This window comes from Streptomyces malaysiensis subsp. samsunensis, assembly GCF_024519315.1.
Lineage (GTDB): Bacteria > Actinomycetota > Actinomycetes > Streptomycetales > Streptomycetaceae > Streptomyces > Streptomyces malaysiensis.
In genome coordinates this window covers 57672-114362 of record NZ_JANIIC010000025.1, presented here as the reverse complement: position 1 = coordinate 114362, position 56691 = coordinate 57672, and the positions used below count along the sequence as shown (strand labels likewise).

Here is a 56691-nt window from a genome sequence, read left to right as displayed (position 1 = left end):
AAGCCGCTCTCCACGCTCCGGCCCGCGGCCTCGGGGCCCGTGGCGGCCGTCGCGGGCCGCCGCCTGCGGAACACCCGCCCCTTCTCGATCCGGTCGCCGAGCAGGGCCAGCAGGGCCGGCAGCACGATGAGCGAGGACGCGCCGGACAGCAGCGCCGTGAGCGCCCCCGCGTAGCCCATGGACCGCACCGCCTGGAGCGGGAACCAGGCCATGGCCAGGGACGAGACGGCGACGGTCAGCGCCGAGAAGGTCACGGTGCGCCCGGCGGAGGTCAGCGTCGCCCGGATGGCGTCCTGCGGGGTGAGCCCGGACCGCAGCTCCTCCCGGTAGCGGCTGACCATCAGCAGGCTGTAGTCGATGGCCAGGCCCAGGCCCAGCAGGGTCACCACGCTCGCCGCGAGCGATCCGACGGTGGTGACGCTCGCCAGGATCCATGTCAGACCCATCGTCAGCATCATCGCCACCAGGGCCACGGCCAGCGGCAGCGCCGCGGCCACCGCGCTGCCGAAGATGAACACCAGCGCGACCAGGGTGATCGGGATGGCGACCGTCTCACCGGTGGTGGCGTCCTTCTGGCCCTGCTCCAGCAGCTCCCGCTGGAACTTCGTATAGCCGCCGAACTTCACCTCCAGCCCGTCCCGTGAGCCCTCGTAACGGTCCGCCAGCGCGGCCACCCGCTTCTGCGAGGTGGTGTCGTCCCCGGTGACCGTGCCCATGATGAGGGCCTTGTGGCCGCTCTTGCCGCGCAGCTGCGGGGCCTTCCCGGTGGTCCAGTAGGAGCTGACGTTGGCCACTCCGGGCTCCCGGCCCAGCTTCCGGGTGAGCTCGGTGCCCGCCGCCGTCACCGACGGATCGTCGACCCCACCCTTCGACGTCACCAGCAGGGTGAGATTGGGCAGCCCCTGCCCGAACCGGTCGTCCAGCGCGGTGATCGCCCGCGAGGACTCCGACTTGGGATCGTCGAAACCGCCGGCCGTCAGCTTGTCGAACAACGTCGTACTCGCCACACCGCCGACCACGGCGAGCAGCAGGCCGACGACCAAGACCGCCAGGCGCTTCCGCACGACGAAACCGGCCAGTCTGTCCAGCATTCCCTCTTCCTTCCTCAAGCGCACGGCGTATGGAAACCCGTATCGGCATCCCAAGACGCCGAGCCCCGCCCGGATGTGACATCCCCGGCCGACATCGCTGCACGAACGGCCGTCAGAACCGGCCCCGGGGCCCCCGAACCGCCCGGTCCACCAGTGGCCCGGCCGCCCCCGGATAGTTCGCCGGGTCCAGCAGGGCGGCCAGCTCCCGCGGCGTATAACGGCCCTCGAGCTCAGGGGCGGCGGCCAGCACCTCGCCCAGCGTCCGCCCGCCGCGCGCCGCCTCCGCCGAGGCCCTGCTCATCAGCTCCTTGGCGGGCCCCTTGCCCAGCACCGGGGTCAGGGCCGCGGCCAGGCGCTCGGAGACGATCAGCCCGCCGGTCAGCCGCAGATTGGCGCGCATCCGGTCGGGGAAGACGGCCAGCCCCTCGACCAGTTCGACGGCCGTATGCGCGGCCCCGCCCGTCAGCCGCAGACATTCGCGCAGCGGAAGCCACTCGGCGTGCCAGGCCCCGGCCGGCCGCTCGTCCTCCGCGAGCATGCACCCCATGACGGCGCCGGCCAGCGGCGGCACCTGGAGCGCGGCGGAGCGCACCAGCGTGGCCAGGGCGGGGTTGCGCTTGTGCGGCATCGCGGAGGACACCCCACGGCCCTCGGCGGCGGGCTCGGCGACCTCGGCCGTCTCGGTGCGCGACAGCAGCTGCACATCCACCGCGACCTTGCCCAGCGCCCCGGTGGTCAGGGCCAGTTGGGCGGCCAGCCCCGCGACCGGGGTACGGGCGGTGTGCCAGGGCAGGGCGGGCTCGTTCAGCCCGACCTGCGCGGCGAACTCCGCCGTCAGCCGCTCCGCGAACTCCCCCGGCCCCGGCGCCCCGGGCCGCGTCCCCCGGTCCATCAGGGCGTACTCGGTGTAGCCCGCCAGCGTGCCCGCCGCACCGCCGAGCTGTACCGGCAGTTCGTGGTCGCGGATCCGGGCCAGCCGGGCCGCCGCCTCCTCCACCCCGCTCAGCCAGCCCGCCGCCTTCAGCCCGAAGGTGGTGGGCACGGCGTGCAGGGCGAGCGTACGGCCGGGCATCAGCGTGTCCCGGTGCGCCACGGCCAGTTCGCGCAAGGCCACCGCGATCCGCTCCAGGTCCGCCACCAGGGGCGCGAGCGTTCTGCGCGCCACCAGCATGGCGGCGGTGTCCATGATGTCCTGGCTGGTCGAGCCCCGGTGCACATACTCCGCGGCGGCCGGGTCCTTCGCGGCCACCAGCGCGGTGAACGCCCGGACCAGCGCCACCACCGGGTTGGCCGCGCCCCGGGCCAGCCGGGCGATCTCCACCACATCCAGGTGCTCGGCACGGGCGAGGGCGGTGATGGTGCGGGCCGCGTCCCCGGGCACCAGGCCCAGCCGCGACTGCGCCCGCACCAGGCCCGCCTCCGCGTCCAGCATCGCCTGTAGCCAGGCGCCGTCCGACGTGGTGGCCTCGGCGGGGGTGCCCGCCCGGGTGGGGCTCAGCAGGCCCGCGTCGGCATGGCGCGGGGCGCCGTCGGTCGCGTCGCTCACGGCGTCGGTCATGGAACGGAAACCTCGATCGTCTCGGGGCCGGTGGGGCCAGTGGGGTCAGTGGGGCCGTTGGGGTCGGTGGGCGAGCCGTCGCGCAGCGCCAGCACGGCACGCGAGATGGCATCGGCATCGGAAAGGATCACAGAGCCGACCCCCGGCCGGACGCCCGCGGCCGTGGCCCAGTGGACGGATTCGGTGGGTACGCCGAAGGCGAACCGCCGTGGATGCGGCCGCCCCGCGGCGTTCAGCAGGTGGTAGGGGCTGGGCCCCACCGCGAGCCCGCCGGTCTCGTGCCCGCCGGTCTCGCGACCGCCCGTCTCGTGAGCGCCTGTCTCATGGCCGCCTGTCTCGGAGCCGTCCGTCTCATGGCCGTCCGTCTCGGGGTCGCCCGTCTCGTGACCGCCCCGCCCGCCCCGGGCGCCGCCGACCACATACGGGACGCACTGACCGTCCGCCAGCAGCCCCGACAGCAGCGGATCGGCGCTGGAGCGCACATCGGTGCCCGGCAGCCGGGCATCGATCAGCGTGGTCACCGGCCGCCGCGAGCCGGGCACGGCACGGGACTCCAGGACGAAGGCGCCCTCCTCGGCGTCGGCGCGGGCCACGGTGCGCGGGCCCAGTACGGTCAGCACACCGGCCTCGATGAGCGCGACCGCCTCCTCGATCCGCCGGGCCGGAGGGCCGATCGATACGAAGGCGTTCAGCGGGGTGTACCAGGCGTCCAGGTCCTCGCGGTGCGAACGGGCCGTCAGCCCGCCGTGGTCCACCACCAGCCGTATCTCGTTGCGCAGATCGCGCAGCACATCCAGGGCCGCCTTCAGCGGGCCGTGCACATTGCCCGCGCGCGCCGCCTCCAGATCCGCCCGCAGATACTCCAGCAGCCAGGACCGGAACGCGGCGGGGGAGCGGAGGCCGTGGGCGGGGCAGGGCCGCGCGATCCGGTCCCAGTTCCAGCGCTGTCGGGGCGGGATGCCGCTCTCGGTCAGCAGCCGCTCCTCCTCCGCGCCGCCCCGGGGCGCCGACGGATAGGCGGCGCGCAGCCGGTGCGCGGCCGCCTCGCGCCCCCGGGAGGCGAGCAGCGCGGTGTAGTAGACCGTCTCCACCTCCTTGGAGATCAGCGGCCACAGCTCGGAGCGGAAGTCCAGACCGCCCCGCTCACGGGCGCGCCGCCGCAGCCCGCTGATCACCTCCGGGGTCAGCACCAGCGGGTGGTGACGGCCGTGCGGGCCCTTCTGGTTCTCGCCCCGGGAGTGGAACGGCACGCCCCGGCGCGAACCCGCGAGCAGCCGCGGCTCCCGGCCCGAGGGCCGGTAGACCAGACGCCCCGCCCGCCGTTCGAACCGCCCGCCCCGGCCCTCGGTGAGCAGGGCCAGATAGTCGAAGAAGTTCAGCCCCAGCCCCAGCAGGCCCACGGCCTCCCCGGGCCGGACGCCGGACAGATCCACCTCGGCAGGACCGGCGGGCGGGACATAGCGCAGGCCCCGCGCCTCGGCGAAGGCCGCGTGGGCCGTCTCCCGCGGTGAGCGCCGCTGCGGCACATGACCCTGGGCCAGCACCACGGCGTGCAGCCCCTCGAGCCGGGTGCCGTCCTCCAGGACGACGGTCTGCGCCGCGCCCGCCGTACGCTCCTCGAGCCCCACCGCCCGCGAGCGGTGGGAGACCGTGCGGACGGAGGCCGGGGCGGTGCCGGTCACCCGCCGGTGGATCCACTCCAGATAGTGCCCGTGGAAGGCGCGGGTGGGGTACGAGTCGGGGCTAAGGCGCCGTGCCTCGGCGAGGACCTCCTCGTCGTACCCGACCTCGTCGAGACCGCCGGTGAGGCTCACGAACCGGGCCCACTCGTACAGGCTGGGCCCGGGGAGGACCGGTCCGGCCATCTCCACGGTCTCGTCCGTGAACATGGTGACCTGTCCGGCCACGGTGTTCATCAGCAGATGGCGGGACTGGCCGGAGCGCCAGACCCGCCCCGCCCCCGGCGGAAACGGGTCCACCACATGGATGGTGACCGAGGTCGTGGGCGCCGCCTCCGCGGCGTTCGCGCACAGCCGCTCCAGGACCGACAGCCCCCGGGGCCCGGCACCGATGAGACAGACGTCCAGACGTTGTGTGGTCATGGTCATTCTCCGTGGACGAAGGGGCCGGGACGCGGCTCAGCCCGAGGCCGCGCTGCGGACGGCCGCCTCCTCGTGCTCCCGCTCCCCGTGGCGCGGGGCGCTCCCGGTGGCGAGGCCGCCCGGGGCGTCGGGGACCTCTGCCGGGCCCCGGTTCCAGGCCCACGGCGAGCGGCCCTCCTCGCGGACCTTGCGGTACAGCAGCACGCAGTAGGTCGCGTCGATGGTCCACACGGTCAGGAAGAGGAAGATGAACAGGTGGTGGCCCGGGTACATCACCAGCACCGTCCACCCCGCGAAGAACGAGCCGATGCCCTTGGCGAGCGCCACGTACATCGACTGCCCGAGCGAGGACCCGCGGCGGTTGAGCATGAAGATGAAGGACAGGCTCAGGAACACATTCAGCCCGGTGCCGGTGTAGATACCGGTGGCGTCCTTGAGCTCATAGGTCGTCATGATGTGGAAGACCGCGGACCACGCGATGACGCCGAAGACCATCCACCGGAAGGCCCGCCGGCTCATACCGGGATAGTCCTTCCAGCCGTAGGCCAGCGTCTGCCGGAGGATGAAGCAGTCGACCAGGAACCAGCTCAGATTGATCGGGCGCTGCACATCGGCCTGGTCCAGGATCAGGGAGAGGGTGAACTCCCAGGCGAGGTTGACCTCGACCACGAAGACGGGAATCCCCACCCGCTTGTCCAGTTTGGCGCGGTAGATGGCGAGTCCGTACGCCACCAGCCAGCCCGATGCGCAGGGGCCCATCAGGATCCAGAAGAGCCAACTCGGCCGGTCCGCCTCCGGCAGGGTCACCGGAGCGATGTTCGGCAGATCGATGAGAGCGGGCGGGAACCACACGGCTAATTACCCCTCGTTCACGGTGGATGCGTTCGTCTCGATGCGTGGTGCGGCGGTGCGGCGGTGCGGCGGTGCGGCGGTGCGGTGTGCGGCGCGGATCAGGTCCACTGCCCGGTGCCATAGGTGTCGCTGGAGCCCAGCAGCTGTTCGCGCAGCTCCCCCCGGCGTACCTTCCAGGTGGCGGTGCGCGGCATCTCGTCCCAGGGGACGAGCCGCGGCTTGTCCATCTCGGGCAGGCCCCGGCAGGCCCGGTCCCACTCCTGCGGGTCCAGGGCGTCGTCGCGCATGCACAGCACCGGGATCGGCGGCTGCCCGGGGACCCCCAGCACGATCACCTCGGAGGCCCGGTCCAGCCGGTCGAGCAGAGTGGACTCCAGCTCGATGCAGCTCATCCCGGGGATCATGTCGACCTCGCGGTCGATCAGCCGGATGCGGCCGTAGCCCGCGTACTCGCCCAGATCGCCGGTGTTCCACCAGCGGCCCTGGTCCTTGGCGCGGTGCCGGTCGTCCTCGCCCAGATAGGTCAGACACCGTGACTTGGTCCTGACCATCAGCAGCCCCGGCTTCCCCCGGGACCGTTTGCGGCCGGTCTCCGGGTCCACGACCTTGACCCGGACCAGGGGCGGGAACCCGACGTTGGTGGCGTCATGCGCCCGGGGCCTGCCGGGGCGGACCATGGAGCGGGTGGCCACCCCGGCGGCGATGCCCGCGATCTCCGACTGCCCCACGCCCCAGGCCCACAGCGGGAGCCGGACCCGGGAGGCGCCGAGGAACTTGCGGACGGTCCTGGGGTGCACCGCGTCGAAGGTGCTGATGAAGCGCCGTACGCCCGCGAAGAGTTCGGGCCGGGTGTCGGCCAGCTCCTCCCAGTACTGGAAGACGTTCGGACACGCCTCCAGCGAGGTGGGAGGGTGCGCGGCCAGCATGCGCGCCACATTGTCCAGCCCCGGCTCGGAGAGGATCACCATCTTCTTCGGCCCGCGGAACAGCGTGCCGTTGGTCCAGGACAGATTGCGGTTGTGGGCGAAGGAGATCCCGCTGGCCACCACGTCTCCCGGACGGGAGGTCATCAGCGGCAGCCGGTAGGACTCGATGCGGAACGGCACCGCCGCGAGCGTGGTGGCGGGCGAGTGCACCACCAGCTTCGGCACACCCGTGGTGCCGGAGGTGTGGGTGACCAGCATGGGCTCGTGGACACCGCGGAACCGCACCGGCGGCCGGGCGCCGCCGCGCACATCGTCGATGCGCAGCGTGCCGTCCGGCACCCCCGGGCGGTCCCCGCCGACGGCCACCAGGGTCATCCCCGGGTCGTCCAGCGCGATACCGGCGGCGGTCATCCGCTCCAGCACCGTGGTGCCCATCACCAGCACCTTCGGCGAGACCCTGGTGAGCAGGGTGCGGATATGCGCCTCCGACCTGATGGGCGCGATCATCACCGGCAGCGCGCCGAGCCGGGCGGCGGCCGAGGCGAGCAGGATGAAGTCGTAGTGGTTCTCCTTGACGATGGCGAGCCGGTCGCCGTGGCGCAGCCCCGCCCCGTGGAGCCAGCCCGCGGCGTCCTCCACCGTGGCCGCCAGGGCGGGCACATCGAAGCGGGTACCGGAGTCCGGGGCGATGTCGAAGGGCCGGTCCAGATGCATGACCGTCGGCCTGCCCTGTTCGGCGGCCCAGTGGAACAACCGGCCGACGTTGACGGGCCGTTGAGAACGCGCCGCCATGGTTCATCTCCTCGTATAGGGGTGCGGCTGGGACAGGACGTACGGCTACGGGATGTCCGGCGGATCTGTCCCCTCCCCGCCCCTTCCCGCAGCGTCGATATGCGGCTCCGCCGCGTGGCAGGGGCTTCGCCCCTGGACCTCGGGGTCTGGGGCGGAGCCCCAGTTTCGGGAAGGGGCGGGGAGGGGAGCAGCCCGCCGCAGGCGCCAGGATCCGCCGGACACCCCCTAGGACAGGACATACAGCGCGGGTGCCAGCAGACCCAGGAAGCCCAGGTCATAGGCGTAGAGCCCCAGCTTGCGGGCGCTGAGCCAGCGCCCCCGCAGCGGGCCCTCGCGCAGCTGGGCCGTGTGCAGGACGGTGGCGGGCAGCAGGGTCAGCAGGGTCCACCACGGCCAGGGCGTGGCCAGGCCGAGGAGGCAGATCAGCGTGGCCGACGCCAGGACGAGGAGGACCATGGCGGTCTTGTAGACCCGCGGCCCGGTCGACGCGGCCAGCGTCCGGCGGCCCACCGAGCGGTCCCCGTCGGCGTCGTTGACGTTGGAGTAGCTGCTCACCATCACCAGCCAGAGCCCCAGCAGCAGACCCGCCAGCACCGCGGGGGAGGACCAGTGCCGCTCCACCGCCAGATAGGGGGCCAGCAGCCCGGCCGTGGTGGCCAGGCACAGCAGGGTCTCGGCACCGCCCCGGTGGTAGCTCAGCCGCAGCCCCGCCGAGTACTGCACGCTGAAGAAGAACCCGACCCCGTACAGGAGGTAGGCCGCGGCCGGGGCCCGCCAGTCCAGCGCCCAGAACGCCCCGATCCCCGCGAGCACCGCCACCGAGGCCGCGCAGACGATGAACCGCACCGCCTCGCGCTCGGTGACCGCCCCGCTGAGCAGCGGCTTGCCGCGGATATCGCGCTTGGTCTCCCCGGACTTGTAGTTGCGCGCGTCGCTGCCGTTGCGGAAGCCGACCAGGTCGTCGGTGGCGCAGGTGCAGGTGACGATGCCCATGGAGCCGAGCAGGAACAGCAGCATCGCGGCGGTGGTCCCCGGGCGGTCGCGCGCCTGCGGGCTCAGGGTGAGCCATGCCATGCCCCACCCGAAGTAGTTCTGATAGACGAAGATCTTCGACAGCCGGAACAGACCGCGCGCCACGTCCCCGCCGCCGCGGGGGCGCGCCGTGGTCCGGCTCTCGCCGGTCAGTGAGGTGGTCATGGCCGCCCTCCCCGGGCCGGCGTCCGCTCCCGCGCCAGGCCCACGTAGTTCTCGGCGAAGGTCCGCGCGGCGGGGGAGTTCACCACGGCCTCGAGCCGGGCGTCCTGGAGCCGACCGTCGAACACCCGGCCCTCCGGGGGCCGGTGCAGCAGCCCCGACATCCAGTCGGAGAACTCCAGCGCCTGCCACACCCCGGGCAGACAGTCCGCCGTATAGCCGTCCAGCGCGGCGCGGTCGCCGTGGGCGTAGAACTCCCGGAAGGCCGCGGCCAGCACCTTGACGTCCGCCACGGCGAGGTTGAGCCCCTTGGCCGCGGTCGGCGGCACGATATGCGCGGCGTCACCGGCCAGGAACAGCCGTCCGTGACTCATCGGCTCGGTGACGAAGCCCCGGAGCGCCACACAGCTCTTCTCCAGGATCGGCCCCTCGGTCAGTTCGGGGGCGCCGTCGATGTCCAGACGGGTGTGCAGCTCCTTCCAGATCCGCTCATCGGGCCAGTTCTCCACCCGCTCACCGGCCTCCACCTGGAGATAGAGCCGGCTCACCGCGGGCGAGCGCATGCTGTACAGCGCGAAGCCCCGGCTGTGCACCGCGTAGATCAGCTCCTCGGCGGCGGGCGGGGCCTGGGCCAGCACCCCCAGCCAGGCGTAGGGGTAGGCACGCTCGTAGGTGGACAGCGCACCGGACGGTACGGACCGGCGGGAGACGCCGTGGAATCCGTCGCAGCCCGCGACGAAGTCACAGGCGATCTCCACCGGTTCGCCCGCCACCGTGCACCGCACCGTCGGCGTATCCGTCTCCAGGCCCCGCAGTTCGACGTCGGGCACGTCGAACCACAGCCGCGCCCCGGCCTCCGCCCTGGCCCGGATCAGGTCCTTCACCAGCTCCTGCTGGCCGTACATATGCACGGTGCGGCCGGTCAGTTCGGTGAAGGGCATCCGGTGGGCGCGCGAGCCGAACCGGAAGACGAAGCCCTCATGGACCAGCCCCTCGCGGTCCAGCCGGTCCGCGAGACCGGCCTCGCGCAGGAAGTCCACGGTGCCGCCCTCCAGCAGCCCCGCCCGCACCCGACGCTCCACGTGCTCCCGGCTCCGCCGCTCCAGAACGATCGAATCCACCCCGTGGCGCTGGAGCAGATGGGAGAGCAGCAGCCCGCCGGGGCCCGCCCCGACGATCGCGACCCGTGTCCTCAGACGCTTCATGGCCGCCCCCTCACAGCACGCTGACGGTGGGGGACTCGGCGGCGTCCCGCGGGCCCGCTTCCTCGGCCAGGCGCATGGCCTCCTCGATCAGGGTCTCCACGATCTTGCTCTCGGGGACGGTCTTGATGACCTTCCCCTTGACGAAGATCTGGCCCTTGCCATTGCCGGAGGCGACCCCGAGATCGGCCTCCCGCGCCTCGCCGGGGCCGTTGACCACACACCCCATCACCGCGACCCGCAGCGGCACTTCCATGCCCTCGAGACCTGCGGTGACCTGGTCGGCCAGCTTGTAGACATCCACCTGGGCGCGGCCGCAGGAGGGGCAGGAGACGATCTCCAGCTTGCGCGGCCGCAGATTGAGCGACTGGAGGATCTGCGTGCCGACCTTCACCTCCTCCATCGGAGGCGCCGAGAGCGACACCCGGATGGTGTCGCCGATGCCCTGCCGCAGCAGCGCGCCGAAGGCCACCGCGGACTTGACGGTGCCCTGGAACGCGGGGCCCGCCTCGGTCACCCCCAGGTGCAGCGGATAGTCGCAGGACTCGGCGAGCAGTTCGTAGGCGCGCACCATGACCACCGGGTCGTTGTGCTTCACCGAGATCTTCAGATCGTGGAAGTCGTGCTCGGCGAAGAGCTCCGCCTCCCACAGCGCCGACTCCACCAGCGCCTCGGGGGTGGCCTTGCCGTGCTTGGCCATCAGCCGCGCGTCCAGCGAACCGGCGTTCACCCCGATACGGATCGGGGTGCCGTGGTCCTTCGCGGCGCGGGCGATCTCCTTGACCTTGTCGTCGAACTTCTTGATGTTCCCCGGATTCACCCGCACCGCCGCGCACCCCGCCTCGATGGCGGCGAACACGTACTTGGGCTGGAAGTGGATATCGGCGATCACCGGGATCTTGGACTTGCGGGCGATCTGCGGCAGGGCGTCGGCGTCGTCCTGGCTGGGGCAGGCCACCCGGACGATGTCACAGCCGGTGGCGGTCAGCTCGGCGATCTGCTGGAGGGTGGCGTTGACATCGGCGGTGACGGTGGTCGTCATGGACTGCACGGAGACGGGGAAGTCGCTGCCGACCCCCACCGCGCCGACGCGGAGCTGACGGGTGACGCGGCGCTTGCCGAGCACCGGTGGCGGCGCGGCGGGCAGGCCGAGATCGACGGTCATCGGGATTCCTCCTCTACGCGCCGGACGCCCGGCGCACGGTCGGCCGCGATCCGTAACCGGATGGAGCGGGCCAGGTCTTCGGGGCTCAGGCCGCATTCGGCGAGGATGTCGGCGCGTTTGCCGTGGTCCAGGAAGCGCTGCGGAATGCCGAAACCGGACACCGGGGCCGGCACACCCGCGTCGCGCAACTCCTGGGCGAGCAGCGAGCCGTAGCCCCCGACGCGCAGGCCGTCCTCGACGGTCACCACGAGCCGGTACTGCTCCGCCAGCTTGATCAGGGACGGGCTGACCGGTTTGATCCAGGCGGGGTCCACCACGGTGACCCCCAGGCCCTCCTCGGTGAGCCGGCGCGCCGCCGCACAGGCCGTCCCGGCCATCGCGCCCACGGACACCAGCAGGACGTCGTCGCCGGGGGAGCGGTGGAGCACGTCGATGCCGTCGTGCTGGTCGACGGCGGGGATGTCGGGGCCCACCGGCCCCTTGGGGAACCGGATGGCGCTGGGTCCTTCGGTGATCGCCACCGCCTCGCGCAGCGCGCCGCGCAGCGACGCCCCGTCACGGGGCGCCGCGACCCGCAGGCCCGGCACGATCCCGAGCACCGGCAGGTCCCACATGCCGTTGTGGGAGGCCCCGTCGTCGCCGGTGACCCCCGCCCGGTCCAGGACGAACACCACGGGGCAGGAGTGCATCGCCACATCCATCAGCAGCTGGTCGAAACCGCGGTTGAGGAAGGTGGAGTACACCGCCACCACCGGCACCGCCCCGGCCATGGCGAGCCCCGCGGCCGAGGTGACCGCGTGCTGCTCGGCGATGCCGACGTCGAAGACCCGGTCGGGGAACTCCTCGGCGTACGCAGCGAGTCCGGTGGGCTGGAGCATCGCCGCCGTCACCGCCACCACCTCGGGGCACTCCCGGCCGATCTCGACCAGCTCCGCGCCGAAGACCGAGGTCCAGGACGGGCCCGGGGAGCCCAGCGGTTCGCCGGTGGCCGGGTCGCTGACGCCGACCGCGTGGTGGTGGTCGCGCTCGTCGTCCTCCGCGCGCCGGTAGCCGTGGCCCTTACGGGTCAGACAGTGCACCACGACCGGCCCGCCGAACCCCGCGGCCTGCCGCAGCGCGGCCTCCACCGCCGCGATGTCATGTCCGTCGACCGGCCCGAGGTACTTCAGGCCCAGATCGGCGAAGAGCCCCTGCGGGGCGAGCATGTCCTTCAGCCCGGCCTTGACCGCGTGCAGCGCCTCGTAGAGCTTCGGGGTCTGCCGCAGCTGGTGCTTGGACCACTCCAGGAACCGCTCGTAGTCGGGTGAGGTGCGCAGGCCCGCCAGATAGGTGGCGAGGCCGCCCGTGGTCGGCGCGTAGGAGCGGCCGTTGTCGTTCACCACGATGACGACGGGGCGGTCGGGGGCGCCGGAGATGTTGTTCAGCGCCTCCCAGGCCATACCGCCGGTCAGCGCCCCGTCCCCGATGACGGCCACCACCGCGCGGTCGGTCTCGCCCCGCAGCCGGAACCCCTTGGCGAGGCCGTCGGCGTAGGACAGGACGGTGGAGGCGTGGCTGTTCTCGATGGTGTCGTGCTCGGACTCCGCCCGGCTGGGGTAGCCGGACAGGCCGCCCTTCTGCCGGAGCCGGTCGAAACCCTCCCGGCGGCCGGTGAGGATCTTGTGTACGTACGCCTGGTGTCCGGTGTCCCACAGGATGCGGTCCCGGGGGGAGTCGAACACGCGGTGCAGGGCGATGGTGAGTTCGACGGTGCCCAGGTTGGGCCCCAGGTGCCCGCCGGTCCGCAGCACCTTGTCGATGAGGAAGTGCCTGATCTCGCCCGCGAGATCGGCCAGTTGACCGGCGTTCAGATGCTTGATGTCGGCGGGACCCTCGATGGTCTCCAGCAGTGTCATCCGGGCTCTCTCCCTCCGCGCCGGTGCCGCCACCGGGTGCGGTCGCTGTCGGTGCTCATCGGTGCCCTCAGGCGTTCCGGTAGGCGACCTCATGGGCCATGGCGGCCAGTTCCTCCCGCCACTCCGGCTCCAGCGGAGCGGCGCCGATGGCGCGGCAGGCCCGCTCGACGAGCCCGTCGATGTGCTTCTCGACGTCGTCCCGCACACCCGTCTCGACCAGCAGCTCCCGCAGGTGGTCGGCGCCCCGCAGCCGGGCGGGCACCAGCTCCCGGATATGCGCGTTGCGCTGGATGGCCAGGGCCATCAGCAGCGTCATCTTGTGCTGCTCGAAGTCCTGGCCACTGGGCTTGCCGGTGACCTCGGAGTCCCCGAAGGCGTCCAGGAGGTCGTCGCGCAGCTGGAACGCCTCACCGAGCGCGGCCCCGTACTCCTCGAAGGCCGGTGCCGCGTCGGGGCGGCCTGCCACCGCGGCGCCCAGGACCAGCGGGCGGTGGATGGTGTAGCGGCCGGACTTGGCGATGGCGATCCACCGCGAGGTCTCCGGGTCCGGCTCGAACTCCACGGACGCCGCGACGTCCATGTACTGGCCGATGATCAGCTCCGAGCGCAGCAGATGCCACTCGGCGGCGACCGCGGGCTCCACCTCGGCCATGATCTCGTCGGAGTAGACCAGGGCCAGATCGCCCGCGAGGATCGCGACGTTCTCCCCGTAGCGGTCCGCCGCGCCCCGCCATCCGCGCTCGCGGTGCAGCGCGGCCTGACCGGTGTGCACGGTCGGCGCGCCGCGACGCACCGGGGACTCGTCCATCACATCGTCGTGGATCAGCGCACAGGCGTGGAGCAGCTCCAGCGCGGCGGCGACGGGAACGACGCGCTGGTCCTGCGGATCGCCGCCGGAGGCCAGATAGCCGCTCAGGCAGAACGTCGGGCGCATGCGCTTGCCGCCCGCGTTGACCAGGTCGGCGATGCCGTCGATGGGCACGCTCCAGCGCGGGTCCAGCGCATGCCACCGCTCGTACTCCGCGGACAGGAAGGCGTGCAGCTGCTCCTCGACCCGGGGCAGCAGGCTCATCAGCGTCCGGCGGGCGGAGGTGGCCGGGGCCGAGGCGGGGCGGGGGGTCGCCATCACATGGGCAGTCACTTCGTCCTCCTAGGGGTGCCGGCCGGGGTGTCGGATGGGACCGTCGACCAGGCGTCGTCGAGCCGTTCCCGGTCGTCGGACCGGACGCCGTCGGTGAGCGACAAGGGCATGGCGAAGACCACGTCCTCGACGGCCGTGGATTCGATGTCGACCTGGTCATGGCCGAACTCGGCCAGCCGGTCGAGGAGTTGGTGGACCAGGGCGTCCGGGACGCTGGCGCCGGAGCTGACGCCGACGGTGGTCACGCCCGCCAGCCAGTCGGCGTCCAGCCGGGAGACGTCCGGGACCAGCTGGGCGGGGGTGCCGGCCTCGCGGGCGACATCGACCATCCGCTGGGAGTTGCTGGAATTCTCCGAGCCGACCACCAGCACCAGATCGGCCTGCCGGGCGAGGGACTTGATGCCGGTCTGCCGGTTCTGGCTGGCGTAGCAGATGGTGTCGGTCCCGGGGCCGACGATGTCGTCGAACCGCTCGGTGAGGGCGCGGACGATGTCGGCGGTCTCGTCCACCGACAGGGTGGTCTGGGTCAGATAGGCCACCGGGGTGTCCCGGGACAGCTCCAGCCGTTCGACGTCCTCGACGGTTTCGACGACCAGGGTCCGCCGCGGGGCCTCGCCCCGGGTCCCTTCCGTTTCCTCGTGTTCCACATGTCCCACCAGCAGCAGCACCCGGCCGTCCCGGACCACCCGGCGCGCCTGCTGGTGCACCTTGGCCACCAATGGGCAGGTGGCGTCGATGACCTGGAGATTTCTATGGGCCGCCGCGGTGCGGACCGCGGGCGCGACACCGTGTGCGGAAAAGAGGCACACGGCCCCTTCGGGAACGTCGAATTCCGATTCCACAAAGCGTGCGCCCTGGCGCTCGAGGAGGCCGACGACGTAGTGGTTGTGGACGATCTGTTTTCGAACATAAATAGGCGGGCCGTATACCTCCAGCGCCCGCTCCACCATGGCAATGGCCCGGCGGACGCCCGCGCAGAAACCGCGAGGTTCGGCGAGGATGACGCGTTTGCGGGGCGCTCTGGTATCGGGGTGGGAGGTCTGCGTGCTCAAGTGCATGACGTATTGCTCCAACGCCGGCATGCGGCTCGGATGTGAATGGACGCGTCGCTGTGCGGCCATGTCCCGGCGGGCGGGCACGGCTTTGTCCTGGCGTTTGCCGATGGCCGTCGACGAATTGGCTACTTACGAGTCAGTAATTGCTCGCAAGGACCTGAAAAGCCCATCTGAACTGGGAAGATGCCGAGAAAGCCACTGCCAGGGGGCAGGGAGTCATGGACGGTCTCCGGCGGCCGGCGCGCGGAGACGAATCGATTGAAGAGACATTCACTTACCCCCGTAAGTCTCATTTGACATCCGCGCCGTCCGATGCGGTGCCCCCGTCGGATATGCGCAGGTTCGAAAACACTATAGAAGGTGAGACCGAGTGCAAGCCTTGTGCGTGTGACCTTCGTCACGTTCTGGAATGTGGGCGGAACTGTCGCTTACGGTTGAACGGCATTGCTAAGCTCCCTGCCGCGTTGAATCGACCGTCGTCGGCTTGCGCAACGGGGGCTCTGAGCCGGAAATTCCGGTTAATAACCGCTGGTAAACCCTTCGAGTGATGGAGCAATTCACTCGAAGGAGTGACGGACGCATATCCATCTTTTCAATCTCCGCTGGTCGCGGTTTTGCGACCGGGAGCGGGTTCGTCTGTTTCCTCGGTTCCGTCGACCCGTCCGGCCCGCCGGTTCTGGGGTCCCCACGGGTGTCCCGCGCTGCTGCGGCGCTTCAGCAGGATGTGTCCGGCCCGACCAGTGGAGGCTTCCTTTCATGACCGCTCCCGGCCCGACCGCGGAGAAGGTGACCGCTCAGCAGCCGCCGTGGCCCGACCCGGACCGGCTCGACAAGATCCGGCACGCCCTCGGGGAGCGCCCACCGCTGATCCCCCCTGAGGAGACCGGGGAGCTGGCCCGTCGGCTGGCCGCGGTGCAGCGCGGCGAGGCGGTCGTCCTCCAGGGCGGGGACTGCGCCGAGCTGTTCGCCGACGCCACCCCGCCGGTGGTGCGGCGCAAGCTGGGGCAGCTGCGCGAGCTCTCCGCGGCGATCCGCACCGGTCTCGGCCTGCCGGTGGTGACGATGGGCCGTATCGCCGGCCAGTACGCCAAGCCCAGATCGGCGCCGTACGAATGGCTCGCCGACGGGACCCGGTTACCCGTCTACCGGGGAGACGCGGTCAACGGCGCCGCCGCCGACCCGGACGCCCGGATCCCCGATCCGGACCGGCTGCTCACCGCCTACGACCGCGCGGCCGCCGTGCTGTCCACGATGCGAAACGAACAGACGGCGCACGACCCGGCCCAGCGGATCTTCGCCTCCCATGAACTGCTGCTGCTCCCCTATGAGTCACCCCTGATCCGCCCCGCCGACGGTGGCCGCTACGCCTCCTCCCTCCACTTCGGCTGGATCGGCGAGCGGACCAGGGACCCCCAGGGCCCGCACATCCGGCTGGCCGCCTCGATCCGCAACCCGGTCGGCGTCAAGGCCGGGCCGTCGGCGACCCCCGCGGACCTCGTGGAGCCGGCCCGTCTGCTCAACCCCGGGCGCCGCCCCGGCCGGCTGACCTTCATCGTGCGGATGGGCGCGGACCGGATCGACTGGCTGCTGCCGCCGCTGGTCGAGGCGGTCGCGGAGACCGGGATCCCGGTGGTCTGGCTGAGCGATCCCCTGCACGGCAACACGATCCGCTCCGGAAGCGGCCACAAGACCAGATCCCTGCGGGCGATCCTCGACGAGGTCGCCGCGTTCCACCGGATCCTGCGGGACCGCGGCCAGTGGCCCGGCGGGCTGCACTTGGAGATGACACCGGAGCCGGTCACCGAGTGCGTCGCACGGGCCGCGGACGCCGGGACCGCCGCGTTCCCCCGGTTCCGGTCTCCCTGTGACCCCCGGCTGAACCCCGAGCAGGCCGCCGAAACGGTCCACGCGTTCACCTCCATGCTCCGCGCCGGGTGAACCGTGCCGGTCATCCAGAGTTCTTGAAGGTACGAGGTTTCGATGCGCACGCTGCTGGTAGACAACTACGACTCGTTCACCTACAACCTGTTCCACTACCTGGCCGAGGTCAACGGCGAGGAACCCGAGGTGATCCGGCACGACGACCCCGGCTGGAAGCCCGAGATGCTGCGGGACTTCGACAATGTCGTTATCTCTCCCGGACCCGGCAGCCCCGAGCGCGCGGCCGACTTCGGCGTCTGCCGCGACATCATCCTCGAAGGCGCCCTGCCGCTGCTCGGCGTCTGCCTGGGCCACCAGGGGGTGGGCCTGCTCAGCGGCGCCCAGGTGGTCCTGGCCCCGGAGCCGAGGCACGGCCGGCTGTCCCGGGTGACACACGACGGCACCGGTCTCTTCACCGGACTGCCCGACCCCTTCGACGTCGTCCGCTACCACTCGCTCACCGTCACCGACCTGCCCGAGGAGCTACGGGCCACCGCATGGACCGAGGACGGGGTGCTGATGGGGATCGCCCACCGGGAACGGCCGCTGTGGGGCGTCCAGTTCCACCCCGAGTCCATCTGCACCGAGCACGGCCGGCTGCTGCTGGGCAACTTCGCCGACCTCACCCGGTCCTGGCGGACCGCCCATGGAGTGGAACCGGTACGGCGGCGCGGCCCGCGCTCCGCGCGCGGCGGCACCGAGCCCACCGCCGCCCGGCGCGGCACCCCGCGCTCCCTGCGGGTGCTGGTGGAGTCCCTGCCCACCCGCTGGTCCGACGAGGTCGTCCACGACCGGCTCTTCCGCGCCGACCCCAACGCCTTCTGGCTGGACAGCAGCGCCGTCGGGGGCGAGCGCGGACGGTTCTCGATGATGGGGGACGCCTCGGGGCCGCTGGCCCGGGTCGCCACCGCCGACACCTGGGCGGGCACGGTCACCGTCACCGCGGGCGGCTCCCGCGAGGTGCTGCACGAGGAGTTCCTGTCCTGGCTGGAGCGCGATCTGCGCGGCGCCCGGGTCGAACTCCCCCCGCTGCCCTTCGACTTCGCCCTCGGCTGGACCGGATACCTCGGCTATGAGCTCAAGGCCGAATGCGGCGGTGAGCGCACCCACCGCTCCTCGGAACCCGACGCCGCGATGATCTTCGCGGACCGCGCCGTGGTGTTCGACCACGAGACCTCGACCACCTACCTCCTCGCCCTCGCCGAGGACGGCGCGGCCGGTGGCGGTGAGGAGCAGGCCCGGGAGTGGTTGCGCGAGACCGCCGGGAGGCTGGCCGAACTGGCCGGGCAGGAGCCCCGCCACCCCGCCCCGCTCGCCACCGGCTCCGCAGAGGTGCGGCTGCGCCATGACCGCGAGCGCTACCTGGAGATGATCGACACCTGCCAGGAGCTGATCACCGCGGGGGAGACCTATGAGGTGTGCCTGACGAACATGGCCGAGGCGGACGGCCCGGTGGACCCATGGGCCGGGTACCAGTATCTGCGGAGGCTCAGCCCCGCGCCGTTCGCCGCCCTGCTCCGCTTCGGCCCGCTGTCCGTGCTGAGCACCTCGCCCGAGCGCTTTCTGCGGGTCTTCCGGGACGGCACCGTGGAGTCCCAGCCGATCAAGGGCACCCGGCCGCGCGGCAGCTCCCCGGCCGAGGACGAGCTGCTCCGCGTCGACCTGGCGACCAGCGAGAAGGACCGCTCCGAGAACCTGATGATCGTCGACCTGGTGCGCAACGACCTCGGCCGCACCGCCGAGATCGGCTCGGTGCGGGTGCCCAAGATCTTCGACGTGGAGACCTACGCGACGGTGCATCAGCTGGTCAGCACCGTGCGCGCCACCCTGCGGCCGGCCGGCTCCGCGGTCGAGAGCGTGCGTGCCGCCTTCCCCGGCGGATCGATGACGGGCGCGCCCAAGATCCGCACCATGCAGATCATCGACGACCTGGAGGCGGGGCCGCGCGGGGTCTACTCGGGCGCCATCGGCTACTTCTCGCTGTCCGGGGCGTGCGATCTGAGCATCGTGATCCGCACCCTGGTGGTGACCCCGGACCGGGTCAGATACGGGGTGGGCGGGGCGATCGTGGCGCTGTCCGACCCGGACGAGGAATTCGAGGAGACGGCGGTGAAGGCGACCCCGCTGCTGCGACTGCTGGGCGCGGAGTTCCCCGGCCGGGTGGGCACGGAGTTCCCTGACCGGGTGGGCCCGGAGACGGCGGCCGCCCACTGAGCGGCCGCGGGGCACGGCCGCTCAGCGGATCAGCGAAAGTCCGCGTGGCTCGGCGGAAGTCGCCCGCGGGGGTGGCGGAAGTCGCCCGCGGCTCGGTGGCGCCCGAAGGGGCGCGGGGCTGCGATCGATGTGCGGCTCCGCCGCGGCTGTATCGATGTGCGGCTCCGCCGCGTGGGCGACCGGCCACGACGGCGCCGCGGACGGTCGACGGCAGGTCAGGGCACTTCCGGCGGAGCGCTTGGGCAGATCGGCGGCCGCTGGCAGCGGCTCGGTGGCGCCCGAAGGGGCGCGGGGCTGCGATGGATGTGCGGCTCCGCCGCGGCTGTATCGATGTGCGGCTCCGCCGCGTGGGCGACCGGCCACGACGGCGCCGCGGACGATCGACGGCAGTTCAGCGCACTGCCGGTGGAGCGCTCAACTCGGCGGCCGGGCACCTCTAAGCGCTTGCTCACCCTCCGTGTAGGGTGTCCGCCATGGACGCGGAGCCGAAGAACACCGGGGGCAAGATCGAGCCCTGGGGCGATATCACCCCCGACGCCGCACGGCGGCTGGTGAACGCCGCCGTGCACGCCTTCGCGGAGCGCGGCTACCACGCCACCACCACCCGGGACATCGCCGGCCGCGCCGGAATGAGCCCGGCCGCCCTCTACATCCACTACAAGACCAAGGAAGAGCTGCTCTATCAGATCAGCAAGGTCGGCCATGAGCGGGCCCTGAAGATCGTGGAGCGGGCGCGGGACAGCGAGGGCACGCCCGCCGAGCGGCTCGCCGACGCCGTCCGGTCCTTCGTCCGCTGGCACGCCGAGCACCATATGACCGCGCGGGTGGTGCAGTACGAGCTCGGCGCGCTCGCCGAGGAGCACCACGCCGAGGTCATCGCGGTCCGCAAGGCCACCGACGGGGCGGTGCGCTCGATCATCGAGGACGGGGTGAAGGCGGGCGCCTTCGACGTCCCGGACGTCCGCGGTGCCACGGTCGCGGTGCTGTCGCTGTGCATCGACGTCGCCCGCTGGTTCAACGCCCAGGGGCGCAGCACCCCCGACGAGGTCGGCGACCTCTACGCGGGGCTGGTGCTGCGCATGGTGGGGGCAGGCGGTCAGGACCGGCCGTAGACCGGCCGAGCAGGACCGGCCATAACGGGGGAAGCGCCGCCGTCAGCCTCGGCAGGCGCCGCCGTCACACGTGGAAGCGGACGACGGACTCCGCCACGCACACCGGCTTCTCGCCGCCCTCGCGCTCCACGGTCACCGTCAGCGTCATCTGAATGCCGTCCTTGACCTCGGCCACCTCCAGGATCCGCCCCGTGGCGCGCAGCCGGGAGCCGACCGGGACGGGGGAGGGGAAACGGACCTTGTTCACCCCGTAGTTGATGCCCATCCGCACGCCCTCGACCCGCAGCAGCTGCGGGGTGAACGACGGCAGCAGGGACAGCGTCAGATAGCCGTGCGCGATCGTGGTGCCGAACGGCCCGGCGGCCGCCTTCTCGGGGTCCACATGGATCCACTGGTGGTCGCCGGTCGCGTCGGCGAACAGATCGATGCGCTTCTGGTCGATCTCCAGCCAGTCGCTGGGGCCGAGTTCCTCGCCGACCGCGGACCGCAGTTCATCGGGCGAGGTGAAGATCCTGGGCTCTGCCATGCGTGCCTCCCGGGCAACCACTCACTAAGCGACTGCTCAGCATGCTTGGCTGACCTGGGCCCTGTCAACGCGGCCCGCGCCGACGCGGCGTACGGGCGGTCAAGGGACTCCGGGATTCGGCGGATTCCGGGATTCAGCGGATTCCGTGATCAAGGGGATCCCGGGATCAAGGGGATGTCCGGGATGGAAGGGCTTCCGGCGCGCTCGCCGGCCACCGGTGCTCAGGACTCCGGCGAGCGCGCTCCCGGCCAGGGGCGGCCGGGCGTCATACGGTGGCGTACCGGCTCATCCGGATCGAGCGCCGTGCCGCCGCCAGGGCCTCGGTGGTCAGCAGCGGCAGCGGCACCACGATGCCGCAGTCCGCGCAGACCGGTCCGGCCGACGGATAGCGGTCCAGGTCCTCGCGCCAGACCAGGCCCCGCTGCGCGCACACCGGGCAGGCCGACCCCGGACCGGACTCCATGGCCGCGATCAGCCGGCGCAGCACGTCGGCGAGGCGGTCGTCGGGATGGGTCGAGGGGCTCTCGCAGGGAATGATGTCGCATCCGCCCCAGGTGCGCAGATGCCAGTCGTCGACGGTGCCCGGCTGGCGAATGCCGAGAAGTTTCTCCTGCCTGCGCCGGGCGGCGAAGTCCGCCTCGTACGCGAGCCACAGCGTGCGGGCCTCCTCGAGCTCCTCAAGGGCCGTGAGCAGTCGTAGGGGGTCCGGCCTGCGATCCTCCGGGGTGATCCCGGAGCGGGTGCACAGATGGTGCCAGGTCGCCCGGTGCCCGTACGGCGCGAACCGTTCCAGGCATTTGCGCAGCGATGTGCGCCGGGCCGTGATGTGTCTGTGTGGATTGCGTACTTCTCGTGCCAGTGCTCTGAAACCGGCCACTTCCTACCACCTCCGCGATTGCGGACCCGACTCGTTGTCGAATGGACGTAACGCAGCGCGATCCGGATCCATCGAATTCCCTGGATCTTCCGGGGCAGTCCTCATCGGGCCTGTCGGTCACAGAAGTTGACGTCCGCTCATCTTCCGGGCCGGTAATACCGCCGGTAACCTCCGTCCGACGGCAATCGGGAGGAGCGCAGATGCGACGACGTACCCCCAGGCCCATCAGAACCCGCAAGCTCACCAGTACCGTGCTCGCCGCGGCCGCCGCGCTCGGGCTCGGGGTCGCCCTCGCGGCCCCGGTGCCGCAGCCGGTCCGGGCGCAGCCGGCCGCGGCGGCCGCCACCGACTACTGCCGGGGCCAGTGCTCCGACATCCTCCCGCCGGGCGCGACCGGCAACGCCACCCTCGCCGACATCCTCGCCAACCGGGTGCTGGGCACCCACCCCGAGCACAGCACCGACCAGCTCGGCCCGTACGGCGATCTGGCGAGCGGCTACCCCACCCTCACCGACGACAAGCTGACCAGCTTCTTCAACGACTCCTCCTTCGGGGTCCCCGCCGACCAGGTCGCCTCGGTGACCAAACCGCGCGACGACGTCACGATCACCCGTGACAAGAAGACCGGCGTCCCGCACATCCAGGGCACCACCCGTGAGGGCACCGAGTACGGCGCCGGATACGCCGCCGCCCAGGACCGGCTGTGGCTGATGGACCTCTTCCGCCATGTGGGCCGCGGCGAGCTGACCTCCTTCGCCGGCGGCGCCCCCGCCAACCAGGGCCTGGAGCAGGACTTCTTCCGCCAGGCGCCGTACACCGAGGAGGACTACCAGGCGCAGATCGACTACATCCTCGCCCACGGCGGCGAACGCGGCCGCCAGGCGCTGGCCGACGCCCAGGCGTATGTCGACGGCATCAACGCCTACGCCAAGAAGGCCAAGGACGGCCGGTACTTCCCCGGTGAGTACGTGCTCACCGGCCATATCGACGCGATCACCAACGCCGGTGAGATCCAGCCGTTCAAGCTCACCGACCTGATCGCCCTCGCCTCCGTCGTCGGCGCCCTCTTCGGCAACGGCGGGGGCGGTGAGGTGGAGGGCGCGCTCTCGCTGCTCGCCGCCCAGCAGAAGTACGGCCTCACCGAGGGCACCAAGGTGTGGGAGTCCTTCCGGGAGCGCAACGACCCGGAGGCGGTGCTGACCGTGCGCGACGGCAGCTTCCCCTACGCCGGCAAGCCCGCCGCGCCCAAGGGCACCGCCCTGCCGGACGCCGGCTCGGTCACCCCCGAACAGCTCGTCTACGACCGCGAGGGCGGGGCCGCCACCAAGGCCCGCACCGAGGTCGAGGCACCCAAGTCATCGCTGGAGCCGCTGCGCGGGATCTACGACGACGGAGTGCTGCCGCGCGATCTGTTCAGCCGCAAGAAGGGCATGTCCAACGCGCTCGTCGTCTCCGGGAAGTACACCGCGAGCGGCCACCCGGTGGCCGTCTTCGGCCCGCAGACCGGCTACTTCGCCCCACAGCTGCTGATGCTCCAGGAGATCCAGGGCCCGGGGATCAGCGCCCGCGGCGCCTCCTTCGCGGGCGTGGGGATGTACATCCAGCTCGGCCGGGGCCAGGACTACGCCTGGAGCGCCACCACCTCAGCCCAGGACATCACCGACACCTACGCGGTCGAGCTGTGCTCCCCGGACGGCTCCACGCCGCCCAAGGACTCCACGTACTACCGCTACCGCGGCGCCTGTGTGCCGATGGACAAGCTGGAGCGGCGCAACGCCTGGAAGCCCACCCTCGCCGACTCCACCGCCGCCGGTTCGTATCGGATGCAGGTCCACCGCACCAAGTACGGGCTGGTGACCCACCGTGCGACGGTCGGCGGCAAACCGGTGGCCTATACGGTGCTGCGCTCCACCTACCGCCATGAGGCCGACTCCATCATCGGCTTCCAGATGCTCAACGACCCGGGCTATGTGACCGACGCCAAGTCCTTCCAGAGCGCGGCGCAGAACATCAACTACACCTTCAACTGGTTCTACGCCGACTCCCGCCAGACCGGCTACTACAACAGCGGGCTCAATCCGGTGCGCGCCGCCGGTGTCGACCCCTCGCTGCCGGTCAGCGCCGAGCCCGCGTACGAGTGGCGGGACTTCGATCCCCAGGACAACACGGCCGCGGCCACCCCGCCCTCCGAACACCCCCAGTCCATCGACCAGGACTACTACATCAGCTGGAACAACAAGCTGGCCAAGGACTACAGCGCGGCGGGCTTCGGCAACGGCTCCGTGCACCGCGGCAACCTCCTCGACGACCGGGTGCGCGCCCTGGTCGGCAAGGGCGGGGTCACCCGCTCCGCGCTCACCCGGGCCATGGCCGAGGCCGCCGTGGCCGATCTGCGCGGCGAGGACGTGCTGCCGGAGCTGCTGAAGGTGGTGCGCTCGCAGCCCATCGACGACCCCCAGCTGGCCACGGCCGTACAGCGGCTGGACTCCTGGCAGTCGGCGGGTTCGCAGCGCCGTGAGACCAGCGCCGGCTCGCACACCTATGGGCATGCCGACGCGGTACGGATCATGGACGCCTGGTGGCCGCTTCTGGTCGAGGCCGAGTTCAAACCCGGTCTCGGCGACGGCCTCTACGACGCCCTGCGCGCCAATCTGGCCGTCGACGAAGCGCCCTCGGCCGGGCACGGCCCCACCGGCTCGCACGCCGGGTCCTCGTTCCAGTACGGCTGGTGGTCCTATGTCGACAAGGATCTGCGCACCGTACTCGGCGAGGACGTCAAGGGCCCGCTGGCCCGGCCGTACTGCGGCGGCGGACAGCTGAGCGCCTGCCGCGACGCCCTGCTGACGAGCCTGAAGACGGCCGTCGGCAAGAGCGCCGCCCAGGTCTACCCCGGGGACGACAACTGCTCCGCGGGCGACCAGTGGTGCGCCGGCACCATCATCCACCGGCCGGTCGGCGGACTGACCCACAACAAGATCAGCTGGCAGAACCGGCCCACCTTCCAGCAGGTCGTGGAGTTCCCGGCCCACCGCTGAGGCCACAGGGGGCGGGGCCTCGTATCCGGCGAGGCCCCGCCCCGGCCGTCACCCGTGCCCGATCCGGCCCGCGCGCAGCACCACCCGGGCCAGCTCCTCATGGCAGATGTCGCTGTGCGCCCCGGCCGGCGGCACCCCGTGCCGTACGACCTCCGATACATCGACGTTCACACAGCCCGTGGCCGGGAACGGGCCGTCCAGCGCCTCGGCCAGGTCCAGCCGCCGGCAGTCCGCCACCGCCTGGACGCCGTCGTACCCGATCGCCCCCCACCGGGCGTCGCCCGGCAGCGGGGAGGCATCGTCCCCCGACACCCGCGCCGCCACCGGGTACAGCAGCCCGAGCGCGGTGTCATGGCGGGAGTGGCAGGACACCACGGGCCCGCGCACCCGGTGCGGGGCCGAGCGCAGCGCCCCGCCGCGGTCCGTCGCATGCGGCAGCCGCTCGGCGAACGCGTGGTGCGAGAAGGCCCCCTGGAGCAGGGTCATCGACTCCACGGTGGCGCCCTCCGGCAGCCCGGCCAGCGCGTACGACACCAGCCGGCCGCCGAAGCCATGGCCGATCAGATGGAGCCGCGGCGCGGGCCTAAGGCCCGCGAGGGCGCCGAGCACCGGTCCGAGACCCTCCCGCCCGACCGTGCCGGCCCGCCGCTTCATCACGTAGTACGTCGACTGGCGCAGCAGCTCGTGGGCCCCGTCCCAGAGCCAGCCGAACCCACCGTCGGCGGCGGCGCGGTCCTCGGTGTCGGTCTTTCCGCGCGCCTCCGTGAGCGCGGCGGCGAACTGCTCACAGACCTCCGTCACATCCTCCTCGAACATCGCCGGTACGCCGTCCGCGTCCGTGTCCGCCGCGTCCCCCGCCGGGCCGAAGTCCCCGCGGAACCGCACCAGCCCGCGCACCAGCACCGCGAACTCGTCCAGCGCCACGAGCCGTTCGGGCCGCTCGGCCAGCAGCTCGGCCAGACGCGCCACGATCTGCTGCCGCCCGGGGAAGGCCACGTCCAGCGCCTGGTGGGTGTCGGAGTCCAGCCCCGGCGGCGCACCGGGCGCCGGCTCCCGGGGTAACCCCGCGAGCGACTCGTCGGCGAACCGCATCGACGGCCACACCAACCCCACATAGCCGAGGCGCGCCGGGCCCGCCTCGCCGAGCAGCTCGGGGAAGGGCGCGAAGAAGCGGTCGTAGAACCGTGTGGCCATGGTCCGGGTGTTGTTCCAGCCGTGCGAGAACACCAGCAGATCGGTGAGATCCCGCTGTGCGGCCTGCTCCAGCAGCCGGTCCCGCTGCCGGATGTCGACGTCCCCGTAGGCGTCGAATCTCAGCTCCCAGTACGGCCTTACGCTCATCCCCGTCATCGCTGCTTCCCCCTTGCATCGTCCGATGTGCGTGCATCGTCCCAACTGCCCTGACCGCTGGCCATACGACACGCGTACGGTCGCCGTCGGACAATCGGCCAGCCGTTCGACTTACCCGGAATGGGACGGGTGGAACCTGGAATGCGGGACTCCGTTGCCTTCCGGCGATAGGGAATTCCCGAATATCCATCTGAAGAATATCGCCGCTGTTCTCTGGATCAGTTCCCCGGAAGGGGCTGCACTATGCTGCGGAAGGAAACGTCATTGGGGTGCCGAATACTCTTCGAGCGGAAGGCCGGAATGCCCTTAAAGGATCGATGGCAGTACCCGACGGCGCTGCTGGACACCACGATGGACCAGCTCAGGACGTTGCTCGCGGTCCATGAGGCGGGCACCGCACTGGGCGCCGCCCGGCTGCTGGGGAGGGAGCAGTCCAGTGTGCAGAAACAACTGGACACACTGAACCGGAACTTCGGCACGCTGTGCGGTGAGCCGCTGGTGGTCAAACGGGGACGCAGTCAGAATGTGCTCTTCACCGCGACCGGGGAGTCGCTCGCCGGACTCGCCCGCGGCACCCTGGAGGACTGGCGGGAGGGGCTGTACGACTGCCGCCGCCGGCTGGGCAGCCGGCTCTGCGTCGGCTCCACCCGTTACATCCTCGGCTTTCTGCTGAATGCCGTGGAGTTGGTCACCGGGGAATTCGACCGCCGGGGTGTCGAGCTCAAGGTCGAGCATGTGCGCACCCGCGATCTGCTGGAGCGGCTCGACGCCAAGGAGCTCGACCTGGTCTGCGGCAGTGTGCTCACCACGGCGGGCCACGACAGCCGGCTCGACGGCTTCGAGGTGATGGAGTGGCGGCGCAGCGGGCTGTCCCTGGTCACCAACCTCGACGCCGAGGAGCTGCCCGGCCCCTCGGTCCCGGTGAGCGAGCTGCCCCGGCTGCCGCTCGCCGTCTCGGCCGACGGTCTCATACCCGGCTTTCTGCGCGGCTGGTTCGGCGCCCGCTACCGCCAGGAGCTGCATATCGCCGCCGAGATCGACACCGTGAGCTATGGCCTGGAGCTGCTCTCCTCCGGGGTGCTGAGCGGCTGTGTGCTGGTCACCGAGGGCATCGGCGACGCGGTGGCCGACGGGCGGATCCGGGCCGGTGCCGGGCTGCGCACCCTGGAGCTGACCGACGGCATAAGGCCGGAGCTGGAAGTGCTGATCGGGGTGTTCGTACGGGCCGGGGAGCGCACCGCGCAGGACGCCGGCCATCCGCTCAATGTGCTGTGGGGCGCGCTCGCCGCGGAGAACGCGCGCTGGCGCAGCGTCATGCGCAAGGAGCGCCCCGGCCGGTAACCCGCCGGCCGTCTGCCGGGAGGCCGATGTGCCTCTTCCGTTTACACATACCGACTGGTTAGTCTGCTGCCGCAGATGCCGATCAGAGCCGATCCGAGGAGCGTTGCGATCGTGGGTACCGTGCGTGGGGCGCGTGTAGTGGTCACCGGAGCGGGCGGTGGCATCGGCGCCGCACTCGCCCGGCGCTTCGCCGCCGAGGGCGCCCGGGTCGTGGTCAACGACCTCGACGCCGCCAAGGCCGCCTCCGTCGCCGGGGAGATCGGCGCGACCCCCGTCCCCGGTGACGCCTCCGGTATCGTGCCCGCGGCCCGCGAGGCGCTCGGCGGCACCATCGACATCTTCTGTGCCAACGCGGGCGTCGGCCACGACGGCGGCCCCGAGGCCGACGACAAGCTGTGGCAGCAGTCCTGGGACGTCAATGTGATGGCCCATGTGCGGGCCGCCCGGGAACTGCTGCCCGAGTGGCTGGAGCGCGGCAGCGGCCGCTTCGTGGCCACCGTCTCCGCCGCCGGGATGCTCACCATGATCGGCTCGGCGCCGTACGCGGTCTCCAAGCACGCGGCGCTCGCCTTCGCCGAATGGCTTTCGGCCACCTACCGCCACCGCGGTATCGGCGTCCACGCCGTCTGCCCGCAGGGGGTGCGCACCGACATGCTCACCGACGCCGGGACCGCCGGGGAACTGGTGCTCGCGCCCACCGCGATCGAGCCCGAGGAGGTCGCCGACGCCGTTCTCGCGGGCATCGAGGAAGAGCGCTTCCTGATCCTTCCGCACCCCGAGGTGGCCCGCCACTATGCGGCCCGCGCCGGTGACACCGACCGCTGGCTGGGCGGTATCAACAAGCTCCAGCGCAAGCTCGAAAAGCTCGAGGCGGCATCCGGGACCTCCTCCGGGACCTCCCCCGGGACCTCATCCGGGAACTCCGCCGCGGCCTCGGGCTGATCCGCGGCCCCGTCCCTGCCGTACGCTCCGCTCCACCACCCTCACCCCCGTCCAGACAGGGCCGCCCATGACGACGTACCAGGACCAGCCATGGCTCGCTCAGCTCACTGAGAAACAGCGCCGGACGATCACCCCGCGGCCGAGCCCGCTGCATGCGTTCCGGGACGCCGTGCGCAGCTCGCCCGACCATCCGGCGCTCGCCTACTTCGACGGACGGCTGACCTACCGGGAGGTCGACGAGCTCTCCGACGGCATCGCCGGATACCTCGCCGAACGCGGCTTCCGGCCCGGCGACCGCCTCGCGATCATGCTCCAGAACACCCCGCACTTCGTCATCGCGCTGCTGGGGGCGTGGAAGGCGGGCGGCACGGTCGTCCCGGTCAACCCCATGTACAAGGGCGCCGAGCTCGCGCACATACTCGGCGACGCCGAGGTGAGCGCCCTGGTCTGCGCCCGCCACGGCTGGGAGGACTACATACGCCAGACGGCCGCCGCCTCCCCGGTGCGGATCGCGCTCACCGCCGACGCCCGCGACTTCCAGACCCGCGACGACGAGCGGGTGCTGCGCGACGAGCCCATCCCGGCCCCCGCGGACGCCGAGGACCTCCTCGCGGCCGCCCGCGCCGGTGCCCGTCCGCCGTCCGTCCCCGCGCCCGGCCCCGACGACATCGCGCTGATCAGCTACACCTCCGGGACCAGCGGCACCCCCAAGGGCGCCACCAACACGCACGGCAACATCTCCTACAACGCCGACCGGCAGCACATCCTCCATGAGCTGCCCCTCGGTTCCACGATCTTCGCGCTGGCCCCGCTGTTCCACATCACCGGCATGGTCTGCGAGCTGTGCGCGGGCATGGCCGGGGCGGGCACCCTGGCCCTGGCCTACCGCTTCGAGACCGGGGTCGTCCTCGACGCCTTCGCCGAGCACCGCCCCCTCTACACCGTGGGCCCCTCCACCGCCTTCATGGCGCTGATGGCCCACCCCCGGGCCACCCGCGACCACTTCTCGTCCTTCCGGATCATCTCCTCCGGCGGCGCCCCGGTGCCGCCCGCGCTGGTCGAGCGGTTCCAGAAGGACTTCGGCCCGTATCTGCACAACGGCTACGGGCTCACCGAGTGCACCGCGCCCTGCGCCAGCGTCCCGCCCGGGATCCGCGCCCCCGTGGACCCGGTCTCCGGCACCCTCGCCGTCGGCGTCCCCGGCGCCGACACGATCGTGCGCATCGTGGACGACGCGGGGCAGGACGTGCCCTTCGGCGAGCAGGGCGAGATCGTCGTCCGCGGCCCGATGGTGGTGCCCGGCTACTGGCGGCGCCCGGAGGCGACCGAGACCGCCCTCCCGGACGGGGAACTGCGCACCGGCGACATCGGTTTCATGGACGAGGGCGGCTGGCTGTACGTGGTCGACCGCAAGAAGGACATGATCAACGCGTCCGGCTTCAAGGTGTGGCCGAGGGAGGTCGAGGATGTGCTCTACACTCACCCCGCCGTGCGGGAGGCGGCCGTCGTCGGCGAACCCGACGCGTACCGCGGGGAGACGGTCAAGGCGTATGTGAGCCTGCGATCAGGGGTCCGGGCCACACCGGACGAGCTGTCCGCGTACTGCGCGGAGCGGCTCGCCGCGTACAAGTACCCCCGCGAGGTGGAGATCCTGCCCGAGCTGCCGAAGACGACCAGTGGCAAGATCCTCCGGCGGGAACTGCGAGGATGACAGAGAAAGTCAGAAGGGCAGAAGAGAACGGGTGGCGAGCATGGCCAGAGCGACGGACGGTGACGGACAGCCGGTGCCACAGCGGCTGCTGGCCGCTGCGACCCGCCTCTTCGCGGAGCGCGGCTACGACCGGACGTCCGTACAGGAGATCGTCGAGGCGGCGGGCGTCACCAAGGGTGCGCTGTACCACTACTTCGGCTCCAAGGACGATCTGCTGCATGAGATCTACAGCCGGGTGCTCCGGCTCCAGCAGGAGCGCCTGGACGCCTTCGCGGACGCCGACGCACCGGTGGAGCGGCGGCTGCGGGACGCGGCGGCCGATGTCGTGGTCACCACGATCGAGAACCTCGATGACGCGACCATCTTCTTCCGGTCGATGCATCAACTCAGCCCGGAGAAGCACAAACAGGTGCGCGCCGAGCGGCGCCGCTACCACGAGCGGTTCCGCGCGCTGATCGAGGAGGGACAGCGGACCGGGGTGTTCAGCTCCCGTACCCCGGCCGATCTGGTGGTGGACTACCACTTCGGCTCGGTCCACCACCTGGGCACCTGGTACCGGCCCGGCGGCCGCTGGGCCCCCCAGGAGGTCGCGGACCACCTGGCGGATCTCCTGATGCGCGCACTGCGGCCATAAGGGAAATCCAGCCCGTCAAGGGGGCACCTCCCAGCGGTAGCTGGGGGAGATTGAGGACCGGGGGTCCGGGGGTGGAGCCCCCGGATGCGGGAAGGGGCGGGGGGGGGAACAAACCCCGCCCTCGCCCCTACACGTACCGCTTCGGCTATACGTACCGCTTCAACTCCCGCCGCGCCAGCGACCGCTGATGCACCTCGTCCGGACCGTCCGCCAGCTGAAGCGTCCGCGCGGCCGCCCACAGCTCGGCCAGCGGGAAGTCCTGGCTCACCCCGCCCGCGCCATGCAGCTGCACCGCCCGGTCCAGGATCCCCACCACCGTGCGCGGGGTCGCGATCTTGATGGCCTGGATCTCGGTGTGCGCCTCGCGGTTGCCCGCCGTGTCCATCAGCCAGGCCGTCTTCAGCACCAGCAGTCGCAGCTGCTCGACCGCCACCCGAGCGTCCGCGATCCACTCATGGACCTGGCCCTGCTGGGCGAGCGGCCGGCCGAAGGCCGTACGGTCCACGGCCCGGCGGCACATCAGCTCGATACCGCGCTCGGCCATGCCGATCAGCCGCATGCAGTGGTGGATCCGGCCGGGGCCGAGGCGGGCCTGGGCGATGGCGAAACCGCCGCCCTCCTCGCCGATGAGGTTGCTCACCGGCACCCGCACCCGGTCGAAGACCACCTCGGCGTGGCCGCCGTGGTAGTGGTCCTCGTACCCGTACACCCGCATCGCGCGGCGCACCTCGACGCCCGGGGTGTCGCGCGGCACCAGCACCATCGACTGCTGACGGCGCACATCGGCGCCCTCCGGGTCGGTCTTGCCCATCACGATGAAGATCTTGCAGTCGGGGTTCATCGCCCCGGAGATGTACCACTTGCGCCCGGTGATGACGTAGTCGTCGCCGTCGCGCTCGATCCGGGTCTCGATGTTGGTCGCGTCGGACGAGGCGACCTCCGGCTCGGTCATCGCGAAGGCCGAGCGGATCTCCCCGTCGAGCAGCGGCTCCAGCCACTGCTTGCGCTGCCGCTCATCGCCGAACTGGGCGAGCACCTCCATATTGCCGGTGTCCGGGGCAGCGCAGTTCAGCGCGGTGGGGGCCAACTGCGGGCTGCGGCCGGTGATCTCCGCGAGCGGGGCGTACTGGAGGTTGGTCAGCCCCGCGCCGTACTCGGCGTCGGGCAGGAAGAGGTTCCACAGCCCCTGCCGACGGGCCTCGGCCTTGAGCTCGCCGACGATCGGCGGGGTCAGCCACGGGGAGTCCAGGGACGCGCGCTGCTCCTCCGCGACCGCCTCCGCCGGATGGACGTGCTCGTCCATGAAGGCGAGCAGTTTGGCGCGCAGCTCTTCGGTCCGGGCGTCGAATGCGAAGTCCATGGCGGGATCAGCTCTCCTTGAGGGTGGTGAGGCCGTGTTCGATGAAGGCGGGGGCGATGTCGCCGATGCGGTCGAAGCCCGCGCCGACGGTCTGGCCGAGGGTGAAGCGGTAGTGGATGCCCTCGAGGATCACCGCCAGCTTGAAGTAGGCGAAGGCGGTGTACCAGGAGACGCCGCCGACATCGCGCCCCGAGCCCTCGGCATAGCGCTGGATCAGCTCGTCCGTGGCCGGGTGGCCGGGGGCGCCCTGGGTGGAGGAGATGGGGGAGTCGGCGAGATTCGGATGACCGCTGTACATCACGATCAGGCCGAGGTCGGTCAGCGGATCGCCGAGCGTGGACATCTCCCAGTCGAGGATCGCCGTGATCCTGTCGTCGGCGTTCACCAGGACGTTGTCGAGGCGGTAGTCGCCGTGTACGACGGTGGGCGTGGGGGAGGCGGGCAGCGCCTTGCCCAGCCGGGTGTGCAGCTCCTCGATCCCGGGCAGCTCACGGTTGCGCGAGGCCGCCAGCTGCTTGCCCCAGCGGCGCAACTGCCGCTCCAGGAACCCCTCCGGGCGCCCGAAGTCGCCGAGCCCGACCTCGGCCGGATCGACGGAGTGCAGCGTCACCAGCGTGTCCACGAGGGAGAGGACCACCTCCCGGGTGCGCTCCGGGCCGATGCCGGTGAGCTGTTCGGCGGTGCGGTACGGGGTGCCCTCGACGAACTCCATGACGTAGAAGGGCGATCCGATGACCGACTCGTCCTCGCACAGCAGCACCGGCTCCGGCACCGGCACGGCCGTCGGGTGCAGGGCGCTGATCACCCGGTGCTCCCGCGCCATGTCATGGGCGGTGGCGAGCACATGGCCCAGCGGCGGCCGGCGGACCACCCAGCGGGAGGCGCCGTCGGTGACGGTGTAGGTGAGATTCGAGCGGCCGCCTTCGATCAGCTTGGCGCTCAGCGGCCCGCGCACCAGTCCTGCGCGTTCGCGGTCGAGGTGGGCGCGGAGCCGCTCGAGGTCGAGCCCTGGGGGATTGCCTGCGTTCATCGAACCTCTTCCTGGGTTTCTTTCCTCGGTACTGGTGCGGGGAACGGCGGACCGTCCTGCCACATGATGCCGACCAGTCGGTATGTAGTCCAGTGGGCCTTGGCTCTCGGGGGCCGGAGGCCGCCCGGGTGCACGGGTGCACGGGCGCATTGGCCGCACCGGGCGTATCAGGCGTATCGGCCGTATCGGGCGCATCGGCCGCGCGGCCGACGCGGGGTCGCGTGGGCCGCGTGGCACGGCGGGCCGGGACTACCGCCCGCGCCGCCGCTCGGCCCGCTCCTGGGCCTCGACCACCGCGTCCGCGTACTCCACCGACCAGGCACCGAGCGCCTCGATCGGCCCCAGCAGGGTCTTCCCGAGCGCGGTCAGCCCGTACTCGACCCGGGGCGGCGCCTCCGCGTACCGGCGCCGCTCCACCAGCCCGTCGTCCTCCAGCCCGCGCAGGGTGTCGTTGAGGACCTTGGCGCTGATGCCGCCGATGGCCGCGCGCAGCTCTCCCGGGCGGCGCGGCCCCTCCCGCAGCCCGAAGATCACGACGGCGGTCCAGGTACGGGCCAGCAGATCGAAGCCCAGCCGCGCCCGGCAGTCGGCGATGAACCCGTCCGGGGCGGTGGGGCGCGATGTCGTCGCCGGTTCGCTCACTGATGACCTCCTGGCCGCCGTCCTAGCCCATCCGTCGCACACCTCGCGGTGTGCGACGGACTTCCTAGTGTCGCTGCCCGGCGCCGGACGAGAACGACCGGCGAACGCGACTGGCGAACACGGCAGGCGAGACGGGCGAGGGTGAGGAGACCGCGATGCGGATCGGAGTGCTGGGCACGGGCCGGATGGCCGACGCGCTGGGGACCCAGTGGGCACGGGCGGGGCACGAACTGTTCATCGGCGGCCGCTCGCGGCCGAAGGCGCAGGCACTGGCCGCGCGGATCGGCCACGGCGCACGGGCGGGGAGCCTGCGCGAGGCCGCAGGATTCGGCGAGGTGACGCTGTTGGCGGTGGCGTACGAGGGCGTCGAGGCGGCTCTGGAGGCGGCGGGTGCGGCCGAGGGGACGCTGAGCGGCCGGGCGCTGATCGACTGCACCAACGCGATCGTCCCCGGACGCTTCACCCTCGCCACCGACGGCGGACCGGGCATGGCCGAGCGGATCGCCGCGCGGGCCGTCGGGGCGCGGGTCGTGAAGGGGTTCTGCCACTGCGCGGACGCGGTGTGGCGGATGACCCCGCCGGTCTTCGCCGACGGCCCGCTGGCGGTTCCGCTGTGCGGGGACGACGAGGAGGCCCTGGAGGTCGTACGGGCCCTGGTCCGCGACATGGGCTGTGCACCGCTGGACGGCGGCGGCCTGGAGCGGGCCCGCCTGCTGGAGTCCACCGTGGCGTTTCTGCTCGGCTTCTGGTTCGGCGGGATGGAACCGCGCGCCGCGCTGCCGCCGCTGGCGGCGCAGGGTTCGGCGTAGCGGCTGGGGCGGGCGCTGCCGGGGCGGGTGCGGCTGGGGCGGTGCGGCCGGGCTGTACGGCTGGGCTGTACGGCCGGGGCGGTGCGGATTTGCGGTGGCGGTGGCGGAGCAGGAGCGTCGAAGAGGAGGAGCGGGCGAGAACACGCCCGGGACCGACGCGAACGCGAGAGCCGCGAGATCTGCGAAACCCGTGAGATCCGCGAACACCGCGAACACCGCGAGCTCCGCGAACGCCGCGAGAACCGCGAGAACCGCGAGGAGCGCCACATGAAGGCCATCAGCTACCGCCGCTACGGCGGCCCCGAGATCCTGGAGTACGGGGAGCGGCCGAAGCCCAAGGTCGGCCCCGACGCCGTCCTGATCAGGGTCAAGGCCGCCACCGTGAACCCCGTCGACTGGAAGGCGCAGGCCGGATACCTCGAACCGGTCCTGGACGCGGTCTTCCCGGTCATCCCCGGCTGGGACGTCTCCGGGGTCGTGGAGCGGCCGGGCGCGGCGGTGACGGAGTTCCAGCCCGGCGACGAGGTGATCGGGTACGTACGGGAGGACTTTCTCTCCCGGGGCACCTGCGCCGAATACGTGGCCGCCCCCATCCGCACCCTCGCCCGCAAACCCCGGAACCTCTCCTTCACACAGGCCGCGGGCATCCCGCTGGCGGGTCTGACGGCCTATCAGTCGCTGGTACGGGCGCTGAAGGTCGGTGAGGGCGACACCGTGCTGGTGCACGCGGCGGCGGGCGGGGTCGGCTCGATGGCGGTCCAGTTGGCGCGGCACATGGGGGCGCGGGTGATCGGCACGGCGAGCGAGCGCAACCATGAGTATCTGCGCGCGCTGGGGGCCGAGCCGGCCACGTACGGGGAGGGGCTCGCCGACCGGGTCCGCGCCCTCGCCCCGAACGGCGTGGACGCCGTGCTCGACCTTGTCGGCGGCGACGCGCTCGCCACCTCCTCCGAACTCCTCGCCCCCGACGGCCGCCTGGCCTCCATCGCCGACCCCGCCGTCCTCGGCCTCGGCGGCCGCTACGTCTTCGTCCGCCCCGACCCCGACGACCTCCAGGACCTCACCGACCTCGCCGAACGCGGCGCCCTCGGCGTCGAGGTCTCCGCGGTCTTCCCCCTCCAGAAGACGGCGGACGCGCAGCGGCTCAGCATGGAGGGGCACGGGAGGGGCAAGATCGCCATCACGGTGGACTGACCCCCAAGGCCCGCGCCCGGAATGTCCCCCACCCCGCCCCTCCCCGAACCAAGGGGCCCCGCCCCTTGCCCCCGTGGGGCTTCGCCCCGGCCCCCGGTTGGCCGCCTGGCCGCCGACCGAAGGCATGCCCTCGCCTCCTCGGAACGGCACGCCCGACCGCGCGGCGCACGGCGCTGCCGTGCGGGGCCCTGGGGTGCGGGGTCGGGTGCGCTTCCGGCGGTGGAGTCCCCTATCCCGCCCCTTGCCCCCGTGGGGCTTCGCCCCGGCCCCCGGTTGGCCGCCTGGCCGCCTGGCCGCCGACCGAAGGTATGCCCTCGTCCCCTCGGGACGGTACGCCTGACCGCAGGGCGCACGGTGCCGCTGGTGGGACGGCGGCGGGTGGCTCAGCCCCGGGGTGTGGGGCGGAGCCCCATGGGGTGCAAGGGGCGGAGCCCCTTGTTTCGGGAAGGGGCGGGGTGGGGGCTCGGCTCGCCGCAGGCGCCTCCGGGCCGCGCACGCCCCCGGCCTCAGGCCAGACCCCCCCTGCCTCAGGCCGGACCGCCCCTGCCTCAGGCCGGACCGCCCCTGCCTCAGGCCGGACCGCCCCGGCCCCAGGCCAGACCGCCCCGGTCCCAGACGAGGCCGCCCCCGTCCCAAGCCGTCTCAGCGAAGCGTCGCCGCGCCCAGGACGGCCAAGGCGAGGGTGCAGGCCACCGCGGCCGCGGCCGCCCGCGGGGACAGGGCGGGCGGCCGGGACGCGCGCATGGCCCGGATGCGGCGGTGGGCCAGCGCCAGGAAGGCCAGCCAGACCAGCACCACCAGGGCCAGGACCACGAGCGAGCCCGGTTCGATGCCGGTGTACAGCGCCTGGCGCCCCGCGAGCGACGCGGCCACCGCACACGCCAGCGTCGTACGCCGCCAGGCCAGCCGCGTCCGCTCGGGCTGGAGCCCGGGGTCCCGCGTTCGCGATCCGTGGGTCCCATTCCCTACCGGCATCGCCTCACACCTCCCGGCTCACCCGCCCCACCCGAAGGCGGCCACGATCACCATCAGCAGCGCCACCACCCCGACCGCGAGCCCCAGCGCCACCGGGAAGCGGGACATCGGCAGGTCCTCGCCGCGCCGCATGGCCCGTTCGCAGCGGACCCAGTGGCTGATGGCCCGCAGGGCGCACACCGCGCCGCCCGCCAGCAGCGTGAGCGCCAGCGCGAGCCGTAGCGGCCGGCCGGTCTCCGGGAGGAACTGGTCGACCGCGAAGCCGCCGCCCACCAGCGCCATCGCGGTGCGCAGCCAGGCCAGGAAGGTCCGTTCGTTGGCGAGCGAGAAGCGGTAGTCGGGGGTGCTGCCCTCGGCCCGCATCCGTTCGGGCGCGAACCACAGCCGCAGGTCCGCGACGGCCGAGGTGCGGCCGTCACCACGCGGCTCGGCGGGCCGGGAGGGCTCCGAGGGGCCGGAGGGGGAGGGTTCGCTCACGCTTCGACCCTCTCACGGCGCCACTCCACCAGCCGCCGGTACGCCTCCCACCCGTCCGGCACCCACTCCCATTCGGGCAGCCGCCGGGTCAGCTCCTCCTCGGTGAGGAAGGTGTGCCAGGCGACCTCCTCGGCCTGCGGATCGACCGGCGGTTCGCAGCGGACCTCGTAGACCCGGCACCACGAGGTGTGCTCGGGCCCCTCGTAGAGGAACGAGAACAGCGGTACGGGCGCGGGCAGCCCCCGCACGCCCAGCTCCTCCTCCGCCTCGCGCAGCGCCGCCCCGTCGTAGCCCTCGCCCGCGCCGACGACCCCGCCCACGAACATGTCGTACAGCGACGGGAAGACCAGCTTCCCGGCGGTGCGGCGATGGACGAAGATCCGGCCCTGGGCGTCCCGCGCCTGGATGAAGACGCAGCGGTGCCGGAGTCGGTGGGCCATGGCGTCGCCGCGCCGGGCCTGGCCCATGACGCGGTCCCGCGCGTCCACGATGTCCAGCAGTTCGTCGGCGGAAAGCGGCTCCTGATCAGGCATACCGCCATACAAGCAGATCGCGGACGCGATCAGCGCCCGTAGCCACCCCCGTAGCCACCGCCGTAACCGCCTCCGTGCCCACCGCCGTGTCCGCCCCCGTAGCCGCCGCCATAGCCGTTTCCACCGCCATAGCCGCCGCCGTAGCCGTTCCCGCCGCCGTTCCCGTAACCGTGCCCCTGGCCCTGGCCTTGCCCCTGCCCCGGTCCGTACGGCCCGGAGCCGCCCTCCTCGGCGCGCTGCTTCGCCTGTTCCTCGGCCCAGCGGTCGAACGCCTCCACCGCGTCCTGCCAGTCGTCGTACTGCCCCGGCCCCCGGGACGACAGGTCCCGCTGCCAGGACGAGGCGGAGCGGCCGTTGGTGGACGACGGGGCCCGGGGCCGGTCCTGGGTGGCGGACCGCGTCGGGGCCTGGGCCGTCGGCCGGGCCGCGGCGGGCGGCTGTGGCTCGGGCTCCTCGGCGCGCGCACCGCGCAGCGGGGTGTCGCCCACCGCCGCCTCGGCATACGCGACGGCCTGGCTCTCCGGCTCGTCCGGAGCGGCCGACGAGCTGTCGGGTCCGGAGGCGGCCGTCGCCTGCCCGGAGTCCTTGCCCATGAGCATGAAGAGCGCGGTGGCGGCTCCGGTGGCCGACAGCAGAATCGCTCCGGCGGCCGCCTTGCGCCGGTTGTCCGGCGGATGGCGGCGGGCGTGCCGAGGCCCGATCACCTCACCGCGGAGCACCTGCGTCTCGTCCGCGGGCGGCCCGGCTTCGAGGGGCTGCGGGCCGGGGGTGACGAGCGTCGGGTTCACCACGCGACGTTCCACCTCGGGCGCCGACCCTGAATCCCCAGGCCCTGAATGCTCAACGGAGCGGTCAGCCATGGTCGATGATGATGCACTGTTGGCCCAACCGTGTCCAATCTCGGTGAACGATTGTGACCTTTTTTCTACGCCGAGGTTTCGCGGGGGCAGTTGGCGGTCCGGAAGCGGTCCGAAACCGCTCCCATGCCGCGGGTTGACGCCGTACTGGCCGGTAGGCATGATCGCGGTCATGACGCCGTCGGCACACCGCCGTCGGGCGTCGGCGGGCTCACGAGAACGGGACACCACACCATGGCGTACGACGCGGATGTGATCGTGGTCGGCGCGGGGCTCGCGGGCCTCGCGGCCACCGCCGAACTGGCCGACGCCGGCCGCAAGGTGATCCTGCTCGACCAGGAGCCCGAGCAGTCGCTCGGCGGCCAGGCCCACTGGTCCTTCGGCGGTCTCTTCCTCGTCGACTCACCCGAGCAGCGCCGTCTGCGCATCCGCGACAGCCATGAACTCGCCTGGCAGGACTGGCTGGGCACGGCCGGGTTCGACCGCGAGGAGGACCACTGGCCGCGCCGCTGGGCCGAGGCGTACGTGGACTTCGCGGCGGGCGAGAAGCGGTCCTGGCTGCACGCCCAGGGGCTGCGGCTGTTCCCGCTCGTCGGCTGGGCCGAGCGCGGCGGCTACGACGCGACCGGACACGGCAACTCCGTGCCCCGCTTCCACATCACCTGGGGCACCGGCCCCGGCGTCGTCGCCCCCTTCGAGCGGCGGGTGCGGGAGGCGGCCGCCCGCGGCCTGGTCGACCTGCGCTTCCGGCACCGGGTGACCGGGCTGTCCCGCAGCGCGGGCACGGTCGACACCGTCACCGGCGACATCCTGGAGCCCAGCGGTGTCGAGCGCGGCGCCAGCAGCGGCCGCGAGGCTACCGGCGCCTTCGAACTGCGCGCCCAGGCCGTGATCATCACCTCCGGCGGTATCGGCGGCAACCACGACCTCGTCCGCGCCAACTGGCCCGAGCGGCTCGGCTCCCCGCCCGAGCGGATGATCTCCGGGGTCCCGGCCCATGTGGACGGTCTGATGCTCGGCATCACCGAGGGGGCCGGCGGCCGCATCATCAACCGCGACCGGATGTGGCACTACACCGAGGGCATCGAGAACTGGAACCCCATCTGGCCCCGGCACGGCATCCGCATCCTGCCCGGCCCGTCCTCCCTGTGGTTCGACGCGCGCGGCAAGCGGTTGCCGGTGCCGCTGTTCCCCGGTTTCGACACCCTCGGCACGCTCGAGCACATCATGCGGACCGGCTACGACTACACCTGGTTCGTGCTCACCCGGAAGATCATCGAGAAGGAGTTCGCGCTCTCCGGCTCCGAGCAGAACCCGGACCTCACCGGTAAGAGCGTCCGCGATGTGATCGGCCGCGCGCGGGACGGGGTCCCGGGCCCGGTCCAGGCGTTCATGGACCACGGTGCGGACTTCATCGTGGAGCGGTCGCTCCCGGCGCTGGTCCGGCGGATGAACGAACTCACCAAGGAGCCGCTCATCGACGAGGCCGAACTGCGGCGGGAGATCGTCGCCCGGGACCGTGAGATCGCCAACCCCTACACCAAGGACCTCCAGGTCACCGCCCTGCGCGGCACCCGTAAGTACCTGGGCGACCGGCTGGTCCGCACCGCCGCCCCGCACCGCGTCCTCGACCCCAAGGCGGGTCCGCTGATCGCCGTGCGCCTGCACATCCTGACCCGCAAGTCGCTCGGCGGCCTGGAGACGGACCTCTCCTCCCGCGTCCTGACCGAGGGCGGTGAACCGCTGCCCGGCGTCTACGCGGCCGGGGAGGCGGCGGGCTTCGGCGGCGGGGGAGTGCACGGCTACCGCTCCCTGGAGGGCACCTTCCTGGGCGGCTGCCTCTTCTCGGGCCGTACGGCGGGCCGCGCGGCGGCCGAGGCGGTGGCGTGACCCCGGTGGCGTAGACCTGGTGGCGTCAAACCTCCCGACGCGGTGGCGTGAACCCCCGGCGCGTGAACCCCGGCACGGGAGAACGCCGACGGCACGGGAGAACGCCGACGGGGCGGCGCACGCCGACGCGGTGTCGGAGTGCGCCGCCCTCGGGCGGGACGAGCGGTGGCAGGCAGTCCGCGCATCACTTCGGGTCGCGGTTGAACACCGCCTTCGACCAGCGGTAGCCGAGCGCCGCCAGGACCAGGCACCACACGACGGTGAGCCATCCGTTGTGACCGATCCCGGTGCCGAGCAGCAGTCCGCGCAGGGTCTCGATGGTCGGTGTGAACGGCTGGTATTCGGCGATCGGCTGGAACCACCCCGGCATGGCGTCGACCGGGACGAAGGCGCTGGAGATGAGCGGCAGGAAGACCAGCGGCAACGCGTTGTTGCTGGCCGCCTCCGCGCTCGGGCTGATCATGCCCATCCCGACCGCGATCCAGGTGAACGCCAGGGCGAACAGCGTGAGCAGCCCGAACGCCGCGATCCACTCCAGGACCGAGGCATCCGTGGAGCGGAAGCCGATGGCCACGGCGACGGCACCGACGAGAACCACGCTCATGACCGCCTGCACCACGCTGCCGATGACATGTCCGATGAGCACGGAACCGCGGTGGATCGCCATGGTGCGGAAGCGGGCGATGATGCCCTCGGTCATGTCGTTGGAGACGGACACCGCGGTGCCGACCAGGGTGCTGCCGATGGTCATCAGCAGGATGCCGGGGACGAGATACGCGATGTACTCGGAGCGATCGGCGCCGCCACCGCCGATGCCCGCGCTCATCACATCGCCGAAGACGTAGACGAACAGCAGCAACAGCATGACCGGCGTCAGCAGCAGATTCAGGGTCAGGGACGGGTAGCGCCGCGCGTGCAGGAGGTTGCGCCGCAGCATCGTGGAGGAGTCGCGTACGGCGAGGGAGAGCCGGGTCGGGCGGGCGGGAGCCACGGGAGCGCTCATCGGGCAGCCTCCTTGGGCTGGTTCGGCTGGTTCGGCTGGTTCGGCTGGGTGGGTACGGCGGAGCCGGTCAGGGCGAAGAACACATCGTCGAGGTCGGGGGTGTGCACGGTGAGCTCATCGGCCTCGATACCGGCCGAGTCCAGCCAGTCGAGGATGGAGCGCAGCTCACGCTGGCTGCCGTCGCTGGGGATCTGTAGCGACAGCGCCTCGTCGTCGCGAGTGATCTCGCGCAGCGCGGTGGCGGCGCTCCGGTACGCGGACGGGTCGGCGAAGCGGAGTCGTACATGTCCGCCGGGGATGAGCCGCTTGAGCTCCTCGGCGGTGCCCTGGGCGGCGATCTTGCCGTTGTTCAGCACCGCGATCCGGTCGGCGAGTTCATCGGCCTCGTCCAGGTACTGGGTGGTGAGGAAGACGGTGACGCCGCCGGAGACGAGTTCGCGGATGATCTGCCACATGTTGTGACGGCTGCGCGGGTCGAGGCCGGTGGTCGGCTCGTCGAGGAAGATGATCCGCGGGTTGCCGACGAGGGTCATGGCGATGTCCAGGCGGCGCTTCATACCGCCGGAGTAGCTCTGGGCGGGCTTCCCGGCGGCGTCGACGAGGTCGAACCGCTCCAGCAGTTCGGCGGCGACCCGCCGTCCCTCCCGTTTGGGCAGATGGTGCAGGTCCGCCATGAGGAGCATGTTCTCCTCGCCGGTGATCAGCCCGTCGACGGCGGAGAACTGTCCGGTGACACCGATCGCGGCCCGTACCCCGTCCGGGGAGGTGGCGACGTCATGGCCCGCGACCTGGGCCTGCCCGCCGTCGGCGGTGATGAGCGTGGAAAGGATCTTCACGGCGGTGGTCTTGCCGGCGCCGTTGGGCCCGAGCAGCGCGAACACCGACCCGGCCGGGATACGCAGATCGATGCCGTCGAGGACGGTCTTGTCGCCGTACGACTTGCGCAGGCCGACCGCGGAGATGGCGGCCGGTGACGGCTGACCGGCCGGACTGGATGTGGGCATGACAGAAGAAGGCATGGAGCCCTCCGTTCGAAGGCTGAAGTGAGCGGGGGATGGGGCCGATTGAGGAGGGTGGCGCTCAGACCTTGGCGCGGCGGATGTCGATGTTGCCGAAGCGGGTGCGGGCGCGGACCTTGACGGTCTCCTCGGTCTCCTCCGGGGTGTCGGAGGCGGTGAGCGTGTTGCGCACCTGACCGGAGCCCGAGCTGACGTCGAGCCAGGCGGCCGTGGACTGGCGGATGCCGACCTCGATGGCGCCGTAGGAGGTCTCCAGCTGGATGGTGCCACGGGCCACTTCGGCCACGCGCAGGGTGCCGTGGGCGGTGGTGGCGGTGACCGAGTCCTCGGCGCGCTGGATGTCGATGTCGCCGTTGGCGCCGCTCACCCGCAGCTCACCGGTCGCGGCGCCGACGGTCGTGGTGCCGTGCGAGTTCTTCAGGACGGCGGGGCCGTCGGCGAAGCCCACGCGCAGGCTGCCGGAGCTGGTGGTGATCTCGGCGGCGCCCTCCACCCGGTCCACGGTGATCGAGCCGTGCGACGCGGTCAGTTTCAGCGGGCCGGTCGTGTCGAGGCGGGCGTCGCCGGACGAGGTCTTCACCCGGACCTCGCCGAGCCGGCCCTCGCCGAGCACCTGGGTCCAGGCGCCGGTCAGGTCGACGTTCGAGCCCGTGGGCAGTTCGACGGTCACATCGACGGTGCCGGTGCGGCCGAACAGATTGGACTTGGGCGTCCGGACGGTCAGGGCACCGCCCGCGTAGGTGACCTCGGTCTGGTCGGCCGCCCGCACGTCCAGGTCCTTCTTCGGGTCGCGGGGCCGCACCTCGACGACGGTGTCGAGGCGGTCGCCCGCGGTGAACTGGATGGAACCGGCCTCCACGCGTGCGGTGACCGAGATCGGTTCAGGAGTGTCGAAAGAAGGCATGGCTGTCCCGTCCTCTTGAGTCTGTGGGGCGTCCCCGCTGGTGGGGCGTGGTGTGGATGAAGTGGAAGTGGTGTGGGTGACGTGGTGCGGGCGGGGGCGCTAGCGCACCCAGCCCGTGAAGCTCTGTCCGACGCTCCGGGCCTTCTCCGGCGTACGCGGCCGGGGCCCGCCGTCGACCGCGGCCGACACGGCCCGTACCAGCCAGGCGTTGACCGACAGGCCCTCGCGGGTCGCGGCCTCCTCGGCGCGGGCCTTGAGATGGGCCGGCAGCCGCAGGTTGACGCGGGCGGTGCCGCCCTCGTCGCCGTCGGCCGGGGCCGGGGTCCTGAAGGGTTCGGCGGGCGCGGCCGGCTCCGCGGGGGCGCCGCCGTCGCCGGGCGGCGGTGTCACCACGAAGTCGGGGTCGAGTCCGCGCAGCCGTACGTCGACCGAGCCGGGGGCGAGTTCACGGGTGATCTCGTCCATCGCGGCGGAGAGCACGTTGAGCATGGTCAGCCGGGTCGCCGACTCCAGGGGAGCGGTGAGCCGCTCGGCCAGCTCGCGGGCTTCTTCGCCACCGGCCTCGGCGGCCACCGCGAGTTCGCGGCGGAGGGTGTCGACATACGGGGTGAGGTCCATGACGTCATCATGGCACCATAATGGCGCCACTCGCAAGCCTGAATGGCGCCTAATGTGGGGTGGCCCCAGGCGTGGCCGCTCTACCTGCGGAAACGCGTGGAGGGCGGCCTGGCTCATGGTGATGCCATGCGTGCTCACGCGCTTTTGTGGGCCCGGAGTGGCACCATGTGGCACCCGGTGGCGCTACATGGTGCCGAGGGTTGGCGTTGGGTGGCGCCATTCAGTGCCATTCAGTGCCATTCAGTGCCATGCGATGCCGCCCCGACCCCCGGCCCCGGAGTCTTACCGAAGTCTGACGAATCCAGGCAGAGGATGGCGCACCACCCCCGCCCGGTGCTCTTATCGACCCATGAACCCCAACACCGGTGCCGGACCCGACGGCGAGGGCACCCCCGTCGGCCGGCGCCTCGTCCTCGGCATGCTCGGGCTCGGCGCGGGCGCGATGGCCGCGACCCCCTGGCTCCAGAGCGGGCTGGAGACCGCGCTGGGCGCGGTGGCCGACAAGGACCCGACGGGGGTGACCGGACTCCTCCCCAACGGCGGCGGGTTCCGCTACTACTCCGTCACCTCCTCCGTGCCCCACAAGGACGACAGCTCCTACCGCCTCACCGTCGACGGACTCGTCGACAAGCCCGCCGCGTACCGCCTCGCCGATCTGCGCGCGCTGCCGCAGACCCGTCTCGTCCGCGATGTCCAGTGCGTCACCGGCTGGCGGGTGCCCGAGACCCCGTTCGAGGGGGTGCGGCTGTCGACGCTGCTCGACGCCGCCGGGGTGAGCCCGCGCGGCAAGGCCGTCCGCTTCACCTGCTTCGACGGCGCGTACAGCGAGAGCCTGACGCTCGACCAGGCGCGGCGGTCGGACGTCCTGGTCGCGCTGAAGCTGAAGGACAAGCCGATCGGGCACTCCCACGGCGGGCCGGTGCGGCTGTATGTGGCGCCGATGTACTTCTACAAGTCGGCGAAATGGCTGTCCGGTATCACCGTCACCGATGAGGTGCGGCCCGGCTACTGGGAGGAGCGGGGCTATGACGTCGACGCCTGGGTCGGCAGGTCGAACGGACGCGACGATGACCCCACCGCCTGAGCGCACGGTGCCGCCTCGGCCGCGGGCCGGGGGCCGGGACGGGTCACGGGTGCCGCGGTTCAGCCCCGCCGAGCGCTGGGTCCACCGCACCACGGCCCTGCTGCTGGGCCTGTGCGTGTTCAGCGCGGGCTGTCTCTATCTGCCCGCGCTCGCCGAACTCGTCGGCCGTCGCGCGCTCGTCGTCACCATCCATGAGTGGACCGGCATCCTGACCCCCGTACCGGCCCTGCTCGGGCTCGTCTCCCGCGCCTTCCGCGCCGATCTCACCCGCATCAATCGCTTCGGCCCGCATGACCGCGTTTGGCTGCGGGCGGCGCTGCGGCGCGATCACCGCCGGCAGGAGCGCCCGGCGGGGAAGTTCAACGCCGGGCAGAAGCTGTACGCGAGTTATATCGCGGGCGCGGTGCTGGTGATGGCGGGCACCGGGCTGCTGATGTGGTTCACCGGGCTGGCCCCGCTGGTGTGGCGCACCAGCGCCACCTTCGTCCACGACTGGCTGGCGCTGGCCGTCGTCGCCGTGCTGATCGGCCATATCGGCAAGGCGTTCGCCGATCCGGAGGCCCGGCGCGGGATGCGCACGGGCCGGGTCGAGCGGGAGTGGGCGGCCCGTGAGCATCCGCTGTGGCGCCCGGACGAGGACCTCGTCGGGGACGGCCATGGGGACGGTCCCGGGAACGGCCACGCGGACGCGGAGCACCAAATCGGTGGCCACGAACGCCGCGTCCGCTGAACCGCTGACACCCGGTGCCATGATTCGTCACATGCGAGAGAAAGGTGCAAGAAAGAGCGGTATGCGGCTTTGGTCGCATGCCGCCGTATGCCTCGTGATGATGCTTCCGCTGAGTGGATGCCGCATGTTCGAGTCCCCGCTGCGGCGGGGCGGGCTCTGGGTGAACCCGGACAGCCCGGCCGCCCGGCAGGCCCATGAGCGGCAGGAGCGGGGGAAGAACGGCGACGCCGAGCTCATCCGGCGGATCGCCCGGCAGCCGGTCGCGGAGTGGCTCGGCCCCGCGCCGCCCCGGGAGCGGGTCCGCCACATCACCGAATCCGCGGCGCGGACCGGGTCCACCCCGGTCCTGGTCGCCTATCACATCCCGTACCGCGACTGTGGGCGCTACTCGGCGGGCGGAGCGAGGAACCCCGCGGCATACCGGCGGTGGATCGAGCAGATCACCCTGGGCATCGGCGGTCGAGAGGCGATCGTCGTCCTGGAACCCGACGCGGTGGCCCAGCTCGTCGACGGCTGTGTCCCGGGCAGGCTGCGCACCGCCCGGCTGGCGTTGCTGCGCGACGCGGTGGCCATGTTCGCCGCGCTGCCCCATGTCCGGGTGTATGTGGACGCGGGGAACCCGGGCTGGATCAAGAACCCCCACCGGCTGGTGAAACCGCTGCGCGAGGCCGGTATCGAGCAGGCCGACGGCTTCGCGCTGAACGTCTCCAACTTCCAGCCGACCCGGCTCGCCGAGCGCTACGGCCACCGGCTCTCCGCCGCCCTCGACCGGGCCCACTTCGTCATCGACACCAGCCGCAACGGCAAGGGCCCGCTACGGGTCCGTGGCGCGGCCCGGCACGGCATCCGGGCCCGCGACTCCTGGTGCAACCCCCCGGGGCGGGCGCTGGGCGAGCCGCCCAGCACCAACACCGGAGACCCCCTCGTGGACGCCTATCTGTGGATCAAACGGCCCGGGGAGTCCGATGGAACCTGCAACGGCGGCCCTCCGGCGGGCCGCTGGTGGACCGAGTACGCCCTGGACCTGGCCCGCAACGCCCACCGCCGCCACTGAGCGCTCCGCCGGAAGTGCCCGCCGCCGGTCACAGCGCGCAGACCGGGGCCTTCTCCTTGTCCTGCTCCTTGTTCTTCCCCTTCCGTGTCCCACAGGGGCTGGCCGCGTCGCGCGCCGTCGGCACCGTGCCGCGCGCCGGGCGCTTCCGGTCGCGGCGCAACAGCCCCACCGACCAGATCACCACCGGGGACAGGCACAGCGCGAGGGCGAGCACCGCCCAGGTCCGCATCACCGCATGGGTGTGACCGAGGAAGAACGAGCCGACCAGCGAGGCGCCGAAGACCACCGCCCACAGCAGATGGATGCGGAACGTGGAGAGCCGGTCCGGGCTGGAGGAGTCGCCCTTGGGGGTGACCACGAACCGGCTGGTGCGCCGCAGCACCGCGTCGCACAGCGACTTGGCGTAGATCGGGGCGGACAGCGCCGAGAGCAGCATCCCGGCCAGCCCGCCGGAGCCCTCCGGCTCATGCGGGGAGACGTTGTGCCGCCGGTTCCAGATGTAGAGGCCGATCTGGAGCATCGCCGCGTCGCTGTAGAGCATCATCCACATCTCGGCAGGGATGTGGACCCCGGCGGCGCCCAGCACCAGGAACAGCGCGCACGACAGCGCGGAGAGAAGCCAGTTGACCGCGGTCATCGGGTAGTACGCGATCATCAGCGAGTAGTTGAGCAGCTTGCCCGGCGACAGCGTGAACGGGCCCTTCCAGAACTGCTTCAGCACGGTCTCGTAGGTACCGCGGCTCCACCGCATCTGCTGGGTGAAGAAGTCCGTCCAGGTGCTCGGGCCCTCGCCGACCGCGAGCACATCGGGGGTGTAGACCGAGCGCCACTTCTTCCCGGTCCCGGGGTTGCGGCGGCGGTGCAGCTCGAAACCGGTGGCCATGTCCTCGGTGATCGAGTCGTACAGCCCGCCGATCGAGCGCAGCGCGCTGATCCGCACCGCGTTGTTGGTGCCCACGAACATCGGGCCGCCATATGCGTTTCCGGCCCGCTGGATCAGTGCGTGGAAAAGGAACTGCTGGCTTTCGGCGGCCTTGGTCACCGGGGTGTCGTAATTCCCGTAGACCTGCGGGCCCACGACGAAGGCGATATCCGGATCCCGGAAGTAACCCAGCATGCGCTCCAGGAAGTTGGGCAGCGGCACATGGTCGGTGTCCACACACGCCATGAATTCATACGCATCGCCATGGGCGTCCAGCCAGGCGTTGTAATTCCCGTGCTTGGTCCGCGCCCGGAAAGCGCCCTTCGGCTGATTCCACTTCTCGATGCCCTTGCGGGAGAAGTGCCGTACGCCCAGCCGTGCGCACAGCGCCTTGACCTCGTCGTCGTCCCCCTCGTCGAGCAGCCATACGTCCAGCGGCCCGGTGTGCCGGATCCGCACGGCCCCCTCCAGCGTGGCCCGGACCATCGCGATCGGCTCCTTGCCGGGCACGAAGCTGGTCAGGAACGCCACCCGCGTCCCCGGCTCGGGCACCACCGGCACCGGGTCCCGCGCCACCAGCGTGGCATGGGCGTTGGAGACCACCGTGAACAGGCGGAACCCCTCGATCAGCGCGATCGAGACCAGCATCGCGACGTCCGCGGCCCGCTGCCACCAGGGCGCGTAGTCGCGCTCCACCCAGTGGCCGGGGTGCAGCAGCCACAGCAACAGCAACGCCGAGCACACCGGCGCCGCGCACAGCAGCAGCGCGGCACGGAACCGGTGCGGCTCCTGCGCCAGCAGGCTCCGGCAGCGCACCCGGTAGGGGCGGCCGGTCGGAGCGTTGGTCAGCGGGCCCGCCAGCTCGCTGTACCGCCGGTATTCGTACACCGGGGCGGAGGGGTGGTGCGGAACGCGAGAATCCGACGCGGTACGCGCGGGCGGCGGCCCGGCTACGGCGCGTGCGGTGGATTTCCGGGGGGAATCTCTGACGGGGGTCGGTGCAGGCATCTGGGCACTCCCGCGGGGCTGGCTCGAACCGAATGTCGCGCCACGATGACCCATACGGGCCATATTCTTCAGGTCATCGCGCGAGATGAGAAGGTAACAATCCCATGGGTCATGAGCGCGCACATCGGATATTCGGCGCGCCCTTGTCGACAGCCCGTAAGGTATCCACCCCGACGGCCTATCGGCGCGCGTCTTACGTGATTTACATCCCGCCGTCTGGCAGGGTCGGCAGCGATCGAAGCCCATCGGAATACGGAGGATGGGGCGCAGTCGCCCGATGAGAGTCCTGCACATCATCTCCCGCCTCGGGGCCGGAGGAGCCGAACAGCAACTGAGGCTGCTGCTGCGCCATTTGCCGGTGCGCTGTGACGTCATCGCCCTCTCGGGCCCCGGCGCCACCGCGCACGGCATCCGCGCGGACGGCATCCCGGTCACCCATCTGCCCCTGGGGGGCGGGCGCGAGCGGCAGCTCGCCGCGGTGCCCAGGCTCGTGCGGATCATCCGGTCCGGCGGCTACGACCTGGTGCACACCCATCTGTACCGGGCCTGTGTGCTCGGCCGGATCGCCGCCCGGCTGGCGGGGGTGCGGGCGGTGATCGCCACCGAACACGGGCTGGGCGAGCGGAAGATCGACGGCCGTCTCCTCACCTCCGCGCTCCGCACCCGCTATCTCGCCGCCGAGCGGCTGGGCTCGGCGACCGTCGCCGTCTCGGCCGCCGTCGCCGACCGGCTGCGCGACTGGGGGGTGCCCAACCCCCGGATCCATCTGGTGCCCAACGGGATCGACGCCCGCCACTTCCGCTTCGAGCCGACCGCCAGAGCGGCCGCCCGCGCCCGCCTCGGCATCCCCGACCGGGCCTTCGTGGTCGGCGGGGTCGGCCGGCTGGTGGCGGACAAGCGGTTCGACACGGCGGTGCGGGCCGTCGCCGAGGTGCCGGACGCCCGGCTGCTGCTGGTCGGCGAGGGCCCGGCGCGCCCCGCCCTGGAGGATCTGGCCACCCGGCTCGGCGTGGCCGACCGGGTGCGGCTGCTGGGGGAGCGCGACGGCGCGGTGGCCCCGGCCGACGACCGGCCCGCGGGGCTGCCCGGACTGCTGGCCGCCATGGACGTCCTGGTCTCGCCGTCCGCCGAGGAGGCGTGCGGCCTCGCGGCGCTGGAGGGGATCGCGGCCGGGCTGCCGGTGCTGCACACCGTCTGCCCCGCCCTCGACGAACTCCCGGCCGGTGCCGCCCCCGGCGCCCGTCGCATCGCCCCCGGCCCGGCCGCCCTCGCCGCCGCCCTGCGCCACCAGGCCGCCGCGGGCCCCCTGCGCTTCCCGGTCCCGGACGCCCTCGACCGCTACGACATCGCCCGCGCCGCCCGCCGTCTGATGGACCTCTACGACCGCACCACCACCTGCGGCCCGGACGGCTGCCTGCGGGTGCCGTCCGCCGGCCGGCGCATGCCGCGGCGCGGCGCGCCCGCGGGCTGAGGGGCCCCTGGGCTGCGGGGCGTCAGTCGCTTTGTGGGTCAGCCGTGCTCAGTGTCGTGGTGCTATCTCGTGGTGTGCCCGCGGGCTGAGGGGCCCCTGGGCTGCGGGGCGTCAGCCGCTTTGTGGGTCAGCCGTGCTCGGTGTCGTGGTGTCACCTCGTGGTGTGCCCGCGGGCTGAGGCGCCCCGGGTCACGGGCGTCAGCCGCTTTGTGGGCCAGGGCCGTGCTCAGTGTCGTGGTGTCACCTCGCGGTGTGCCCGTGGGCTGAGGCCGCGCTCGCGCTTGAAGGCGGCGCTGAGGGCGAACGCGCTGCCGTAGCCGAGCCGGGCCACCGCCGCCAGGGTGTGCTCCGGATCCCGGAGCAGATCCGCCGCGAGCGCCAGCCGCCAGCCGGTCAGATACGCCATGGGCGGCTCGCCCACCAGCTCGGTGAAGCGCCGGGCCAGCGCCGCGCGCGAGACACCCGTCTCGGCGGCGAGCCCGGCCACGGGCGGCTCCATCACGACCCGCAGCAGAAAGGCCCCCCGGGCCCGCGGGCCGTCCAGCAGACTCACCAGCGCGTCCATGGCGCACAGCGTAGACGCTCACGTATGCGGCCGAGCCTCTCGGCCATGGCCCGTCTCACCGCTCGCGAGTTGACTGGCCGTATGACGACACAGCACCCGGAAACACAGCACCCCGACGCACAGCCCACGGACGCACAGCCCAAGGAAACTCGGCACGCGGAAACGCGGCCCACGGGCCGCCGGGCCGTCCTGGTGCTCGGCGGCACCGGCAAGACCGGCCGCCGGGTCGCGGACCGGCTGGTCCGGGCCGGACACCCGGTACGGATCGGCTCCCGGTCCGGCGGAACGCCGTTCGACTGGGAGGACCGGCGCACCTGGGGGCCCGCGCTGGACGGGGCCGCCGCGGCGTATATCGCCTACTACCCCGACGTCTGCGACCCGGGCGCCGCCACCACCCTCCACGCCTTCGCCGAACGGGCGGCCGAGTACGGCACCCGGCGGCTGGTGCTGCTCTCCGCCCGGGGCGCGGAGGCGGCGCTGCCCGCCGAGGGGGCGGTGCGGGTGCCGGGTGTGGAGTGGACCGTGTTGCGGGCGAGTTGGTTCTGTCAGAACTTCGACGAGGGCGTTCTGCGCAGCGGTGTGCTCGACGGCGAGATCGTCTTCCCGGCCGGGGACGTCAAGGAGCCCTTCGTGGACGCCGATGACATCGCCGAGGTCGCGGTCGCGGCGCTGACCGGGGACGGACACGCGGGCCGGGTCCACGAGCTCACCGGGCCGAGGCTGCTGACCTTCGCCGAGGCGGCCGCGGAGATCGCCGGGGCGACGGGCCGCGCGGTGCGCTATGTGCCGGTCTCGGCCGGGGAGTACGGCGCCGCGCTGGTGCGCGACCAGGGGCTTCCGGACGAGCTGGGGGCGTTTCTGACCGATCTGTTCGCGACCCTGCTGGACGGGCGCAACGCGCATCTGGCGGACGGCGTCCAGCGCGTCCTGGGCCGCGCGCCCCGGGACTTCGCCGACTACGTACGCGAAACCGCCGGGAGCGGCGCCTGGGCCGGTTGAGCCCGGCCGCGCGCCGGTCCCGACCGGCGCGGCCGCCGCGGTCCCGGCGGCTGCCTCGGCGGCTGTCGCGGCGGACTCGGACCGGGGCGGGCCTCCGACCGCCTCACGCTCCTGACCGGCCGCTTCGTTCCCGTCAGACGCTCTGTGCCGTGAACATCCCGGGATGCTCGCGGACGAACTCACCCACCCCGGTCGGGGGCCGTCCCGTGATCGTTTCGATGTCGTCGGTCATGCGGTCGTAGCGGTTCCGCGCATGCAGCCGCGCCATCGTGGCGAGATGGTCGAAGAGGTGGTCGGGCAGGCCGAGCGCTCGCAGATCGTGGTTGACCCAGGCTTCGTAGGAGACGTCCACATAGCTGACCGGCCGGCCGAGCGCGTCCGCGAACTCCTGCGCCATGGTGGTCATGCCGACGGAGGCCGGGCCGGTCAGGTGGTAGATCCTGCCGATGTGCGAGGTGGGGTCCACCAGGATCTCCGTCACCACCGCGGCCACGTCCCGCGCCGCGACCGGATTGGTGCGCGCGGCGCCGAACGGCAGCCGGATCGTGCCCTCCTCCGCGATCGAGGCGTAGGCGAAGACCTGGAACATCGGGTTCTCCATGAAGATGGTGGGCCGGATGTGGGTGACCGGGAGCCCCGACCAGTTGAGCGCCTGTTCGGCCAGCCAGTGCTGCCGCTGCTGGGTCGATTCCGAGGTGCTGGTCAGGTCCATCTGGGAGACCGTCATCTGCGACATATTGACCAGCGCGTCCAGCCGCGCGTACTCGCGCGCGGCCGCCGCCGTCGTGACCGTGGCCTCCAGGTACTTCGCCGATACGCTCATGCCGAAGTACATCCGCCCGCAGCCGTCCAGCGCGCGGACCACATCCGGGGCCCGGGTCAGATCGCCCACCACCACCTCCGCGCCCGTCGCGCGCAGGGCGTCGGCCCGCTCGTCCTCGCGGTGGACCATGGCGCGCACCGGCAGTTCACGGCGGCGCAGCTCCTCCACCACGGTCCGGCCCACGGCCCCGACACCGCCCGCGGCGCCGGTCACCAGGGTCGGTGGCGGGGGCATGGCTACGACACCAGCTTGTCGAGGGTGATGGGCAGTTCACGGATCCGGACACCGGTGGCGTGGTGCACGGCGTTGGCGATGGCCGCGGCGGTGCCCACGATGCCCACCTCACCGAGGCCCTTGGCCCCCATGGGGTTGGTGAACGGGTCGGGCTGGTCCAGCCAGTGGGCCTCGACCGCGTGGACATCGGCGTGGGAGGCGATGTGGTACTGGGCGAAGTCGTGGTTGACCACATGGCCGAACCGCGGGTCGAGCACGCTGTGTTCGAACAGCGCCATCGACATCCCCTGGGTCATCCCGCCGATCAGCTGGGAGCGGGCCGTCTTGGGGTTGATGACCCGGCCCACGTCGAACATCCCCAGCAGCCGCGCCACCCGCACCTCACCGGTGTCCTCGTCGATCCGCACCTCGGCGAACTGGGCGCCGAAGCTGTGCATCGCATAGCGCTCGGCCTCCGGGTTGCCGCCGGGCAGCTCCGCGGTGACCTCCAGCCCTTCCGGCGGCGCGATACCGTCGTGCTCGGCCCGCAGCCGGGCCCGCAGCCGGTCCGCCGCCTCCCAGATCGCGGTGCCCCAGCTGTTGATGCCCGCCGAGAACCCGGCGACCGACGCGGCCGGCAGCGCCGAGTCCCCGATCCGCATCTCCACCTGCCCGACCGGGACGCTCAGCGCGTCCGCGGCGATCTGGGTGAGCGCCGTCCAGGTGCCGGTGCCCATGTCGGCGGCGGCGATCCGCACCGTGTAGCGGCCGTCCGGGCCGATCCGGATCGTGGCCGCGTTCCCGGGGTAGCGGGGGGAGGGGTACGTCGAGCAGGCCACGCCGGTGCCCACCAGCCAGCGCCCCTCGCGCCGCGACCGGGGGGCCGGGTCGCGGCGGTCCCAGCCGGCCCGGCGGGCGCCCTCGCGCAGACACTCCGTCAGATGGCAGCTGGAGAACGGCAGTCCGGACTCCGGATGCACCTCCGGCTCATTGCGGATCCGGAACTCCACCGGGTCGAGACCGCAGGCGATCGCCATCTCGTCCAGCGCCGACTCCAGCGCGTACATCCCCTGCGCCTCGCCCGGCGCCCGCATGATCGTCGGCACCGGGACATCCAGCGGGGCCAGCCGGTGGGTGGTGCGCCGGTGCGGCGCCGCGTACATCATCCGGGAGCAGACGCCCACCTGCTCCGCGTACCCCTTGGCCTTGGCGGTCTGCTCGATCACATCGTGGGCGATCGCGGTGAGCCTGCCGTCCCGGCCGGCGGCCAGCCGGATCCGCTGGATCGACGCCGGGCGGTAGCCGACCAGGGCGAACATCTGCTGCCGGGTGAGGGTGAACTTGACCGGGCGCCGGACGATCCGGGCCGCCATCGCGGCGAGGACGGCGTACGAATGCGGATAGACCTTCGAGCCGAACGCGCCGCCCACATGCGGCGAGACCACCCGCACCCGCGCCGGCTCAAGACCCAGCACCCCGGAGATCAGGGCCCGGCTCATGGTGACGCCCTGGCTGGAGCAGCGCACGACCAGCTCACCGTCGGACCAGGTGACGACGGCGGTGTGCGGCTCCATCGGATTGTTGTGGTACATCGGCGTGGAGTACGTGGCGTCCACCATGGTCGGCGACGCCGCCAGCGCCGTCTCCACATCCCCCAGCACGCTGTCGGCGGGCGAGCCGTCCTGGAGCTCTCCGCCGCCCGTGCCGAAGGCGGCGGCGTGCACGGGGGAGTAGAGGTCGTCGCGGTCGGCGCGCAGCATCACATCGGGCGGCCGGCTCTCGTAGTCGACGCGGACGAGCCCCGCCGCGCGGCGCGCGGTCTCCAGGCTCTCGGCGACCACCGCCCCGATGAACTGGCCGCGCCAGGCGACCTCGTCGGACTGGAGGACCGCGAGCTCCGGATCGTCCGGCCGGGTCAGCGTGGGGGCGTTGAGATGGCTGAGCACGGCCAGCACCCCCGGCTCCGCCTCCGCGAGCGCGCCGTCCACTCCGGTGATCCGCCCGACGGCGATCGTGGACTGGAGCGGAAACAGATAGACGGGCTGGTCGAGGGGCCATTCATAGGCGTAGGTGGCGGTGCCGGTGACCTTCTGCTCGCCGTCGATACGGTCCATCGGCAGGCCGACGGCGCGGGGACGGGCCGTGACGTCGCTCATCGCGCCTCCTCCAGCAGCTCCAGCAGGGTGCTGACCATCGTGTTGCGGGCGAGTGGAACCTTGAAGGCGTTGCCCGGCAGCGGCCGCGCCGCGGACAGTTCGGCCGCGGCCGCGTCCATGAAGCTCTCCCGGGTCGCGGGCGCGCCGCGCAGCACAGCCTCGGCCGTCGCGGCCCGCCAGGGCTTGTGCGCCACCCCGCCCAGCGCGATGCGGACGTCCCGTACCGACCCGTCGGCGACCTCCAGCGCGACGGCGACCGAGACCAGCGCGAAGGCGTACGAGGCGCGGTCGCGCACCTTGCGGTAGCGGGAGCGGGCCGCGCCGTGCGGGGGTGGCAGCTCCACCCCGGTGATCAGCTCACCGCGCTCCAGGACGGTGTCCCGCTCGGGGGTGGTGTCCGGCAGCCGGTGCAGTTCGGTCAGCGGGATCCGCCGCTCGGCGTCCGGGCCGGCCACCGTCACCACCGCGTCCAGCGCGGCCAGCGCGACGGCCATGTCGGAGGGGTGGGTGGCCACACAGGCGGGGGAGGCGCCCAGGATCGCCATATCGCGCTGATAGCCCTCCAGGGCCGAGCAGCCCGAGCCCGGGGCGCGCTTGTTGCAGGGGGTGGTGACGTTCTGGAAGTACGGGCAGCGGGTGCGCTGAAGCAGATTCCCGCCGGTGGTGGCGAGGTTGCGCAGCTGGCCGGAGGCGCCGGAGAGCAGCGCCTGGGAGAGCACCGGATAGCGCCGCCTGACCCGGAGGTCGGCGGCCAGATCGCTGCCCGTCACCGCCGCGCCGATCCGCAGGCCCCCGTCGGGCAGCTCCTCGATCCGGTCGGAGGTGAGCCGCCGTACGTCGATCAGCACCTCGGGGGTCATCACCTCGAGCCGCATCAGATCGACCAGATTGGTGCCCCCGGCCAGATAGGCGGCCTCGGGCTCCCGGACCAGGGTGGTGACGGCCGCCGACACCTCATCGGCGCGCTCGTAGCGAAAGGGCCTCATCGGTGCGCCACCTCCGCGATCGCCGGGACGATGTTCGCGTACGCGGCGCAGCGGCACAGATTGCCGCTCATCCGCTCGGCGATCTCCTCGTCGTCGAGCACCACGTCGACGGCGCCCGGATCCTTGCTCACGGCGCTGGGCCAGCCCTCCCGGGCCTCCCGCAGCATCCCGGCGGCCGAGACGATCTGACCCGGTGTGCAGTAGCCGCACTGGAAGGCGTCATGGGCGATGAACGACCGCTGGAGCGGATGCAGCTCACCGTCGGCGAGCCCCGCCGAGGTGACGATGTCGGCGCCCTGGTGGGCGACGGCCAGAGCGAGGCAGCCCAGGATGCGGCGGCCGCCCAGCAGCAAGGTGCAGGCGCCGCACTGTCCGTGGTCGCAGCCCTTCTTGGGGCTGGTGTTCCCCAGCCGCTCGCGCAGGGCGTCCAGCAGCGTCGTACGGGTGTCGACGGTGAGGCGGTGCTCGGTACCGTCCACCCGGAGCTCGATCTCCAGGTCCATGATCCCTACCCTTGATCGTCGTCCGTCGGAACGTCACGCGGCACCCCCATTCTGGGACATATGCGCACTGATCGCCCGTTCGGCGGTATCCCCACGCCCACAGCGGGGCCGCGGCCCACGCCCGGCCGACACCGGTGGACGAGACCGCGGCCCCGGGCCAGGACCTCTTCAGGTGCGCTGGATCACGGCTTCCAGATGGGGCAGATAGTGGTCCATGCGGTCCCTCTTGGT

At 72.1% G+C, this 56691-nt stretch carries 47 protein-coding genes and 1 pseudogene (2 of these 48 running past the window's edge); 16 read left to right on the top strand and 32 right to left on the bottom strand.

Annotated features, from left to right (window positions below):
- From NQU54_RS21880 to ispH, 11 genes are all read right to left on the bottom strand, one after another.
- Positions 1-1091: the beginning of an MMPL family transporter gene (locus NQU54_RS21880; protein WP_257632537.1), read on the bottom strand. It extends 1159 nt beyond the left edge of the window; only the first 1091 of its 2250 coding nucleotides appear in the window; it begins with the start codon at positions 1089-1091; the stop codon falls past the left edge of the window.
- Between the two features lie 112 nt (positions 1092-1203).
- Complete coding sequence (locus tag NQU54_RS21875) at positions 1204-2649, bottom strand: nitrosuccinate lyase (RefSeq protein WP_257632536.1); 1446 nt, start codon at positions 2647-2649, stop codon at positions 1204-1206.
- Positions 2646-4751, bottom strand: coding sequence for an FAD/NAD(P)-binding protein (locus tag NQU54_RS21870; protein ID WP_257632535.1), 2106 nt, complete (start codon positions 4749-4751; stop codon positions 2646-2648). The genes NQU54_RS21875 and NQU54_RS21870 overlap by 4 nt, the downstream gene beginning before the upstream one ends.
- Positions 4752-4787: 36 nt before the next feature.
- Positions 4788-5558: a transmembrane-type terpene cyclase gene (locus tag NQU54_RS21865; protein WP_174883165.1), complete on the bottom strand. Its 771-nt coding sequence runs from the start codon at positions 5556-5558 to the stop codon at positions 4788-4790.
- 143 nt (positions 5559-5701) lie between these two features.
- Positions 5702-7321: a class I adenylate-forming enzyme family protein gene (locus NQU54_RS21860; protein ID WP_257632534.1), complete on the bottom strand. Its 1620-nt coding sequence runs from the start codon at positions 7319-7321 to the stop codon at positions 5702-5704.
- A 225-nt stretch (positions 7322-7546) separates the two neighbouring features.
- On the bottom strand, positions 7547-8518 hold the full coding sequence (locus tag NQU54_RS21855; RefSeq protein ID WP_257632533.1) for a UbiA family prenyltransferase: 972 nt from the start codon (positions 8516-8518) through the stop codon (positions 7547-7549).
- On the bottom strand, positions 8515-9720 hold the full coding sequence (locus NQU54_RS21850; RefSeq protein WP_257632532.1) for a 4-hydroxybenzoate 3-monooxygenase: 1206 nt from the start codon (positions 9718-9720) through the stop codon (positions 8515-8517). The genes NQU54_RS21855 and NQU54_RS21850 overlap by 4 nt, the downstream gene beginning before the upstream one ends.
- 10 nt (positions 9721-9730) lie before the next feature.
- On the bottom strand, positions 9731-10882 hold the full coding sequence (gene ispG / locus NQU54_RS21845) for a flavodoxin-dependent (E)-4-hydroxy-3-methylbut-2-enyl-diphosphate synthase (protein WP_257632531.1): 1152 nt from the start codon (positions 10880-10882) through the stop codon (positions 9731-9733).
- Complete coding sequence (dxs, locus tag NQU54_RS21840) at positions 10879-12777, bottom strand: 1-deoxy-D-xylulose-5-phosphate synthase (RefSeq protein ID WP_257632530.1); 1899 nt, start codon at positions 12775-12777, stop codon at positions 10879-10881. Before dxs ends, ispG begins: the two co-directional genes overlap by 4 nt.
- Positions 12778-12844: 67 nt before the next feature.
- Positions 12845-13918 carry a polyprenyl synthetase family protein gene (locus NQU54_RS21835; RefSeq protein ID WP_257632529.1) on the bottom strand — a complete coding sequence of 358 codons (1074 nt, stop codon included), beginning with the start codon at positions 13916-13918 and terminating at the stop codon, positions 12845-12847.
- Positions 13915-14976, bottom strand: coding sequence for a 4-hydroxy-3-methylbut-2-enyl diphosphate reductase (gene ispH / locus NQU54_RS21830; RefSeq protein WP_257632528.1), 1062 nt, complete (start codon positions 14974-14976; stop codon positions 13915-13917). Before ispH ends, NQU54_RS21835 begins: the two co-directional genes overlap by 4 nt.
- 753 nt (positions 14977-15729) lie before the next feature.
- Here ispH and NQU54_RS21825 point away from each other — a divergent pair.
- The 3 genes from NQU54_RS21825 (at position 15730) to NQU54_RS21815 (ending at position 20219) form a co-directional block, all read left to right on the top strand.
- On the top strand, positions 15730-16911 hold the full coding sequence (locus NQU54_RS21825; protein WP_257632527.1) for a 3-deoxy-7-phosphoheptulonate synthase: 1182 nt from the start codon (positions 15730-15732) through the stop codon (positions 16909-16911).
- A 42-nt stretch (positions 16912-16953) separates the two neighbouring features.
- Positions 16954-19107, top strand: coding sequence for an aminodeoxychorismate synthase component I (gene pabB / locus NQU54_RS21820; RefSeq protein ID WP_257632526.1), 2154 nt, complete (start codon positions 16954-16956; stop codon positions 19105-19107).
- Between the two features lie 473 nt (positions 19108-19580).
- Positions 19581-20219, top strand: coding sequence for a TetR/AcrR family transcriptional regulator (locus NQU54_RS21815; RefSeq protein WP_257632525.1), 639 nt, complete (start codon positions 19581-19583; stop codon positions 20217-20219).
- A gap of 64 nt (positions 20220-20283) precedes the next feature.
- Here the strand turns inward: NQU54_RS21815 and NQU54_RS21810 are convergent, their stop codons facing one another.
- Both NQU54_RS21810 and NQU54_RS21805 read right to left on the bottom strand, forming a co-directional pair.
- Positions 20284-20745 (bottom strand): MaoC family dehydratase, encoded by a 462-nt coding sequence (locus tag NQU54_RS21810; protein ID WP_257632524.1) that lies wholly within the window; start codon positions 20743-20745, stop codon positions 20284-20286.
- A 265-nt stretch (positions 20746-21010) separates the two neighbouring features.
- Positions 21011-21622, bottom strand: coding sequence for a hypothetical protein (locus NQU54_RS21805; protein WP_257632523.1), 612 nt, complete (start codon positions 21620-21622; stop codon positions 21011-21013).
- Positions 21623-21822: 200 nt separating this feature from the next.
- Here NQU54_RS21805 and NQU54_RS21800 point away from each other — a divergent pair, with 200 nt between their 5' ends.
- Positions 21823-24657 (top strand): penicillin acylase family protein, encoded by a 2835-nt coding sequence (locus NQU54_RS21800; RefSeq protein WP_257632522.1) that lies wholly within the window; start codon positions 21823-21825, stop codon positions 24655-24657.
- A 48-nt stretch (positions 24658-24705) separates the two neighbouring features.
- Here NQU54_RS21800 and NQU54_RS21795 read toward each other — a convergent pair whose 3' ends face one another.
- On the bottom strand, positions 24706-26007 hold the full coding sequence (locus NQU54_RS21795; protein WP_257632521.1) for a serine-threonine protein kinase: 1302 nt from the start codon (positions 26005-26007) through the stop codon (positions 24706-24708).
- A gap of 300 nt (positions 26008-26307) precedes the next feature.
- Between NQU54_RS21795 and NQU54_RS21790 the strand changes: the two genes are divergently transcribed.
- The 4 genes from NQU54_RS21790 to NQU54_RS21775 all read left to right on the top strand — a co-directional run bounded on the left by NQU54_RS21790 (position 26308) and on the right by NQU54_RS21775 (position 30635).
- Complete coding sequence (locus NQU54_RS21790; RefSeq protein WP_257632520.1) at positions 26308-27348, top strand: LysR family transcriptional regulator; 1041 nt, start codon at positions 26308-26310, stop codon at positions 27346-27348.
- A 111-nt stretch (positions 27349-27459) separates the two neighbouring features.
- On the top strand, positions 27460-28290 hold the full coding sequence (locus NQU54_RS21785; RefSeq protein ID WP_257632519.1) for an SDR family oxidoreductase: 831 nt from the start codon (positions 27460-27462) through the stop codon (positions 28288-28290).
- 67 nt (positions 28291-28357) lie between these two features.
- Positions 28358-30001 carry an AMP-binding protein gene (locus NQU54_RS21780; RefSeq protein ID WP_257632518.1) on the top strand — a complete coding sequence of 548 codons (1644 nt, stop codon included), beginning with the start codon at positions 28358-28360 and terminating at the stop codon, positions 29999-30001.
- A gap of 40 nt (positions 30002-30041) precedes the next feature.
- Complete coding sequence (locus NQU54_RS21775) at positions 30042-30635, top strand: TetR/AcrR family transcriptional regulator (protein WP_069869110.1); 594 nt, start codon at positions 30042-30044, stop codon at positions 30633-30635.
- A gap of 145 nt (positions 30636-30780) precedes the next feature.
- Here NQU54_RS21775 and NQU54_RS21770 read toward each other — a convergent pair whose 3' ends face one another.
- The 3 genes from NQU54_RS21770 to NQU54_RS21760 form a co-directional block, all read right to left on the bottom strand.
- Positions 30781-31995, bottom strand: a complete 1215-nt coding sequence (locus NQU54_RS21770; protein ID WP_069868966.1) for an acyl-CoA dehydrogenase family protein — start codon at positions 31993-31995, stop codon at positions 30781-30783.
- Between the two features lie 7 nt (positions 31996-32002).
- Positions 32003-33025, bottom strand: a complete 1023-nt coding sequence (locus tag NQU54_RS21765) for a phosphotransferase family protein (RefSeq protein ID WP_257632517.1) — start codon at positions 33023-33025, stop codon at positions 32003-32005.
- A 249-nt stretch (positions 33026-33274) separates the two neighbouring features.
- On the bottom strand, positions 33275-33667 hold the full coding sequence (locus NQU54_RS21760) for a winged helix-turn-helix transcriptional regulator (RefSeq protein WP_069868968.1): 393 nt from the start codon (positions 33665-33667) through the stop codon (positions 33275-33277).
- 155 nt (positions 33668-33822) lie between these two features.
- On the opposite strand from NQU54_RS21760, the gene NQU54_RS21755 reads away from it, so the two are divergent.
- Both NQU54_RS21755 and NQU54_RS21750 read left to right on the top strand, forming a co-directional pair.
- Positions 33823-34476: an NADPH-dependent F420 reductase gene (locus NQU54_RS21755; RefSeq protein ID WP_257632516.1), complete on the top strand. Its 654-nt coding sequence runs from the start codon at positions 33823-33825 to the stop codon at positions 34474-34476.
- Between the two features lie 267 nt (positions 34477-34743).
- Positions 34744-35670: an NADP-dependent oxidoreductase gene (locus NQU54_RS21750; protein WP_257632515.1), complete on the top strand. Its 927-nt coding sequence runs from the start codon at positions 34744-34746 to the stop codon at positions 35668-35670.
- Positions 35671-36312: 642 nt separating this feature from the next.
- On the opposite strand, the gene NQU54_RS21745 is transcribed toward NQU54_RS21750, so the two are convergent.
- The 4 genes from NQU54_RS21745 to NQU54_RS21730 all read right to left on the bottom strand — a co-directional run bounded on the left by NQU54_RS21745 (position 36313) and on the right by NQU54_RS21730 (position 38446).
- Positions 36313-36645: a DUF202 domain-containing protein gene (locus NQU54_RS21745; protein ID WP_257632514.1), complete on the bottom strand. Its 333-nt coding sequence runs from the start codon at positions 36643-36645 to the stop codon at positions 36313-36315.
- Between the two features lie 18 nt (positions 36646-36663).
- The gene (locus tag NQU54_RS21740) at positions 36664-37008 is read right to left on the bottom strand and encodes a YidH family protein (protein WP_069869112.1); all 345 of its coding nucleotides are present in this window, start codon (positions 37006-37008) and stop codon (positions 36664-36666) included.
- A gap of 110 nt (positions 37009-37118) precedes the next feature.
- Complete coding sequence (locus NQU54_RS21735) at positions 37119-37655, bottom strand: NUDIX domain-containing protein (RefSeq protein ID WP_093707196.1); 537 nt, start codon at positions 37653-37655, stop codon at positions 37119-37121.
- A gap of 29 nt (positions 37656-37684) precedes the next feature.
- Positions 37685-38446 (bottom strand): hypothetical protein, encoded by a 762-nt coding sequence (locus tag NQU54_RS21730; RefSeq protein ID WP_257632513.1) that lies wholly within the window; start codon positions 38444-38446, stop codon positions 37685-37687.
- A gap of 300 nt (positions 38447-38746) precedes the next feature.
- Between NQU54_RS21730 and NQU54_RS21725 the strand changes: the two genes are divergently transcribed.
- Complete coding sequence (locus tag NQU54_RS21725) at positions 38747-40402, top strand: FAD-binding dehydrogenase (RefSeq protein WP_257632546.1); 1656 nt, start codon at positions 38747-38749, stop codon at positions 40400-40402.
- A 184-nt stretch (positions 40403-40586) separates the two neighbouring features.
- Here the strand turns inward: NQU54_RS21725 and NQU54_RS21720 are convergent, their stop codons facing one another.
- The 4 genes from NQU54_RS21720 to NQU54_RS21705 form a co-directional block, all read right to left on the bottom strand.
- A complete protein-coding gene (locus NQU54_RS21720) occupies positions 40587-41405 on the bottom strand; it encodes an ABC transporter permease (protein WP_257632512.1) in 819 nt (272 codons plus the stop codon).
- Positions 41402-42424, bottom strand: a complete 1023-nt coding sequence (locus NQU54_RS21715; protein ID WP_257632511.1) for an ATP-binding cassette domain-containing protein — start codon at positions 42422-42424, stop codon at positions 41402-41404. Before NQU54_RS21715 ends, NQU54_RS21720 begins: the two co-directional genes overlap by 4 nt.
- 61 nt (positions 42425-42485) lie before the next feature.
- The gene (locus NQU54_RS21710) at positions 42486-43328 is read right to left on the bottom strand and encodes a DUF4097 family beta strand repeat-containing protein (RefSeq protein WP_257632510.1); all 843 of its coding nucleotides are present in this window, start codon (positions 43326-43328) and stop codon (positions 42486-42488) included.
- Between the two features lie 99 nt (positions 43329-43427).
- Complete coding sequence (locus tag NQU54_RS21705) at positions 43428-43946, bottom strand: toxin-antitoxin system HicB family antitoxin (protein WP_257632509.1); 519 nt, start codon at positions 43944-43946, stop codon at positions 43428-43430.
- 349 nt (positions 43947-44295) lie between these two features.
- Here NQU54_RS21705 and NQU54_RS21700 point away from each other — a divergent pair, with 349 nt between their 5' ends.
- The 3 genes from NQU54_RS21700 to NQU54_RS21690 are packed head-to-tail and all read left to right on the top strand — an operon-like array spanning position 44296 to position 46814.
- Positions 44296-45030: a molybdopterin-dependent oxidoreductase gene (locus NQU54_RS21700; RefSeq protein ID WP_257632508.1), complete on the top strand. Its 735-nt coding sequence runs from the start codon at positions 44296-44298 to the stop codon at positions 45028-45030.
- Complete coding sequence (locus NQU54_RS21695) at positions 45014-45760, top strand: cytochrome b/b6 domain-containing protein (protein WP_257632507.1); 747 nt, start codon at positions 45014-45016, stop codon at positions 45758-45760. Before NQU54_RS21700 ends, NQU54_RS21695 begins: the two co-directional genes overlap by 17 nt.
- Positions 45761-45791: 31 nt before the next feature.
- Complete coding sequence (locus tag NQU54_RS21690; protein ID WP_372505980.1) at positions 45792-46814, top strand: glycoside hydrolase family 6 protein; 1023 nt, start codon at positions 45792-45794, stop codon at positions 46812-46814.
- 28 nt (positions 46815-46842) lie between these two features.
- Here the strand turns inward: NQU54_RS21690 and NQU54_RS21685 are convergent, their stop codons facing one another.
- Complete coding sequence (locus NQU54_RS21685) at positions 46843-48744, bottom strand: glycosyltransferase family 2 protein (RefSeq protein ID WP_257632505.1); 1902 nt, start codon at positions 48742-48744, stop codon at positions 46843-46845.
- A 277-nt stretch (positions 48745-49021) separates the two neighbouring features.
- On the opposite strand from NQU54_RS21685, the gene NQU54_RS21680 reads away from it, so the two are divergent.
- On the top strand, positions 49022-50215 hold the full coding sequence (locus tag NQU54_RS21680) for a glycosyltransferase (protein WP_257632504.1): 1194 nt from the start codon (positions 49022-49024) through the stop codon (positions 50213-50215).
- Positions 50216-50441: 226 nt separating this feature from the next.
- Here the strand turns inward: NQU54_RS21680 and NQU54_RS21675 are convergent.
- Positions 50442-50705: pseudogene (locus tag NQU54_RS21675) on the bottom strand (helix-turn-helix transcriptional regulator); the annotation flags it as partial.
- A 156-nt stretch (positions 50706-50861) separates the two neighbouring features.
- Between NQU54_RS21675 and NQU54_RS21670 the strand changes: the two are divergent.
- Entirely contained in the window at positions 50862-51779 is a 918-nt protein-coding gene (locus NQU54_RS21670) for a Rossmann-fold NAD(P)-binding domain-containing protein (RefSeq protein ID WP_257632503.1), read from the top strand.
- A 133-nt stretch (positions 51780-51912) separates the two neighbouring features.
- On the opposite strand, the gene NQU54_RS21665 is transcribed toward NQU54_RS21670, so the two are convergent.
- From NQU54_RS21665 to ribA, 5 genes are all read right to left on the bottom strand, one after another.
- Positions 51913-52836, bottom strand: a complete 924-nt coding sequence (locus tag NQU54_RS21665; RefSeq protein WP_257632502.1) for an NAD(P)H-binding protein — start codon at positions 52834-52836, stop codon at positions 51913-51915.
- A gap of 2 nt (positions 52837-52838) precedes the next feature.
- Positions 52839-54971, bottom strand: coding sequence for a xanthine dehydrogenase family protein molybdopterin-binding subunit (locus NQU54_RS21660; RefSeq protein ID WP_257632501.1), 2133 nt, complete (start codon positions 54969-54971; stop codon positions 52839-52841).
- Positions 54968-55957 (bottom strand): FAD binding domain-containing protein, encoded by a 990-nt coding sequence (locus tag NQU54_RS21655; RefSeq protein ID WP_257632500.1) that lies wholly within the window; start codon positions 55955-55957, stop codon positions 54968-54970. The genes NQU54_RS21660 and NQU54_RS21655 overlap by 4 nt, the downstream gene beginning before the upstream one ends.
- Positions 55954-56460, bottom strand: a complete 507-nt coding sequence (locus NQU54_RS21650; protein WP_069868985.1) for a (2Fe-2S)-binding protein — start codon at positions 56458-56460, stop codon at positions 55954-55956. The genes NQU54_RS21655 and NQU54_RS21650 overlap by 4 nt, the downstream gene beginning before the upstream one ends.
- Before the next feature lie 168 nt (positions 56461-56628).
- On the bottom strand, positions 56629-56691 hold the end of the coding sequence (gene ribA / locus NQU54_RS21645) for a GTP cyclohydrolase II (protein WP_257632499.1). 594 nt of this gene lie beyond the right edge of the window; only the last 63 of its 657 coding nucleotides appear in the window; its start codon lies off the right edge, out of view; it ends in the stop codon at positions 56629-56631.

Excerpts from the sequence above, each read along its gene's own strand:
- dxs (WP_257632530.1), bottom strand. The coding sequence starts at position 12,777 with ATGACACTGCTGGAGACCATCGAGGGTCCCGCCGACATCAAGCATCTG.
- NQU54_RS21745 (WP_257632514.1), bottom strand. The coding sequence starts at position 36,645 with ATGCCGGTAGGGAATGGGACCCACGGATCGCGAACGCGGGACCCCGGG.
- NQU54_RS21650 (WP_069868985.1), bottom strand. The coding sequence starts at position 56,460 with ATGGACCTGGAGATCGAGCTCCGGGTGGACGGTACCGAGCACCGCCTC.
- NQU54_RS21665 (WP_257632502.1), bottom strand. The coding sequence starts at position 52,836 with ATGCCCCCGCCACCGACCCTGGTGACCGGCGCCGCGGGCGGTGTCGGG.
- NQU54_RS21705 (WP_257632509.1), bottom strand. The coding sequence starts at position 43,946 with ATGGACCTCACCCCGTATGTCGACACCCTCCGCCGCGAACTCGCGGTG.
- NQU54_RS21660 (WP_257632501.1), bottom strand. The coding sequence starts at position 54,971 with ATGAGCGACGTCACGGCCCGTCCCCGCGCCGTCGGCCTGCCGATGGAC.
- NQU54_RS21735 (WP_093707196.1), bottom strand. The coding sequence starts at position 37,655 with ATGCCTGATCAGGAGCCGCTTTCCGCCGACGAACTGCTGGACATCGTG.
- NQU54_RS21790 (WP_257632520.1), top strand. The coding sequence starts at position 26,308 with ATGCCCTTAAAGGATCGATGGCAGTACCCGACGGCGCTGCTGGACACC.
- NQU54_RS21800 (WP_257632522.1), top strand. The coding sequence starts at position 21,823 with ATGCGACGACGTACCCCCAGGCCCATCAGAACCCGCAAGCTCACCAGT.
- NQU54_RS21850 (WP_257632532.1), bottom strand. The coding sequence starts at position 9,720 with ATGAAGCGTCTGAGGACACGGGTCGCGATCGTCGGGGCGGGCCCCGGC.
- NQU54_RS21765 (WP_257632517.1), bottom strand. The coding sequence starts at position 33,025 with ATGAACGCAGGCAATCCCCCAGGGCTCGACCTCGAGCGGCTCCGCGCC.
- NQU54_RS21750 (WP_257632515.1), top strand. The coding sequence starts at position 34,744 with ATGAAGGCCATCAGCTACCGCCGCTACGGCGGCCCCGAGATCCTGGAG.
- ispH (WP_257632528.1), bottom strand. The coding sequence starts at position 14,976 with ATGCACTTGAGCACGCAGACCTCCCACCCCGATACCAGAGCGCCCCGC.
- ispG (WP_257632531.1), bottom strand. The coding sequence starts at position 10,882 with ATGACCGTCGATCTCGGCCTGCCCGCCGCGCCGCCACCGGTGCTCGGC.
- NQU54_RS21795 (WP_257632521.1), bottom strand. The coding sequence starts at position 26,007 with ATGACGGGGATGAGCGTAAGGCCGTACTGGGAGCTGAGATTCGACGCC.
- NQU54_RS21685 (WP_257632505.1), bottom strand. The coding sequence starts at position 48,744 with ATGCCTGCACCGACCCCCGTCAGAGATTCCCCCCGGAAATCCACCGCA.
- NQU54_RS21815 (WP_257632525.1), top strand. The coding sequence starts at position 19,581 with ATGGACGCGGAGCCGAAGAACACCGGGGGCAAGATCGAGCCCTGGGGC.
- NQU54_RS21825 (WP_257632527.1), top strand. The coding sequence starts at position 15,730 with ATGACCGCTCCCGGCCCGACCGCGGAGAAGGTGACCGCTCAGCAGCCG.
- NQU54_RS21775 (WP_069869110.1), top strand. The coding sequence starts at position 30,042 with ATGGCCAGAGCGACGGACGGTGACGGACAGCCGGTGCCACAGCGGCTG.
- NQU54_RS21755 (WP_257632516.1), top strand. The coding sequence starts at position 33,823 with ATGCGGATCGGAGTGCTGGGCACGGGCCGGATGGCCGACGCGCTGGGG.
- NQU54_RS21855 (WP_257632533.1), bottom strand. The coding sequence starts at position 8,518 with ATGACCACCTCACTGACCGGCGAGAGCCGGACCACGGCGCGCCCCCGC.
- NQU54_RS21670 (WP_257632503.1), top strand. The coding sequence starts at position 50,862 with ATGACGACACAGCACCCGGAAACACAGCACCCCGACGCACAGCCCACG.
- NQU54_RS21690 (WP_372505980.1), top strand. The coding sequence starts at position 45,792 with ATGCGAGAGAAAGGTGCAAGAAAGAGCGGTATGCGGCTTTGGTCGCAT.
- NQU54_RS21740 (WP_069869112.1), bottom strand. The coding sequence starts at position 37,008 with ATGCGGGCCGAGGGCAGCACCCCCGACTACCGCTTCTCGCTCGCCAAC.
- NQU54_RS21700 (WP_257632508.1), top strand. The coding sequence starts at position 44,296 with ATGAACCCCAACACCGGTGCCGGACCCGACGGCGAGGGCACCCCCGTC.
- NQU54_RS21715 (WP_257632511.1), bottom strand. The coding sequence starts at position 42,424 with ATGCCTTCTTCTGTCATGCCCACATCCAGTCCGGCCGGTCAGCCGTCA.
- NQU54_RS21725 (WP_257632546.1), top strand. The coding sequence starts at position 38,747 with ATGGCGTACGACGCGGATGTGATCGTGGTCGGCGCGGGGCTCGCGGGC.
- pabB (WP_257632526.1), top strand. The coding sequence starts at position 16,954 with ATGCGCACGCTGCTGGTAGACAACTACGACTCGTTCACCTACAACCTG.
- NQU54_RS21810 (WP_257632524.1), bottom strand. The coding sequence starts at position 20,745 with ATGGCAGAGCCCAGGATCTTCACCTCGCCCGATGAACTGCGGTCCGCG.
- NQU54_RS21680 (WP_257632504.1), top strand. The coding sequence starts at position 49,022 with ATGAGAGTCCTGCACATCATCTCCCGCCTCGGGGCCGGAGGAGCCGAA.
- NQU54_RS21870 (WP_257632535.1), bottom strand. The coding sequence starts at position 4,751 with ATGACCACACAACGTCTGGACGTCTGTCTCATCGGTGCCGGGCCCCGG.
- NQU54_RS21875 (WP_257632536.1), bottom strand. The coding sequence starts at position 2,649 with ATGACCGACGCCGTGAGCGACGCGACCGACGGCGCCCCGCGCCATGCC.
- NQU54_RS21770 (WP_069868966.1), bottom strand. The coding sequence starts at position 31,995 with ATGGACTTCGCATTCGACGCCCGGACCGAAGAGCTGCGCGCCAAACTG.
- NQU54_RS21710 (WP_257632510.1), bottom strand. The coding sequence starts at position 43,328 with ATGCCTTCTTTCGACACTCCTGAACCGATCTCGGTCACCGCACGCGTG.
- NQU54_RS21780 (WP_257632518.1), top strand. The coding sequence starts at position 28,358 with ATGACGACGTACCAGGACCAGCCATGGCTCGCTCAGCTCACTGAGAAA.
- NQU54_RS21860 (WP_257632534.1), bottom strand. The coding sequence starts at position 7,321 with ATGGCGGCGCGTTCTCAACGGCCCGTCAACGTCGGCCGGTTGTTCCAC.
- NQU54_RS21720 (WP_257632512.1), bottom strand. The coding sequence starts at position 41,405 with ATGAGCGCTCCCGTGGCTCCCGCCCGCCCGACCCGGCTCTCCCTCGCC.
- NQU54_RS21655 (WP_257632500.1), bottom strand. The coding sequence starts at position 55,957 with ATGAGGCCCTTTCGCTACGAGCGCGCCGATGAGGTGTCGGCGGCCGTC.
- NQU54_RS21695 (WP_257632507.1), top strand. The coding sequence starts at position 45,014 with ATGACCCCACCGCCTGAGCGCACGGTGCCGCCTCGGCCGCGGGCCGGG.